Source organism: Methanosarcina sp. 1.H.A.2.2 (assembly GCF_000979975.1).
Lineage (GTDB): Archaea > Halobacteriota > Methanosarcinia > Methanosarcinales > Methanosarcinaceae > Methanosarcina.
Genome location: NZ_JJQL01000095.1, coordinates 57,672 through 107,701 on the forward strand (window position 1 = coordinate 57,672; position 50,030 = coordinate 107,701).

Here is a 50,030-nt window from a genome sequence, read left to right on the forward strand (position 1 = left end):
ATGTCAGGACGGTTGGTTGCGCCAATTACCACAACACCCCGGAGCTCTTCGAGCCCGTCCATTTCGGAGAGGAGCTGATTAAGGATCCGGGCTGTAACCTGAGGCTCTCCTGCGGAGATCCCGCGTATGGGAGCAAGAGAGTCAAGTTCGTCCAGAAAGACAATGGAAGGAGCAACCTGTCTTGCCCGCATGAAGACCTCAGCAATCCTCTTTTCAGACTCCCCGTACCACTTGGAGAGGAGGTCACTTCCTTTGGCTGTGATGAAGTTGGCGTCGGATTCATGGGCAATGGCTTTTGCAAGAAGAGTCTTTCCAGTGCCCGGAGGACCGTAGAGGAGTACGCCTTTTGGAGCTTCCACTCCTATGTCCCGGTAAGACTCAGGGTTTTTAAGCGGCCATTCCACAGCTTCTTTTAAGAGGCATTTTACATCTTCCAGGCCGCCCACATCGTTCCAGCTGACATTGGGGATCTCAATAAGAATTTCCCGGATGGCTGAGGGCTGGACTTCTTTCATGGCTTCTTCGAAGTCTGCTCTTGTGACCTGCAGGGTGTCCAGGAGTTCCTTTGGGATCTGGGGTTCTTTCAGGTTGAGCTTTGGGAGGATACGCCGAAGAGCACTCATGGCAGCTTCCCGGCAGAGTGCCGCAATGTCAGCCCCCACAAACCCATAGGTAATCTGGGCGAGATCCCTGAGGTTTACGTCCTCGGTAAGAGGCATCCCCCTGGTATGGATCTGGAAAATCTCAAGCCTGCCTTCGGTGTCAGGGACCCGGAGTTCTATTTCCCTGTCAAACCGGCCTGGACGGCGCAGTGCAAGGTCCAGGGCTTCGGGGCGGTTTGTTGCACCTATCACGATCACGTTCTTGCGGCTTTTTAAGCCGTCCATCAGGGAAAGAAGCTGGGCGACCACCCTTCTTTCGACTTCCCCTGTGACCTCTGCTCTTTTTGGGGCAATGGAATCTATCTCGTCCAGAAAGATGATTGCAGGGGCATTCTTTTCGGCATCATCGAAGAGATCACGGATCGCTTTTTCAGATTCCCCGTAGTATTTGGACATTATTTCCGGGCCGTTGATGGAAATGAAATAGGCATCAGACTCATTTGCAACTGCCTTTGCAAGCATGGTCTTGCCCGTCCCGGGAGGGCCGTGGAGCAGCACCCCTTTTGGGGCGTCAATCCCAAGCCGGTCAAAAAGTTCAGGGTGTTTCAGAGGGAGTTCTATCATTTCCCTGACCTTTGTAATGGCATCCTTGAGCCCGCCCAGGTCTTCGTACATAACAGTGGGAATGGTCTGTTCCGGAGGAATTTCCACGGCTTCTGGCAGGAGTTCGATTTCGGTCATGTCCGTGATCTTTACGATCCCCGAAGGGGAAGTGGAAATAACCTGCAGCTTGATTTCCCCAAGCCCGAACGAGGGGCCGAAACCCTGTCCGAAAAAGTCCTGGAAAAAGTCATCGAACATGAGCCCCTTGCTATAAGTGTCCCTCTCCCTGGACCTCCTTAAGCTGGTGGTGGAGATAAAGTCCCCCTTTGAAACCGTACGGTTCATGAAGACCGCACTGAGGGTCTCACTGGGAGCATAGATCTGCATGCCTCTCGTAACGGGAGACAGGGTCACATGCTTTGCTTCTTTCCATTCAGCTTTCCGGATTTCCACATATTCCCCTATACTTGTCTTTGCATTGTTACGGATAAGCCCGTCCATACGGACAATATCAAGCCCGGCATCACTGGGATAAGGACGGCCTATAAGGGCAGAAGTTGATTTTCCACCTTTGATCTCCACAACATCAAAGGGTTTCAGGCCCAGTTTCTCCCTGTATATTTCGTCAATTCGGACAATTCCTTTTCCGACATCCCGTTGATCGGCTTCTGCAACCTTAAGTTTTACAATCGATTTATCCCCCTCAGTCAAATAACACCCTCCATCTCCATCAGTAAAATATTCCCCTCTGTTAAAAGTATACGGCTTTTTGAAAAAATAAAATCAATGTATGACTTTTCAGGCTGGTTTGGCTTCAGTCGCTTACCCTCTTTGCCTCCTCATCAAGCTTTTTTAAGTTTGTAGGGATAGGGTTTTCTTTGAGAAGCCTGGCGAAGTACACAAGATTATGTGCCATGTATCTTACTGTCCGATTCGTGTAAAGGTGCTTTTCCCCTCCGGCTTCGATGTAACTGGGTCCCGGACCTGCATCACCAACCCAGTAGCAGTCAACATTGGGTGGCACAGTACATCCGAGGTGGGTCAGGTTGAAGAGTGTGGTTGCAGCAACATTGTGCGCTCCATCTTCGTTGCCGGTGACTATAACCCCTGCCACTTTCCCATAAAGGGGATACTGCCCTGTAACGGGATTCCCATCCATATACGTCCCGTCCAGCCTTTCGAGGACCATCTGGGCCACCGAAGAGCGTACGCCGAACCAGATGGGAGATGCTATTATCAGGATATCACAGGCTTTTATTTTTTCAAGTATAAAGGGCCATTCGTCTCCGTTTCCTTCATCTGAGGAAATCCCGAAAGCTATATTGTAGTCAACAACCCTCATGACCTCACTCTCAACACCAAGTTCTTTAAAAATAATCACAGCCCTGTCAACAAGAGCACGGGTGTTCGATACCTGAGGTGATTTTTTCAGTGTGCAGTTCAAAAAAAGCGCCCTTATCGCCATAGTATCATCGCCATAGTATATATGTTTCCAAATGCCGTTATATATACGGAAACGTATAAATGTTCAGAAGGATTATTACTTCACCAAGCCTTATTATGGATTTACTGCCGGGATACCGGTTTCCTTCTGGAGTCACGATTCATCTTTTATTCTCTCGGATGGGTTTCACTACTTAGTCTTTGATAAAAAATAGATGGGAAAATAGCTCATAGATTAAGGAAAATAGAAAACTGAAAAGCGGAATAGTAAAAATAAAAAGAAAAAAGATGAAAACAAAATAAAAACATATATAGGACTTACGCAGTTGAACTGAAAACAAAAGCGGAAAACACTTAACGATATAAATCACAATAATGTTGATAAGACCATATGCACATGATTTCATATATCAAGTGCGTAAATCCTGATATAAATGGAAAAAGAAAAATATTAGAGTTTAAGTTCTTTAGCCATTTCCTGGAAAACTTTTCCTTTATCAGTTGTGATGAAAACACCGTTTTCGTGTTTTATAAGCTCTTTTTCTTTCAACATTTCCAGATATTTCTGAGCAATGTTAAAGTTAAGATTTACCTCATAAACGATATGTGTTTTCTTTGCCCCATTCATTGCTACTCTTAGAATATCTACTGCAATATCTGTCCTGCTCCTTCTCTTCAATACTGACTCCTCCCCCACTGTAGATTCAGAATAATCTTTGTAAGAATCAACGCTTTCAAAATATATTAAAGCGTATCTTTTTGTAGGTAACAAAGATTCTAAGTCTTTATCGTTTCCCTTTCTATATAACAATATCAGTATTATATAAAGTATTAAGTTATAAATCGAAAAATTAACATACGGTTAATACACAATAATACAAACATGAACGTTACTATATAAAAAAACTATCCAGTTTTAAAATCTGAGTAAACTTAAAAAAGATTAGTGGGCCCGCTGAGATTCGAACTCAGGATCCCCGCCGTGTAAAGGCGATGTCATGACCGACTAGACCACGAGCCCAGTTTGCTATAAGTCGCATTTCTTAGATGCTTGCTTTACAAGCAATTGCTTGAAATGCAGAGTCAACAAGTCACTAGTAATATATATGTCTTTTGTTCGGAGAAGGGTTTGAAAATTTATTTAGACGGATGATATTTATATATACCCATAATTTCACAATCTCTAAGGTTGGATGCCCGTTACTTCAGTTAGGGAGGAATTCCGTCAACTTTCTGGCATTCCTTCCACTTTATTGGATTTATTCACTCTGATTTGGAAACGAATTTCCGTAGCAAGTAACACGGTTTTGGAAAAACGTCTCATCTTGTCAATGTTGGACATGCTTTTTGTGTGTAACACGCCGCCCCTACCTCTCAGGACTTTTGATGCTACACATATAGGGTCCTTCTAAAAGAGGGTGTAATTTGAGAGTTTATATCATTTATTTTAGGCAATAGGCACATAATATAGGCCCCCAAATAAAAGTACACATTAAAAATTCATTTTTTAGTAAAATACTCTCTATTAATCCTTGGGGATGCTAAATAAGGCAAATTAAGGCTTTATTCATTTAAACGTTAAAATTCTTTGAAATTAAGGCTCTTGAGCTTGTTTTCCACCACATTATGTTTGGTGTTTAAAAGGAGGGGCAATAAAACCTTAAATTTTAAATAAAGGGTGATTAATTGATTAAATTTGAAATAAGTTATTTTCCACCTGTACTTTTATTTGGGAAGCACGATCAATGCACTTAGGCTACTAAATGAGGTTAATTAGCCCTTAAAAAATTGATGATTTTTTGAGGACCCTATACACATAGGGAAGTGGACTGAGGAAGCATCCAAATGTATCACGACATATCCGAAGGAGTTAATTAAGACTTTGGCTGGTCAATCAAGGCTTGCAAAAACGGGCCTCCCACTTTAGGGGGATTATTGACCTATATTTTTCGGAGAGAGAACTGGAAACAACTGAAATGGAAAATATAAAGTTACTGCTTTGAAAGTATGAAAATCCCCACCTTTTACAGGTATTCTTTCGGCATTTTTTGTATCAGAATTCATACAAGCAAAATATATTTATACGAGATTAACATGGTGTAATATGTGAGCGGGTCTCTCTTTTGTAAGATAACCCCAACCCCCCAACACCCCAATTCATACTCCCCAACCCGCTCATACGAATTCTATTGCTACCTGTTTACGTGATCTTATAATATAATGCTGTCATCAGGATACTGTCAATAAGATACTATTATCAGGATACTATTGATAGGCTTGTAAAAAATGACTATAGAAGTCAAGCTAGTTTTGCAGGGTGATTCAGGCGTATTTCAGGATAATACCAGGTAATACCCTATTTTAAACTCTATTAATAATGGAAATGCTGTCACGGAAATAAGATAATAATGCACATATTTTTGCCCTGAAATTGAATAATCAAACAGCCCTCTTCAGTGAGGAGAGCCGCCACCAGACTATCAAGTAAGTGCTATCCCTTCTTATCCGTGCTTCTTCCAGTGTTATTAAAAACCCTGAGATCCATTATCTGACTGCCCAGGTTCCAGAAAAACATTATTGTGAAGAACTGTTTGAGAAAATGAGAACTATAAAATTGTAATTATAAATTATAATGCATATTATAGAAAGCTATTTATAGGATGTAATATTACTCATGCTAAGTGAGCGGGCCTCTTTTCCATAGTATAACCCCAAACCCATATCCCCCAACTATTCCCCCAACTATTCCCCCAACTATTCCCCCAACTCCCCAAGCCCGCTCACAAACTTTTCTCACGGCTTTTTTTTCTCAACTTTATTTAAAAATAATATTATAATCTTAACATTTCTTAACTTTTTTCAGACTATCCTCAACTTTACCATATGTTACCTCAATTAGGCCTGCAGAATTTCAACTTATCTCAATTGATCTCAATTTATCTCAACTTATCTCAATTTATCGCAATTTATCTCAACTTATCTTAACTAATCTTAACTGTTATCATACGGATTACAGGTTTAATTCCTGGGAACCTTTTGAAATAACTGTAACTCGATAGAATAAAACAAAAAGAGTTTTACATGTAAAGAAACACTAAATCAGGCAGATAAGAGAATATACTAAATATATTAAATAAGTATTTATAACTAAAGTTGTATACTTGCATTTGTGAGCGGATTCCAATCCAAACTTCCCAAACACACCAACAACTTCTTCTTTAATTCAAAGTCAACCCAGTTGGTTCCGCTCACATAAAACCTCAGTTCCTCTTTTGCAGTAGCGAGGATTGTGTATTTGTTTAGTCGGGTTGTTTATTTGTGTATGGTTGCTTATTTGTGTATAATAGTTTCAAATACACATGCTGCCAAACCCACAAAAAAATATGTATCGTCATCTTTTGAAACTGAACGAGGTAAAGTACGAAAATGCGGCATACATAAACCGACTGTCAGAAAACCTGAAGATTTAGAAAAAGTTTAAGGAAAATAAAGAAGAATTTTTCTGGATTGGGGAATCCAGAATGGAAAAAAAGAACGATTTGCACTCTAAAAAATTTAAAAGTCGAAAAGTGTTTTCTGGGTTTTAGGCTCAGCTTTTTTCAAAACCTCTCCTGTATTATCCTGAGTGCCTGCGGAGGGCGAAGCTTCGTCAGATATACTTTGTTTTGACAGGTCGCTGTTAGTCGGAACTTTCTTTTTTGAAGGTATAGGAGAAGCTTTCTTCTCTACAGATTCAGAAAGGGATTTATTTTCAGGCAAGGGGACGGAAAAAGAAAATAAATTATTATCTACAGGTTCCGGCCCACCAGGCAGTATCTTTCCTGAAGTCTCTTTTTTTTCGGGAATCTCCGGCGGTGTGTCAAATCCCATGATAAGGGTTTTCTGCTTGTCTTCCGAAGGATGAGAATCAGAAGCTTCAGATTTGCAGGCGGGAACCTCCTTTTGAGTCTCCTTTTGAGTCTCCTTTTGAGTCTCCTTTTGAGTCTCCTTTTGAGTCTCCTTTTCTTCCTCCGAAATTATAACAGGGCAGCTGAGGGTTCTCTGCTTATTGTCTACTGTAGGAGCAGGAGCCTTAAAAAATTCCGGTTCTTCGGTTTTATCTTTTCTTTCATCAAGAAGTTTCTGCGCGTCGTCGTAAATTTTCTGCAGTTTTTTACTTGCCTTTGCGCTTCCTGAGAGGTACATCAGCTCTTCAAGCTCAAGCCCGAGATTTGCAGTAACTTCAACTGCAGATCCCTCATCCTTCAGCATTCGCGAGTAAAACCCTAGAAGGTTGTTCCTCGAATAATGCATTGATTCAAAGCTGTGCTCCCCGATTTTTGAAGCAATATTGTCCCGCATGTCCCGCTTCGACCGCGTCTGCCCGAGCCTTCTCCAGAGTGAAGGCTGCTGGTATTTGATAAAGCCGGGATACGGTCTTGTCTTTGAAAGGGCAGCCCCGCAGACCATAAGCATGCTGGCATACCTCCACATCCTGTAATTCTGGCGCTTTTTTACACGCCCCAGATAAAGGTCAGCCTTTGAAATATATTCAAAACCCGTCCTTATATCTTCGAGGTCACCGTCCTTGCGGGCATACTGGATAGGCAGGTTTTCATCGATCCAGTGCACGAGATCTTCAGGGCTTTCATCAAGCCCGCGTGCAGATTCAAGAGCCCTTTTACAGTCAGTGCTTTTAAAGATCTTCTGCATCGCCTTAAAGATGTTCTCCTTGACATCCCTGCCTGCAGTACCGATATCCTCAACGTCGAGCGCTTCCTTCCCGCTCGCTGCAGCCTGGAGGTCATTCATGGCGCTCCTGAAGTCTCCACCCGCATTTTCTGCAATCTGCAGGACAGCTTCCGAGCTACAATAAATTCCCTCAGCCTCACAAACCTTCTTCAAAGCAGGGACCATTGAGCGGCTCTGCACGGACCCGAACTTAATTTCCAGGCACAGGTTCCTGATTGTGGGTGTTAGCCCGTAAATGTCATTTGCAATAAGCACGATCGGCTGGAGTGTGGCCTTTATGATCCCGGCAATAGCCCTCATTCCGCCCCTGTCCGAAGTCCCATGTATATTGTCCGCCTCATCAAGGATAATAAGACGCTTTCCACCAAAAAACGTATTCATTGACGCTGCAGAGCCAGCAACCTTCTCAATAACACCTGCAGTCCTCTGGTCGCTTGCATTGAGTTCAATAACCTCCCAGTCCAGATCCCTGCCAAGTGCATGAGCACTTGAAGTCTTCCCTATCCCTGCAGGTCCATAGAGAATAACTGCCCTTCTCTCAGGGATCCCGGATTGCCATTCCTCAGCCCATGCCCTGAAATCCTGCACTGCCTTCTTGTTCCCCACGACATCTCCAAGGGTCCGGGGGCGGTATTTTTCAGCCCATTCGATCGCCGACATCATCTTAAACCATACCAATAAAAAAGGAACTCATTATTAACTTTATATGTTCTAATTTTTTGGATAAGTTCCCCGCATGTACTCCTACAATTATTCCCAGCACCCCTTTTTTAGAATAAAGCATAACTTATAATTCAGTCCTCCGACCTAAACAATGTTAATTGCCAATCACTTAGTCTGCTTGAACGAGCGAAGTTTATTACTATATCTATAAAGTAGTCCTCTTGAGCGCAGCGAAAAGGACCGCGTACTCCCGAGGCGCAATTCGGGTGGCGCAATTCGGGTGGCGCAAGTCGGGTGGCGCAACTCGGGAAGGGCAAAATTAATTAATGTGTGTGTTTGTTTTTCTTTGAACTACTTCAAATCTTACATAAAAGTCTGGATGGATATGGAAAAGAACGGCATGTACGCCCTCCTTGAAGCTATCGAAGCAAGAGCCCGGACGAACAGGGCAAGGGTAGCTATGGGAATAAGGGAACCGAATCCCAAAACTCTTGAGAGTGCCTGGAAAGCCCAGGAACTGGGATATGCACAGGTTGTCCTTGTAGGGAACAAAAAAGAAATTGACGAGATCGGGACTGAACTTGAGGTTGTGGATACCGACGACCCCGAAAAAGTCCTTTCGGAACTCCTGGTTTCAAGAAAGGTGGATGCAGCTATAAGAGGCACTGCAAAGGCATCAGGAACGATCTCAAACCTGAAAGAAGCCCTTGGCATGAAAAGGGTTTGCAGACTTGCCCTCCTTCTGACAGCGGACGGCACACCTTTCTTCCTCGCCCCTGTTGGAATCGATGAAGGAAACACGATCGCAGATAAGCTCCGTATGATTACCCTTGGTGCAGAGCATATAAGGAGGCTGGGAGTCGAGCCCGTAGTAGGAGTGCTTTCCGGAGGCAGGATGGGAGATATAGGAAGGGACAGGCGCGTGGACAGAACCCTCGCAGATGGGGAATTTGTAACAGGACGAGCTCTGGAACTCGGGATTAATGCCAGGCACTATACCATTCTTATTGAAGACGCCATAAAGGAATCGAACTTCATTATTGCCCCTGACGGGATATCCGGCAACCTTATTTTCCGGACCATTGCCTTCCTTGGCGGAGGTGACGGACTCGGAGCTCCGGTATTAATGGACGATTATGTGTTTGTAGACACGTCAAGGGTAGGCGGGCATTTCACAAAAGCCATCATGCTTGCAAGTGCACTATCCTACCTTCACAAGGAAAGAAAAAAGGTGATTCACTGAAGACCATTGCAGAGAGCTGGCCCCCTTTAAAAGGGGACTACGTCACAGGAAAACCGGATTCCAGGATCGCAGTCGTAACCCTTGCAAGCCACTTTGATGCCTGCCCTGATGCTGCCATCTGGGGGAGTTCAAAGACCGAAAACCTGGGCGTCGAAAAAATAATTGTAAATGTAATTTCAAACTCCAATATTCGGTATGTCCTGATCTGCGGGACCGAGTCAAGGGGACATCTGGCAGGCCATTCCCTGCTTGCAATCCACGCAAATGGGATCGACGAAAAAGGCAGGATTATAGGTTCGCAGGGTGCAATTCCCTTTATAGAAAATATCTCCAGAGACGCAGTCGACCGTTTCCAGCAGCAGATTACACTCCTGGACAGAATAGGGTTAAACGACCCTGAAGAGATCCGGAAGCTCGTTGAAGATTATAAGGACAGGGAAGAAGCATACCCTGAAGAGCCCATGGTTGTCTGTGCCCCGAAAAAGAGGCAGTCCTCTTTTGCAGTTCCCACTTCAGGGGATGTAATAATCTCAGGAGAATTCGTAATGGATTCAATGGCAGGAATTATCTGCCTGGCAGAAAGCCTTTGATCCTTCAATCCGGGGATATATTGATTTGAAAATATATTTAGAATTAGTATGTTTTATATGGATGTTTCATGATTAAGAGATTCAATTCGAATCCTGAAACCATAAGAAGTAAGTGAATTAATCATAAGAAGTAAGTGAATTAATCATAAGAAGTAAGTGAATTGATCATAAGAAGTAAGTGAATTAATCATAAGAAGTAAGTGAATTGATCATAAGAAGTAAGTGAATTTTGAAAAGTGTGGATTTTGAGGGCGTAAAGATGTTTAAGTTCCAGAAAGAACAGGAAATTGCTAACATTGCAGGGATAAAGGTAGGCGGACAGCCTGGAGAACTACCTACCGTACTTGCAGGGACTATTTTTTATAATAAACACGAAATCGTAGAAGACGCGGCAAAAGGACTTTTTGATAGGGCCGCTGCCGAAAAACTCGTAAACCTGCAGGAGTCGAGTTCGGATACTACCGGAAATCCCCATATAGTCCATATCTTTGGCACTACCAACGAAAGCATCATGCACTATATTGATTTTATTGCAGAGATCTCGGATTCTCCTTTTCTCATCGATTCCCCCGAAGGGACCGTGCGTGCACATGCAGCACAGTATGTGAGTGAAATAGGGCTTGCAGATAGAGCGGTCTATAACTCCATAAATATGAGCATAAATGCTTCTGAAATAGAGGCTCTTGCGCAGTCCGATATTGACAGTTCTATTATCCTGGGTTTTAATGCAATGGACTCCTCCCTCCAGGGCAGGATGGAAATGCTCGAAACAGGTGCAGGCCTGTTAGAAGAGGGCCTTCTCTCAATTGCAGACAGGTGTGGAATAGTTAACAAGCTTATCGACCCGAGCATCACCCCTATGGGAAACGGGGCCGGAATAGCTCTCAGAATGACCATTACCGCAAAAGCAAAATGGGGGCATCCTACAGGCTCTGGAATTCATAACGCTCCCTCAGCCTGGAACTGGCTGACCCGGCAGAAAGAAAAAGACCCGGTCCTGTATAAAATCTGCGATATAGGCTCAACCTGCCTGCAACAGGCGGCAGGCGGGGATTTTATTCTCTACGGCCCCATAGAATATGCCCCATACGTTTTTCCCATGGCTGCCATGAGCGACATAATGATTGCAGAGTCAGTAGCTGACCTTGATATCGAACCTGCAGCCAGGCACCCGATTAACCTGCTGGTCTGATTTCTTCAAAACTGCAGGTTTCGCCTTTTACTATTTAAGAAACCGCCAGTTTAAGCGAAATTATGGCAGCCTTCGGGTTGCCTTTAAAAAATTTGATTCATAGAGCTTCTTGCTTCCAGCCCTATTTTAACCCTTATTTCACTTCAACCCTTATTATCAGAGTCCTGTTTTCAGTCATTTTCAGACTCCTGTTTTCAGACCCCCATTTTCGGGTTTCATTTTCGGGTTTTATTTTCAGGTTTCATTTCCAGCTTTTATCCAGAAGATTTCCATTCAAAGTTAACATCTATGGCTTTAGTAGACTTTAATTTGCAATTAACATCCATTTCATTAATAATTTATTAACAGGTGAAAACGGCATCCACTTTTAAGCAACAAAACAATTTTCAGAAACTCTGCTTCCAAAAGTATTTACTCGGCAGAATTTAATCCATAATATAAATTTCCTTGAAATGGGGTTATTTTAAAAAATTTAAAAGATAGGGGAGTGAGATACTGGCTATAATCAAAAATAAAACAAGACATACCGTCCGTTTTGTAGCTTACAGGGCTGACGGAGCCCAGATGCACCAGAAAGCTACCAAAATTCCACCTGACCAGAGCCGCTATGTAAGTAAGGATTATGCAGGGGACATTGACTGGTTCATCATCACAGCATTTCTGCCGGAGAGCGAGATCTATGACCATGTAGATGTAGACATCCTGCCGGCTGTAAGGGACGGGGATGACGCCCTTTCTTTTGCTAAAGTGGGGGTTGAAGAGAAGTTTGTGTTCGTGGAAGATACCGAAAAAAAAGAGTTTCGTTTTTACCTTGATGAGGATGAACCTGAAGGAGAAATCCACGGCTGGTAAGCGTAAGCTAATATGAGTAAGCTTGTAAGCCGGAAAAACGTCAAGATTTCAGGCTACTCCTTTCGAAAATCTATTTTTTTGACTTATTTACTTTTGACGGATTTACTTTTGATTGATTTACTTAAATGTCCCGATATCCCCTGAGTCGGGTACAGACCCTTCCCTCCCACCTGCACACCTTATACAGATACCTTTTCTACGATCCATACACTGGCTGCATACAAGTTTTCCGCATAAATGGCAGGTATGAAGTTTAGCCGGGCGCCCGCAGATTGAACATAACCCCTCTACTTCCAGAATTTCAGCCTCCTGAATTTCTCAATAAAAAAATGGTTTTGGATAAATTGTTTGGAATAATAAGGCTGCATAAAAGATCGTTTTTGGGCACTATAAACGTTTCCCGGAGGGCTGTATCTGGAAACTTCTAAGGATGCTCTTCCAGCAGGTGCAGTTCAAAGATAGGAAAAACAATGAAATCCTGAAAGAAAATACCTGAATCCAAACAAAGAAAAAAAAGGAGGAAAAGACCTCCTTGAAAATAGAGTATTAAACGGTTTCAGTCCACTATCCCGCCAGTGTTTGCGGAATGGACGGAACGCTGGTACCTGGCAAGGTAACCTGTGACTTCCTTTTTCGGAGGCACAAAGGCAGCTTTCCGCTTCTGGAGCTCTTCTTCAGAGACTTTCAGGTTCAGGACCCTTTCAGGAATGTTGATTTCTATAAGGTCCCCCTCTTTTACGAGACCTATTGGTCCCCCTTCACTGGCTTCAGGAGAGACGTGCCCTATACATGGTCCGCGAGTCCCTCCGGAGAAACGCCCATCAGTGATCAGAGCCACGGACTCGAGCAGACCCATACCTCCGATTGCGGCTGTGGCTGCAAGCATTTCGCGCATTCCGGGTCCTCCTTTGGGGCCTTCATAACGGATAACGATAATGTCTCCGGGCTTCACATCCCCTGCAAGAATGCTCTGCATGGCGTCTTCTTCACAATCATACACTCTTGCAGGGCCTGTATGGACACGCATCCTGGGGTCAACTGCGGTTTGCTTTACAACCGAGCCATCAGGGGCAAGGCTGCCTTTGAGAACTGCAATTCCTCCTTCGGCATGGACTGGATTCTCAAGGGTTGTAATGATCTCCTTATTCAGCTTCGGGTTAACTATGTCAAGCTCATTCAGGTTTTCCCCGATAGTTTTACCGTTAACTGTAAGCTGGTCAAGGTGGAGTTTTGAAGCAAGCCTCTGCATGACTGCCTCGACCCCGCCTGCCCTGTCAAAGTGCAGCATGAAATTCGGGCCGCCGGGTCTGAGGGAAATCAGATGGGGGGTTGTCCTGCTCAATTCGTCGAAGGCCTCAAGGGGCAGCTCAAGCCCGAACTCATGGGCAAGGGCAGGAAGGTGCAGGGTAGTATTTGTGCTTCCTCCGACTGCCATATCAACCATTATGGCGTTCTCAAAGGACCTTTGAGTAACAATCTTTCTTGGGGTGATGTTCTCTTTTACAAGCTCTACAATGCGCTCTCCGGATTCCTTGGCAATGCGCGTCTTTTTTGCATCCACTGCATGGGCAGTTGCGCAGCCAGGAAGGCTCAGCCCAAGGGCTTCAGTCATGCACGCCATTGTGTTTGCGGTAAACATTCCGGCACAGGACCCTGCCCCTGCACAGGAAAGATCTTCAAGCCTTTTAAGTTCGGCTTCGGAAATTTTGCCTGCCCTGTAGGCTCCGACCCCTTCAAAGACTGAGATAAGGTCAGTGTATTTATCGTCCACGTATCCCGGAAGCATTGGCCCTCCGGTCACAACAATGGCAGGGATATCAAGCCTGCCTGCTGCCATAAGGTGTCCTGGTACGATCTTATCACAGGTAGGGATTAGGACCATACCGTCAAACTGGTGGGCTCTGACCATCAGTTCGATCGTGTCCTCTATAACCTCCCTGCTTGGGAGGGAATATTTCATACCCTCATGCCCCATTGCAATCCCATCGCAGACCCCTATGGTATGGAACTCAAAAGGAACTCCCCCAGCGTTCCTGATTCCGGCTTTTACAGCCTCAGCAAGTTTATTCAGGTGAATGTGGCCAGGGATTATGTCATTCCAGGAATTGACAACTGCGATGAACGGCTTCTTCATTTCCGAATCCGTAACCCCCGTTGCTTTAAGGAGGGAACGGTTGGCGGCACGTTCAGGCCCCTCTTTGATAATGGCGCTTCTCATTGCAAGTCTCCTTATGATCTTGATATTGAAAACGATCAGTGTAATTTGTTATAATGTATAGATAGGAAAAAACTTCATAGTATAAACAGGTTGGGGACGAAAAAACTGTAAAAAAGCCATATAGAAAAATGCTGAAAATCTACAAAAACTTATAGAAAGGTTGGTAATAAAAGTACAAAACAACAGTGAAAAAAGATCTATCAAAAAATAGGCCGGAATGGTTTATGGAAAGAATGACAACTGCCTTCTGGCAATAGAAGGATTAAATCGGGACAAAAACCTCCCTTTGAACCATTAAAACCGATACATAATATCACAAAAAGGCAATTTAATATAATAGTATCCAAATATTTATATAACCAGTCAGAGATTTTGAATTTAGCATAGTGAACGGACCTGCCCTGGACTACATCTACAAGATCACATCCAAGCAACACACCACAAAAAATTTAACTACAACAGGGTCGCACCCGTTCACCAGATTATTTTTCTCACTAATTCTTTATCTCACTAATTCTTTATCTCACTAATTCTTTTTCTCACTAATTCTTTTTCTCACTAATTCTTTTTCTCACTAATTCTTTTTCTCACTAATTCTTTTTCTCACTAATTCTTTATCTCACTAATTCTTTATCTCACTTATACATCCTTTTTCCTTTCTGTTTCCTTTTTCCTTTCCCCCTTCCTTTTACCCTTCCCCCTTCCTTTTTCTTTTCGTTAAAAATTCAGAGTTTTATTTCGGCACAGGGTAAAGCAGAGCTGAAGTAAAAGAGCCAGAGTAAAGAGATAGGAATAAGAAGAACAGAAATAAGTAAGCTAATCGGACAAAAGAGTTTGAGAAGCAAAGGAATCGCAGTAAGGCTTCCCTCAAAACCGTACCGCAGATCCTTTTATGGAGGTTTTATGTTTTTTGGACTATTTTGCCACTCTAGCCTTTTTTAGATTTTAGCTATTTTTGATTTTAGCCATTTAGTTTTGCCATTTTAGGTATTCCGTATTCGTGGGTCTTTACTGTACTGTGCGTGGTTTCCTGAAACCCGTTTTAGCTTTATGTTTGGTCGGTTGACATCCGGATTGGATGCTACTATTCTTCTGTAGGGGTTCGTGAAGGGTTCATGACAGATCATGCGGGTTCACAGTTTTCTCCAGCCTGTCATTTTTGGTGGTGTGGAGATGGAGGTCTTCTGGCTGGCAGGCACTTATTACAAACGCGGAATACGGAATCTTATTACCGTTAAAATACTATATATAGATTACTATTGTTTTTCAAAAACGAATATGGCTGGCAGAGACAGTTTTGAGAGAGCCCGGAGATTTATGAATAAATAGTTTTCAACTTTACAGAGTGCAGCTAAACTGGAAAAAGAGATTCCGGGATCAAAAAAACTGATATTCGATAAAAACACAATTATACAATAGAAAGCGGACAGAAAATTACAGGCAAACTTGTCGACGGCTAATCAACAGATCGGTAAATTAGAATGCAGAAGAATTTGCGATCAGGCATACCGACAGTTTCCAACGCATTATCCCGGAAGAAGCTATTGAAAACATCCCTGTGCAGGCGGTTAGAAGATAATGGACAGCGAGACTTCTGAAAACAGAGAAGAACCAGATACTTATCCCCATGTAGCAGATGCTGCAAATGGCGAAAGGGGAAAAGCTCTTCATGCAGCTCTGGAAAGAGAGGAAGCCCTGAAAACTATAATCAATAACAGCCCGGCAGTGGTATTTCTCTGGAAAAACGAAGAAAAGTGGCCTGCGGAATTTGTTTCCGAAAATGTGGGGAACTTTGGATATACGGTAGAGGATTTTATCTCGGGCAGGGTACTGTACGGGGATATTATACACCCTGATGACCTTGGAAAAGTTGAAGAGGAGCTTGAAAAAAGAATACGGAGTGGAGCTCCGGATTTCAATATGGAATACAGGATTATTACAAAAGCCGGAGACCTGCGCTGGGTAAACGAAAGGACCTTCATCCAGAGAAACCCGGAAGGAGAGGTAACTCACTTTCAGGGAGTGGTTCTCGACATCACCGAGCGGAAGAGAAGTGAAGAAAAACTGGAAAAAGTCCTTAAGATTCAGAAACTGTTGAAAACAATAATCAACAACAGCCCGGCAGTGGTCTTTCTGTGGAGGGATGAAAACTACTGGCCTGCAGCTTTTGTCTCGGAGAATGTGATACAGTTTGGATATACAGTTGACGATTTTCTATCACAGAAAATCCTGTACGGAAAGATAATACATCCCGATGACCTGAAAAAGGTTGAAGAAGAACTCGAAAGACACATCCAGAAAGGGGAAGTAAGCTTTAATTCAGAATACAGGATTTTTACAAAAGCCGGAGACCTGCGCTGGGTAAACGAAAGGACTTTTATCCAGAGAGAAGGAGATGGAAACGTAACCGGTTTTCAGGGGATAGTGCTGGACATAACCCCCCGGAAAAAAGTTGAAGAAGCCCTGAGAAAATCTCTCGAAATGCAGAAATTGCTGAAAACGATAATCAACAAAAGCTCAGCAGTAGCTTTCCTGTGGAAAACTGTGGAAAACTGGCCTGTAGAGTTCGTTTCAGAAAATGTAATGCAGTTTGGATATACTGTAGAAGACTTCACATCGGGTAGAATCCTTTACGGAGACATAATTCATAAAGAGGACATCAATTCGGTCTCTGAAAACCTTGCACACTCAATTCGAGAAGGGTGTGACTCTTTTGAGATGGAGTATAGAATTTTCACCGCAGATGGCAATATTCGCTGGGTTGAAGAGAGAACGTATATCAAGCGAAATAAGGAAGGTATCCCGGTTCACTTTCAAGGAATAATTGTTGATGTTACCGAAAGAAAAGAAGCACAGGAAATGCTCGAGATTCAGCGAGAACTCGGGATGTACCTGAGTAACACCTGGAACCTCCAGACCATGCTTTCCCGTATCCTTGATGCCTGCCTGAAAATAAAAGAGATCGATGCCGGAGGCATATACCTGAAAGACGAGCTTCTGGACCAGATTAACCTGGTGGCGCACAGAGGGCTCTCCTCCGAATTTGTGAAAAGTGTTTCTGCATACAGGGCAGACTCCCCGGAAGCAAAGCAGGTCTGGACCGAGAAACCCATTTATAAACTGGACTTTTTTGCTGAAGAGATGGCAGATCTGCTAAGGAAAGAAAAGATCACTACAGTTGCAGTAATCCCTATGAAGCACAGGGGAGAGATAATAGGCAGCCTGAACTTTGCTTCCCATACTGTGGACACGATTCCCCAGAACGTCCGCGATTTTCTCGAGAGCGTTGCCCTCCAGGTAGTTACCCATATAGCCCCTATCCGCATAGAGGCAGACCTTTTATAAAGGCAACCAATCTGAAGCTCGAACTATATCAGGACGACGAAACCCTTATTTAAAATAATTTTTATAAATAATGCTGGATTGGGGAGCGAGGAAAGCCCCAGGGTTACGCCTTCAAGCTCTGAGCTTTAGATACGCAACTGCCGGTTTTTGCTCTCATTTTTCCGGGGTTTGCATTATCAGACTTTATCAGACTTTATTAGATCGCTAGGGGGATACAGGTTGAAAGCAATAGTAGTTTATCTCAGTACCTCAGGGAATACAAAAGCTATGGCCGAGGCAATAGGGAACGGGATTGAGTCAAAGAATGTGGATGTAAAGGTTGTCAGTTTCTATGATGTAAAGCCCGAAGAACTCAATGAAGCAGAAGCAATTGCAGTTGGCTCTTCGACATTTTACTACAAAATGCTGCTGCCCATGGAAAAGTTCATGGATGAAACCCTTGTTTCCACAAGCCCACAGGGCAAGATCGGAGCTGCTTTCGGGTCTTACGGGTGGAGCGGAGAAGCACCCATATTGATAGCCGAAAAAATGCGGGAAATGGGAATGAGTGTTGTGGACCCCGTACTCCGGATCCTTCATAAGCCCACAGACAAGGACCTGCAGGAATGCAAACGGCTCGGAATTGACATTGCAGAAAAACTGAAGCATAAAAGCAAAAAGGCAGAGTAACAAAAGCAGCAATAAAATAAACCAGCCTGGACTGTTAAAAAATGAGTGGCCTGAATTATTTCATGGCCATTTCCACTCGTTTCCGGAATTCATCAGGGCTTTCAGAAACCAGTACAACAGTCCTGAAAAAACCATTATCTTTTCTGATTGCTACAGCTTTTGCGTGTTTTCCCGCAAAAATTAGCCTGCGCCCCTGTATTCTGACGCCCCACCCCATATACCAGGGGAATTTGTCCATGATCTCCACAGAGCTGATATCTGAAAAGGGAATGTTGTACCTGAATGGTGGAAAAACTGCAACCACGCTATCGGAAGTTATCAGGAATCTCATGCCAAAAAAGCTCCACATTGCAGCAAGGTAAATGAGAAGGATAAGAGGCAGAGCGTACTTTTCCTCAGGATCAGTACCAAAGCCAAAAAGCCCTGTGAGAGAAAACATGTAAAATACCAGGATAAGCAACAGACCTGCAAAATTAAGCAATCTTATTTGTTTACCGTAGGCTGCCCTCTGTTCGTAAAAACCTATTATGATACTACCTCCTGTTTGAAAGGATTTACAATGTTTCTATGCCGAGTTTTTCGGTATAAAGTATTTGCATAAGTAGTAGAGGTATTTGTATAAGTAGTAGAGGTATTTGTATAAGTAGTAGAGGTATTTGTATAAGTAGTCCTGTACAGTATCTTTTTATGGCCAGAGTTTTAATTATTCCGGGGGAATTTCAGTAACAGGGGTCGAATCCAGCAGTAGCTCGTTGAAAAGTTCGGTACCCAGGTGCCTGGAAGAGGGTTCGTAGCATATAAGGCTCTCTCTTTCAAAGTGCTTCTGATTCTTCGGGAAAAGAGATATCAGGAAAAACTTATCACTAACGGCAAGATTTGCAATCTTCAGTTCTCCCGAATACCGGAAAAATTTCACATTATCAAGAGACATCATAATTCGGAAGTCCTCCATATAGTCAGTATAGTACCGCTGAAGAACGGACTCCGACATTAGAAAAGAGAATTCAACTCCCTTTTTTGCAAGCTCCTGGCAGAGATAAATCATAGGCTGATGAAAGTAGGCTATGGCTTCAAGAACATGGCTGGACTTGGACAGATTTTCCACAACTTCCGGGTCGAGTTCGAACATGCGGTCCATGTCAGGCTGGATCAATTTACATTTACCAAGTTCTCCCAGCCTCTTCCGAAAAGAAGAAGGTGTCCCCTGCAGGTCCTTTTCCGACCAGTACTCAAAGTTATCTTCAAAAAGTTCTATAGTGCTGACAAGGGGCTGCATTTTTTCAACGAGAACCTTTCCTATCAGAGAAAGAATATAGGTTTTGTCCTCCTGAACGACCAGGGACATATCTTTTAATTTTTTAATCTGGGGAAGGATGGAAGTGGAAGTTGCCTGAAGGGCTTCCGTAATTTCATCCATATTTTTGGGTCCACTTTTCAGAAAAAGCAATAACTTTTTTCGCTTATCGGAAAGAAAAATCAGCTCTATAAGTTCCAGTTTCACCCTTCAGTCTCCTATTAGTGTTATAATAACTAAAAAAAATTACAGGTAAGACTAAAAAGATTACAACCGCCTAAAATATATAAGTTATTACCTTCCCTCGCCCAACTTACCTGGGAAAAAAGCAGAGTCTTTTAATAAGTCCGGATTAATTAGATTAAACATTAGCAAAAAGTTTAAACTTGATTCTGATTAGCAAAAAGTCTAAACTGGATTCTGAAAAACTATAAAAAACTACTAAAAAAGATTTTTGAAAATTAAACATTTACAGGAAAAACTGATGGAGTCTCCCAGGAGTCCCCCTGACCTGATAGCTTTCGCTAGATAGATGTTCACTATTATCTCAAGTCAGGGTACCTTCCAGAGTCCTTAAACTTAAAGTTTTAAGCTGGAGATTGTATCGCAAACAAGGGTTCTTGAAAGATTTTGAATATTTCAACATTACCTTATCTGCATTGAAGAGGATACGAAAATCCTGTAGGAAAATCCTGTAGGAAAATCCTGTCCCGATAAGATTTTCAGGCAGGGGCTTCCTTGGTCAGGATATAAGCAATCATTTCAGGGTTCAGCTTGCTTTCCCTTGAAACCTTTTCTTCGATTCTCTCAGCAGGTGTACCCTCCATCTTCAGTTCTCTTATCTTTTCAATCACTGAGGACGGGATACTGTAATATTCATTAATGTCTTTCCTGTGCCCCCAGACATCTCCTTCGATAAGCTGGATTCTCTGCATCTCAAGGAACATTTCTATGGACTTTGAGACTGTGCGCCTGTAAGATTTAGGAAGCTGTATTACCTCAATCTTCGGACAGGTTTCCACCAGTGCAAAGATGTCCTTGTTCGAAGGCCTGAAGGCAAGATGAACAACACGCTCATTAGGGTTAAGTGTAAAAATTTCTTCCCTGGAACTAACTACTCTAATTTTCATTATGTCTTCCCCCACTATAAAGTTCTTTTTTGTTTTTACCTCATTATAAACTACTTATACTTATTATAAATATTTATCTACCACGCCCGTTAATTATTAGACAGTTTTATTTATTTTCATCCCCTTATATTAATTCTAAAAGTGACAGGTAAATATCGGAAAGGAAATAAAAACAGGACTGAAGTATTCGGAATCAAGAGATCTTCAAACCTTCCGGTGAGCCTCCCTGAGGGGGAAAAACAAGAAAAAAACGCAATTGAGAGAATTAATTAAAACCATCCGGTAAAATCCGGAGTCCATGAATTATTATTTTCAGGAGCTTGCCCTTTAACTTGCTATACAGTTCAACAGATGCCCTGCCCTCAAAAATTACAGGATACGCGGCAGGGAAGTCTCAGAAAGTTCTTCATCAGACGCCACAGGAACCGGGAAGAGCGGCTTAATAAAGGAAATGACGCTCATATATTCTTCACTTTCTGGAAGACCTCTGCCTCTTTCCGGCCTGCTTTTCCAGCCCAGGAAATAGCACACATCGGACACTCAGGTCCGAAACCCGCAGCGTTGTATCCGGTCATTCCGCCTGCAGTGTTATTCACCCTGGAAAATCCGTGTTTTTTGAGAATGCTGCACCCCATACCTGACCTGTGGCCTGTGCTGCAAATTACTGCATATTCGGCTTCAGGGTCAAGTTCCATGTGCCTTTCCCTCAGTTCCTGAACCGGAATATTTACTGCATGTTCTATATGGAAACTCTCATACTCGGAAGGAACCCTGACATCTAAAATTACAGGAGGGTTTTTACTTCGGACCCCTTCATAGAGCTCAGGAATCGATAGCTGTGGCACATGGGCGGCCCTTAATCCGGCAGTTACCCAGGCAAACATTTCCCCTGACAGAAAACCGACAATACTGTCAAGCCCAACCCTGCACAGCCAGACCGCAGATTTCCTTGCATTTTCCTCACTATCTGAGACGAGCAGGATCTGCTTATCCGGAGGCAGGAGCCAGCCTGCGTAGGTAGCAAAGTTGCTCCGGAGGTCGATACACCAGGAACCGGGGACATGCTCTCCTCCGAAACTTTCGTAATGGCGGGTGTCAAGAATTGCTGTATCCTCCCTTCCGGCAAATTTGAAAAACTCCCCCGGGGGGATCTCCCTGAGAGGCGGAATTTCTTTGAGTTTTGTGGGCCCTTTCCGGTTGACTTCGGTGCAACGGCTAAAATGGTCCGGCGCGGGAGGCATATTTGTTGTAAGGTTTTCTATGAACCCTTCCCTATCAGGGATCCGGAGAGCATAGTTGTATTTGCGTTCATATCCGATTGTACTCGAACGTTTGGCTCCCATAGCCCTTCCGCAGAGAGAGCCTTCCCCATGTGCAGGATAGACCTCACAGGAGTCGGGAAGGGAAAGCAGTTTTTTGTGCAGGCTGTCGTAAAGCATGGAAGCCAGTTCCCTGGCTTTTCCGGGGAAAAGGTCTGGTCTGCCCACATCCCCGACAAAAAGTGCATCCCCGCAAAAAACAGCAGCCGGATCAGGACCTCGGGAAGTATCCGAAACCACATAGCAGATGTGTTCAGGGGTATGCCCCGGCGTTTCCAGTATCCTTACAATCGTGTCCTCGATTTCAAAAGTATTCCCTTCAATGAGCCCTACATGTTCAAACTCACAGTTAGCAGCTTTCGGGGCGTAGATAGGTGCTCCCGTAAGCTCAGCAAGATCCATATGCCCGGAGACAAAATCTGCGTGCAGATGGGTCTCCAGGATGTGAGTAATTTTCAGGCCCCTGGATTTTGCCTCTTTGATATAGACATCCATATCCCTTTGCGGGTCAATGACCGCACAGCTTTGCTTCCCTGCAAGAATATATGAACTGTGTGCTATGCCCCTCACAAAAAATGGAGTTATTTGCATACAATTTTCCCCCATAGACAGGTCGGCAACGTACCGAAAATTCTGTAAAATATGATTGCCTCCGTATCATAAAAGATTATCTTTTAGATCAGGAAGGTGGAATTCTCCAGTTTCTTTTAGATCAGGAAGGTGAAATTCTCCAGATAATTACGTGATTTTTCAGGAGAGATCCTATTTCAGGTATTTTTCCGAACCTTTTTTTCTGAACATTTCTTCCTGAAAGTTTATGCCCATTTGAAGAGAAACAATACTAAACTTTGCTAAATATATTTTTGAATCCGCTTCAAGTTAGATTGAACAGGATTTGGACCCATATTTAATCTAGGGGGTGTCAGGCACAATGTTATTGATGGATATCGTAACCTGGGAGCCGAAAGACTCTGAAAAGGTCAAGAACTGCTACATGAACTACGAATACCCGAAGGGCTTGAAAGTAATCGACGAGTGGGTAGACCTTACAGGCTACCGCATGTTCCTGATTTATGAGGCTGACGGCGAGAAGGCTTATGCGGCTGCAAACCTTCCATTTATAGGGCTCTGCAGGTTCGAGACCTTCCCGGTCATGAAGGCAGAAAAGTACATGCAGATGGCCCAGGAACTTGCTGAAAAATCGGGAGGGAAAGGGGTTGAAGCTGCGGCACTGGGGAAAGGAGCCGCAGGAGAAGAAATCCTGACTCAAATAGAGAACCTTGAAAAAAGAATCTACCGCCTGGAACACCACTCTTTTATCCAGCAAGAAGACACGACCTGAACCCCCTGATGCGTAATCAGGGAAGGGGGTCATATTTCAAGAGCTGGGCATCAAAGGGGTGGAGAGGAGAGTAAGTCAACTCTCTCAAGCTTATTTTTCAAGCGCATCTTCGAATTTTTCCGCACCCATCCTGTAAATGTGCCAGCCGTCAACAGGCCCGGCCCCAAAGTATTCGTAGAACTCCCTTGCAGGGTTCCAGTCAAGCACTGTCCACTCCATTCTCCCGCAGTTCCTTTCTTTTGCAAGCTTTACGCAGTGCAGAAACATTGCTTTTCCGATTCCTTTTCCCCGGAACTCGGGTTTCACAAAAATATCTTCAATATAGAGCCCCTGCTTTCCTACAAAGGTGGAGAAGTTGTGGAAAAAGACCGTAAAACCCGCAGGCACCCCATCGAGTTCGGCAAAGAAAACTTCGGCATAGGGCCTTTCCCCGAACAGGGACTCTGTCAGGGTCTCTTCGGTGGCTGTGACAAGGTAGGAGAGATTTTCGAACTCGGCAATCCCTTTGATGAATTCAAGAATTAGAGAGGCGTCCTCTTTTTGTGCAGTGCGGATATTCAAACCGGGTTTTATCTCAGTTTCAGCCATTTTTATTCCTTCCATTTTAGTACTTTTTTTAAATTGATAAGTTAACATAATACTAATAAGTTTGAAGCGGTTCATGTACTCGATTTCACTATTCAGGGGCCGTAAGTCCTGTTAGATTGAAGATAGTATTTTAATGTAATTTGTAGAAGTAAGTGTAAATATAGAAGCAAGCCTCATCCATTTAAATTCTAATGGATAAACGATTATTTAGCAAAATTTGATTATTTGGAGATTAATTAACTGGCCGTACATGGTTTTTGTCAATTCAAATAAATTTAAAGCCAAATCAGAGTCTTGTTTAAAATGCTTTGTCAAGAAGATTTCAAACCGGTCACTCTTGCCGACAGGGGATTTTTCGAGCGTCATTACGCGCTTTACCCGCAAACCCATAGCGGCAACACGTTCACGAATATGGTCTGCTGGAACCATTTTACACCGTACAGGTACACGTACGTGAACGGAAATGTGATTATTTCGTGCACCACCGAAGGAGTTACCCGGTTCCACCCGCCGATCGGCCCCCGGGACCCTGCTCTTATGCGTGCGCTTATACGGCTGGCACTGGATGTGAGCGACGATACTCCCCTCGTGCTCATCGATCCGGATACTGCGAGGTGGATACAGGAGCTTGACCCCGGGCTTGTGCTGGTGCCGGACCGGAACAACTTCGAGTATGTGTACAGAGCTGCCGACCTTGCTGAACTCCCGGGAAAGAAATACCTCAAAATCCGCAGCCATCTCAACAGGTTCCGGAAAAATTGCCTGAACACTGTCGAGCCGATAACATCCCAAAACCTGGAAGAGGTGATGGAATTCCTGAAAAAGTGGTGTGAGTGGAAGGGGTGCAAGAAAAATATCGTCCTTGCCAACGAAATAGAGGCAGCCCTCTATGCAGTAGAGCATTTCTCCGAACTTCCCCTGAGGGGCCTTTTGATCCGGGTCGATTCAGAAATCGGCGCCATCTCCCTCTTTGAGCGTCTCAACGCGGATACGGCGCTCATCCATTTCGAGAAAGGGCTGCCAGACTGCGAAGGGATCTATAAGGCTATCAATGAGGAAACTGCAGCGGTTCTTGCTGGCGAGGTGGAGTACATCAACAGGGAGAGCGACCTCGGCGTCGGCGGCCTCAGAGAAGCAAAAATGCGATACTACCCGCACCACATGGTCGAAGTATATTCGCTCAAACGTTGAGCTACCCGAGTTTCGCTTCCCGAGTTTCGCTTTCCGAGTTTCGCTTCCCGAGTTTCGCTTCGGGAGCACGAGGTCTGTTTCGCTTCGCTCAAGCAGACTAATTTCTGGTTATATCAGTGAGCTTTGCTCAAGAGGACTAATTTAGAGAGCTTTCTGACCTATAAAGCATCATTCGCTGTTTTGAGTCGTTTTTGTCACGCTCGACGAAGGAGAGCGGTCTTACGAAAAAAGAAGAAGAAACGAAAAAAGAAGAAACAAAAAAACACACATGAATTCTTTGAATAACAGGCACCGATTATTAAATAAGTTGAAAGTGCTTTAATGCCAAAGAAGAGAAAAGCTGCAAAGTAAAACCGGCAGAAAAATCGGTATCTGAATCTATTAACCGATTCAGATACATCAAAAGTTAAAGCAAGTTAAAATTAAAGAGCCCGATGCCTCAATATTTTCTGCACCGGCCTTTTATAAAAATAACTGAAATTCCCGGAAGGGCGAGTTTTTCCAGGATCAGGTCCGAAAGTTCTGAACCGGGAGTCAGCTTTTCTCCTTCCTTTCCCATCTCCTTTCCCATCTCCTTTCCTATCTCCTTTACTGTCTCCTTTCCGGTCTCCTGCCTGGTATTACTTTTGCTTTCTTTTTCTCCGTCTCCGTCTTCTATTCCTTCTTCTCCATCTAAATCAAAAAAAGACACATCAGGCACTATCGCTTCTACCACTTTCCTGAGTTCAGGGACTTTCTGCCCTCCGGTCATGGCTGCGACTTCGTTCTGGAGCACAAGCACAAGCACTTCATAACCTTCACTTGCGGCATTTAAGAGCCCGAGGATGCCGGAATGCGCAAGGGCAAAGTCTCCGATTACGGCTATGCCTTTTTTCTCAAAGCCGCAAGCAACCGAGATTGCCGAGCCCAGGGCAAAGCTGACATCAACTGCAGCAAGGGGATCAGGTGCGCTCCTAACAGAACATCCCATGTCTCCGGCGATCTGAATGTCAGGTATGCGGAGGAAATTGTAGAGAGGGAGATAGGGGCAGTCTTCGCAGATTGAAGCCCTGCCTTTCTTTCTGGATTCAATAAGTTTGAAATCCGCAGGTCTTGAAACCTTTTCTTCTTCGATATGCTCAAGGGCAAACTTGATATCTTCAGGCATTATTTGCCCGTATGGGAGGTGTCCCGTCTTTTTGCCGCAGACATTGCCTGAAATCCGGATCTGCTCTTCTATGAAGGGTTCTGACTCTTCAGCTACCAGTACTCTCCGGTTATTTTTAAGGAAATTTCCGATTTTCTGCAGAGGAAGGGGATTTACAAGGTTGAGGACAAGATGAGAAACTCCGGGATAGCAGCCTGATTTTTTCAGCGTATCTTCCACAATTGAAGCCGCAAAACCCGAGGAGATAATTCCAATCCATTCGACTCCTTTAATCTGTTCGACTCCTTTAATCCGTTCGACTCCTTTCTGTTCAGAAGTCTGTGCTTCCGCTTCGATCTCTTGAGTTCCTTCTTTAATTTCGTTAAGGTCAGTCTTTTCGGCTTCTGCTTCAAGTACCGGATAAACTTTAGAATGGAAATGCTGGTGTTTTTCCACCATCCGGAGTCCCCAGATAGAACGGTCAAACCCGGGGTGGACAGTTGAAGACGCAGGAAGGCGCCGGACTTTTCCTTTACTCTTCTCCAGACCTGCGGTTACCCTTAGAATTACCGGAACACGGGTTTCTTCAGAAAGTTCGTAAGCCCTTCTGAGAGTTCTGTACGCAGCATAAGGATCAACTGGATCAAATACTGCAACTTCAGCTATCCTGCCATACCAGCGGGAGTCCTGCTCATTCTGAGAACCTTTTACACCCGGGTCGTCTCCTGCAATGATTACCAGACCTGCGCCTATAGTGTGCGTAACCGAGGTTATAAGGGGGTCGGAAAGCAGATTCATCCCAACGTGTTTTACAAGCACAAGAGCCCTTTTGCCTGAAACCGACGCTCCGAGTGCTATTTCCAGCGCAACTTTCTCGTTTGTAAGCCATCTGGCTCTATAAGTTGGACTGTGTGCGTTGGTTGATGGGTTATCTGTTTTCAAAAAAAGTTCCATCAGGGAGGTAACAGGATATCCGGGGACTCCTGTTATAAGTGTAACATCACTGTCAATGGCTGCAAGATAAAGGGCTTCAAACCCGTTACATAGTGCTGCTTCTTCTTTCAAGTTGGCCCCCCGTCCGGGAATTATAGGAGTTTCGGTAGATTCCGGTACCGTTTAATCAGTTTTTAATTAGTTTTTAATTAGTTTTTTCCAGGCTCATTGGCTTTATCTCGGTTCCAGGGACAATAGATTCTTCGGGTCTTCCGAACCAGGGCAGGGAGGCAAGAGCACCTATTACCCCGTTGCCGTCAAGCAGGACTTCCACATTATTTTCTTCAGCGCAGCGCAGGGTGTCTGCCTTCGAGACCCTTTCGGTCCGGCAGCGGTTGCTGTATGAATAAAGCCCTTTTGCATAAAAATCAGATAGTACTACAAGCCCTGTTTCTCTGGACGCGCTGTATTTTTCAAGGGCTTTTTTAAAAGAGTCTACGAGCTTTGACTTCGCTTTTTCGTCCACACAGCCGAATTCCAGGACCGTTGACATGCAGTTCTGGGTCTTTTCCGGGACAGGGAAGAGCTGGACAAGGGCATGGGATAGGTAAACGGCTTCCTGGCAGTCCAGTTCCTTTGCGATGTTGTGGGTCAGGGTCCAGGTGGCTCCGATATCCTTTGAATCGGTGTCATCTATGCCTATAAGGACGCGGTCCCTGCGGGGAACCACAACTGCCCCCTTAGCACAGCGCTCTCCTCCGGATTCGGAAATCCTGTAGCTCAGAACTCCGTCTGCAAGCGCTCTGCAGCGGGTTGCACCAACACCTCCGCCTCCCAGCCCTGCATAAGTGATCTCCACTTCGTCCCCCTGCACGATCACGGATTCTATGCCTGCGGCTGCAACCGAGGGTTTGAGTTCGAGTTTTGAGGTCCCGGTTTTCATAAAATAGCGGATCATATTTCCCGTTGAACGGGCTTTCAGGATAAGAGGAGCTTTTGCATAATGGTAAAGGGACCAGGCTGCCCCGCTATAGCAGTTGGAGTGTTCAATTATCTCCGCATACTCGTTTTTCGCGTCACAGACCGCATAAATGCCCCGGTAAGGCACAGTATAGGGGTCGTCTAGAGTAATTTCCTCAGTCTGTCTGTTATCCAGTGCACAGGCGTTTATATGTTTTGTAATGCCGAAGACCTCCTTTTTACGGGGGATAGAAAGTGGGAGGATTAATTTGTTTGATCGAAATGCCCATTTCCTGTAGATATATATAGGTATCGTAGGTTTAGCAAGTTGAATAAGATAGATGTTTGCCGGGTAAACCGGAGTCGAATATAAACATCTAACAATACAAGTATCTAACTGTATAATCTCAACTACAATGAATTTTTCAATAATTTCCTGCCAGCACCATATTGGCCCGGTCAATTAAGGCTTTCATTTGAGAGGCAACACCAGCAGAATAATACTGGAAAACCAGGAATAATTCCATCTGAAACCGCCATTTTTGCAAAAAACTCATTAAAAAAAATCATCTGTAATGACACATTGTTTTTTGTTTTTACCTTACAAAGCCCTCATCTTTGAGGCTCACGTACCTGCCGTCTCCTATGATTATGTGGTCAAGGATGTCGATCCCAAGGAGCTTTCCTCCTTCAACAAGTTTTTCAGTAACCATTATGTCCTCCCTGCTCGGGCTGGGGTCTCCTGAGGGATGGTTATGGACCATGATCACCGATGCTGAAGATTCAAGAAGAGCCAACTTAAAAACCTCACGCGGGTGCACGATGCTGGCGTTCAGGCTGCCTATGGATACTACTTCTTCTTTAAGGATCTGGTTTTTTGTATCAAGATACAGTGTTATAAATTTTTCTTTTTTTTGTTCGCGCATTTTGGGATACATCAGGGTATAGACGTCCTTTGGAGAACCAATTTTCCTTTTTGGCTCTTCCACAAAAGTCTCAAGCCGCCTTGCAAGTTCGAAAACTGCAGCTATCTGGGTAGCCTTTGCTTTTCCAATCCCATTGACCTGTGTAAGCTTTGAAACATTTGCAAGGCTGAGTTGTTTGATGCTGTATTCCGATAATATCCGGTTGCACAGGCTGACAACATTCTCTTCCCTTGACCCTGTCCTCAGGACTATCCCCAGCAGTTCGGCGTTTGAAAGGGACTCCGGCCCGTTCTTAATGAGCCGCTCCCTGGGACGCTCTTCCTCAGGAATGTCATGAATCCTTATTTTTGTAACTTCCATATTCCATCCCCCCTCTTCCATCCTGACCGAACAGGTACTCATTACTGGCACTCCTGCTGTATACAGAACGACTAAACTGTGCAGAGCACTAAACTGTGCAGAGCATTAAACTGTGCAGAGCATTAAACTGTGCCCTTATGGGCAGTAACTGTTCGGGCTGACAGTAAGTTATATTAGTAACAGTTATTATTGACCGTTTTAATATTTGAATCTTTTCGGATATAGGCCAGTTTGTCTAAAAAAACAAATGTGTATTAGTAATTGGGAGCGCGTGAATAATCTCTCGACATTCAAATGGTTATTTTTAAACCGATACGGTGAAAAGATGCCGACCCTTACTTATACCGGTAAGTCCATAAGGCTCTTTGATGAAGGTCATTTCTGTTGTAGGGTATAAGAAATCGGGTAAGACAGCCCTTGTTTCAGCCCTGGTCCGGGAACTTTCCGGGTTTGGGGCAGTAGGTACTGTAAAGCACATGGGAGAACAGCGCCTCAACCCCGGGGAAACCGATACTGGCAGACACTTTGATGCTGGGGCTGACACGGTAATAGGAATTACAGGCTCTGAACTTGTCAGTTTTTCCAGAGACTCCGACCTTGAAGATGCCCTTGATATGCTCTGCGACCGGGGGCTTGATTTTGCGGTTGTGGAAGGGTTTAAGGAAAGCAATCTCCCTAAATTCATACTTGGCGACCTTGAAGGCGTCTCCAACGTCGTTATGAGACTTCCGGAAAACTCCGATATTCATGAGGAACTTAGAGCCTCTCTGGTCGGAATGGCCCTTGCCCAGCCTGACCGCTACACCCTGGACGCGCTTATCAAGAAAGCCAGGAAAAATCCGTCCATCCGGAAAGCAGGAGCAATCGGCACATTTACCGGCATCGTCCGCGAGCTTGCAGGAGAGGAGAAGACAGCCCGGCTCGAGTTTGAGAAATACGAACCCGAAGCCTCAAAGGCCCTGGACAAAATCCGTGATGAAATAAAGCAAAAAGAAGGCATCCTCGAAGTCCTGATCCACCACAAAACCGGCGTCATCGAAGCCGGAGAAGACATAGTCTACATCGTGATCGCATCCGCCCACAGGACCGAACTTTTCCCGGCCCTCAGCGAAGCCATCGAGCGGGTAAAAGCCGAAGCTCCGATCTGGAAAAAAGAGTTCACAGAAAAAGAAGAGTTCTGGGTCCACGACCGGGAACACGCCTGAATGCAAAAAATATATAAAAAAAGAAAAAGCAGAAAAAAGAAGAAGAAAAGAAGAGCCGATTAAAAACGAGAAGCTAAGAGCAACAAAAACCGGGACGGAAATTGAATGAGCGGAAAAACAGAACTTAAACCGGGGAGAACAAAAACCAGAAGTGCAATCGTCCTTGCAGGCGGAAGGGGACGCCGGATGGGTATGGTCGAAAAAGCCCTCCTCGAATTTGAAGGAAAAACCATCCTCGAACGCCTGCTTGAAAACCTCTTCCGGGTTGTGGACGAGGTAATCCTCTCGGTCCGAGACAGTGCTCAGAAAGAAAAACTCCTCCCTGTGCTTGAAAAATTCCCTTCCCGTGAAATCCGTTTCTGTTTTGATTCCAAAGAGGATGCCGGTCCCCTTGAAGGCATCCGGGCAGGGCTGCTTGAATCATGGTCAGAGTACTCTTTTGTCTGCGCCGGAGATATGCCCTTTGTAAATGTAAGGGTTGTAGACCTGCTGTTTGAAAAAGCAGAAGGTAATGATGCTGCTCTCCCGAAGTGGGAGGAGGAGAGAATGTATGAGCCTCTGCATGCAGTTTATTCCAGAAAACTGATTCCTGAAATCAAAAAAGCCTTTGAAAGAGGTAAACATTCAGTGCTTGCGCCGGTTTTTGAAATGCAGGATGTTGTTTTTGTTGAGGTTTCGGAAATTCGGGAATTTGATCCTGAATTGAGGACTTTTGCGAATATTAATACGGTTGAAGATCTTGAGAATATGATCGGATCTGCGATGGAAAAAGTGAAATTGTAATAAAATCCCAGTTAACCGTTGTTGATATGTTTTTTCTTGCTGAAATAACCTGGCCAGCATCTCACACTGTTCATTTCCCGTGCTTTGCGCAGCTTTGCCCTTTATTACGTCTTTGTCATGTTTTTTTGAGAAAGCCGGTCGCCTTCGACGACCGGTGAGTGCCCGGGGTTTTTCGAGCCTATTCACTCCGGTGGTTCTGGCTGAATGAAGTAAAAAATGGATTCTTATTTTTATGCTGACATTTTCACTTAATTTCTTTACTGGTGGGCATCCTCTATCTCAAACTTTACATTGCGCTTTTCAAGTTCTTTTATAATCTCTTCCATAAACACACCCGGTCCCGGGGCGTGGCTGTGGTGGAATTCTTTTACTTTTCCGGGCTCGCCGCCGACGCTTGTGATTTCCACGGCGCAGGAGGGGCTTTTCGGGATGCCGATTATCCTGACGTTTGTGCCGTTTGTTGCGAGGTCTTCGAGGAGATCGGCAAGGGGAGTGAAGATTTTCCGGCAGAAGCGCCTGTAGGAGGGGTGTTCGAGCTGGTCTTTCGTGATTTCCCGGCGCCTCATTCCGAAGTACATGGCTTCGGGGCAGGGGAGCTGGATCACGTTCATTCCTTTTGCGTCAACAGGGGTAGCCGGTTTTACGCCTTTGATCCTTGCAAGGGGGTTAAGCAGACAGTGGCCAACGACAACAACTTCATCCATGGTGTCGCTTGTTTCGGATTTTCCGTGGACAGGTGAAATTTCGTAATATTCCAGTTTTTTCATATAATCACTTACTGCGTTTGTTTATTTAGTTTTTTCCTGAATAAGAGATTATATATTTATCTTCTGCATATGTATCCGAAAATGGTATCTGTAAGCCTTCATACCAGCCCGATTTTTACAATAAGTAAAAGCGGAATTCCAGGAGGCAGGCAGGAACACTGCCTTTATAAGCGGAAGGTCATTTCACATGCATGAAGATTTTGGAACAACACTTAATAGAGGCTTCAAGACCTGGACCAGGAATTTAAACATTTGTATTCCATTTATCCTTAATTTTTTTGTTAGTTTAATTGTTTATGTCTTTTTCTTTGGTTTAATGGGTTTCCTGCTCTTTGCCTCAAGCACAGGAAGCATAGCTGACCCTTCTACTCTCCCTCCCGCAGAACTTTATAAAATGCTCTGGGAAGGATTTAGGGACAACATGGCAGTCTCGGTGCTGGCAATTATCGTTTTTTCCCTGCTTGGCATGTTCTTACAGGCATTTTTCACAGCAGGGGCAATCGGGATGGCAAAAAAGGCTTCTGAGACCGGAGATACCGTACTATCCGATATGTTCAGGTCCGGTTCGAAAAACGCTTTCAGGCTTTTCCTCACAAGCCTGCTGGTCACCCTGATGCTTCTTGCGGGCATTGTATTCATAGTGCCTGGAGCCCTTACAATCGGGGACCTGAGCGGTCTGATAATGAATCCGGAAGCAGTTGTGGAAGGTATGGGAGCACTCGCGATAGGAATACTTGTCTGGGGAATCTATAGCCTGACCATAAATATCGTACTTTCCCTTGCCCCTTACGCCCTCGTGATCGACGAACTTGATCCTCTTGACGCTCTAAAAACAGGATACAGGTTTTTCAAGAAGAATAAACTCGATGTTTTCTTAATCTGGATAATTACCGTCGGGCTGGCTTTAGCCAATGGTCTTGTCGGGGAGCTTCTGGGTTCGGAAAACACTCTGATCTCAGGAATTACATATATCATCCCACTGCTCGTACTGCAGCCGCTTACTGCTGTCCTGTGGACACGCCTTTACCTGGCCGGGGAGGAAAGGGAGCTTTATAATCATTATGACCTGCTTTCCGATCCGGATGGGTTCTAAAAGGCTCCTGAAATCCACACTTTTTTCGATTTTTTTCTCTCCTATTTTCTTTTTTATTTATTCTGCTGCCTATATTTTCTGCTTTCTTTTCTGCGTTCTTTTCTGCTTTCTTTTCTTTTCTGCTTTTATTCAGGTCCTGCCGAGCAGTTTACACGCCTGGCAGAGATCTTCGGTGCAGGTATCCCCGCAGATCCTGCACTTATCGATTTTTGCAGGAGGGAGCTCCTTTGCAAGGGCTCCTACGAGTTTGTCAAAGCCGCGGAGAAGGGAATACTTGGTGCCGGGATGGTTTTTCTCAAAGCTGTTTAACAGTTCCCTGATTTCCCCTCGAAGGGCTTCTCCTGCATACGGGCACTCGCTGAAATCCACAGGCAGGGAGTTTATCAGGGCATAGAGTGCCACTTCCTTTTCAGGAATATTCCGCAGGGGTTTTGCCCTCATTACGAGCCCTTCGATTGCTGCAGAAGGAGCAAGCCTGACCATTCGTTCCATATCTCCCCTGAAGTGGTTGAGGAGAATGGTCTGGGCTTCATCGTCCAGGTTGTGCCCTGTTACCAGTTTCGTTGCCCCTATTTCAAGCGCTGCCCTGTTAAGGACGCTTTTCCTGAGAACTCCACAGTAGCTGCATGTACCTTTTTCCCGATCCATTACAGCCAGTTCGTCCATTGTAACCCCATGTTCGTCTTTAAAAGACTTTATGATGTGCCGGACTCCGAGCGTTTCTGTAAGCTGCTTTGCAAGTTCAAGGGAGTGGGGACGATATCCGTGTATGCCCTCGTCGACTGAAACTGCCACAATCTGAATATCAGGCCTATCCCCCAGAATCTTATGCATTATATAGAGAGCAACTGAGCTGTCCTTTCCCCCGCTCAGAGCAACGGCTATTACATCATTTTTCTTGATGTTGTACTCTTTCCGGATTGTCAGCTTGATTTTCCTTTCAACGTCCTCTATAAAATGTCTTTTGCAGAGATGCATACCGGAGTATTTTTGAAAAATAACAGCTTCATGGTTACATTTTTTACATTTAATTGTCATTTGAAATCCTTTTGAAATCCTTTTTTTCTACTTATGAATAATCTGGAAAAAACGGGAAATACATATGTACAGGGCACATTTATAAGTAGTCGCATGTATTTAGAGGGATTTAGAGAGATTTAAAAGTATTTAGAGGGATTTAGAGAGATTTAAGAGTATTTAGGGAGATTTAGGGGGATTTAGGGAGATTTAAGAATATTTAGGGGGATTTAAGAGTATTTAGAGATATTTAGGAGCATTTTAAATAATTTTTCGTTGACATGAAGAATTTTAATTGTGACAGGCTGCTTTAGGAAAGGGACACCTCGTATATATGGTTTTTTACGTGCCTTTTGGAGAAGCCTGAGTATTTTTTATCTGCCTCAGAAAGCTTCATCAACTTAATTCCTAAACTATGTTTCCAAAAGGTATATCCTTTTCAGCAATCAAACCTTACTTATTACTCAGTATTCAAATAATTACAGGGGAAATAGGAAAGGGGGCTTCTTTATAATAAGAATCATTCCGGCAGAAACCAGGCATCTTGAGGATTCCGGATGGCTGAAGAGTTACATGCTTTTTTCTTTTTCAAATTATTATGATCCGGATAATGTCCGGTTCGGAAGCCTGCGCGTTTTTAATGATGACACTGTGCAGCAAGGCAAAGGTTTTTCAACTCACCCGCACTCCGAGATGGAAATTATATCGGTTGTGCTTGAAGGGGAGATAACGCATGAAGACAATATGGGGAATAAAGGAGTCCTTGGGAAAGGAGAGGTGCAGTGCATTACCGCAGGTACCGGAATACAGCATTCTGAGCTGAACACAGGAAAGGAACCTCTACATTTTTACAAGATCTGGATTTTACCCTCAGGAAGCCGCCTTGAGCCTGCATACTCGCAGAAAAAATTCGAGGAATCGGAGTGGAAAAACCAGTTACTTCCCCTTGCTTCAGGTCAGGGTTTTGAGCACGCCCTGAAGATAAATGCCGATGCAACAATTTTCCGATCCTGTCTCGAAAAGGGGAACATTATCCACTTTAATTCACAGGAGAAACGCTGCATTTTTATTTACATTTCAGCCGGTGAGCTCTCTGTCAATGGCCAGAGGATAGGACAGGGAGATCAGGCTCGCATTGACCTGGAACAGGCTATCCATATGGAAGCTGTTTCTTCCGGCACGCCTGCAGAATTTTTCCTTATTGATGTTCCCCGGCAAGGGTCCAAAAAACAGGCAAAAAGGTGAAAGCAGCTGAAAAAAGAGATTCTTTCAGGTAAAGAGAAGCACTCTCTGGAACAGCGGCATGAATCGAAGCCGGATAAGTTCTTTTGAGTAAGAGAAAATATCATAGAACAAAAAATAGATCGGAAAAATCCTGGGAATAAAGCAAAAAGACCGAAAAGAGGGGATGAGAAGAGGCATAATCAACTGGGAAGGGGAAGTGACAAAAAAGAGAAACTGCCTGGGAGAGGTAGTGATATTATAGAGGATCATCCAGGCAGGGGAGAGTCAGGAGAGGCAGAGGTAATCAGAGAGGGAGATAAAAGAAAACAAAAAGAAGACTGACCTAAAGATGTAAAGATTGAAAGATCGAGGCTGAAGAGTGAGGAAATGCCCGAAAGCAAAAATCATGGGATGTGGTTACGGAGCAAGCCGTACATCTGGAAATAGAAAGAGGATTTACTTCACAGTCAGAATAACAGAGTGGGATAGTTTAGAAAACAGAGTGGGATAGTTTAGAAAACAGGGTGAAGTGAGAGGTAAAAATAGTTTTGGAGAGGGATTTGCCTCTCACTTCTCCGTTGCTTCTGATATCTGCGGGGGCCGGTTGAGGAATGGCGAACCCCATCCGGCTTCCGGCTGTGAAACCTCTCCCGGCGTCGGCGACTGAGGAATGGCAAAAAACCTCGATCGTCACCTCATACGGGCAGGGTTCCGGGTTGCGCATAACAGGATTGAGGAATGGCGAACCTCATTTGTCCTGATCTGCTGTTTTTTGCTAAATGCTCTCATGAACCCCATTCAATATTAGCATTTAGAACTACATGTTATAGTATAACTGTTAGATATAAAACATAAGTGGAAATGATTTTTCTTTTTCTTTGATGTAATAAAGCACCTTCAAAATTTTCAAGTGGCTGATCGCATCGGTAAACTAAAATTGTTTGCGCTGGCAAATCCTATTATTTATATCTTCCGCCGGAGAGCCATCCGTCCAGTAAAAGGGCATTATTATAAAGGAAACCTATTTATAATATTAAATCCAAAATTTCTGATCTTAAATTGAAATTTTGATCAAGTTTACTTAAGTTATTTTTTCGGTTTCTTCTTTCATCTCTTTCTTATGTTCTATGTTTCTCATTCTCTGTTCAATCTCTTTCTATTTATTAGTTCTGTTCTCTTACAATTTATTTATTCTGATTTCTTCGCGGTATGAATATGTATATCAGTTTCAAATAAACCGTTTCAGACTTTAAATATACATTCTCTGAAACAAAATATATTCCGTAGCAAGATTAAGTATTAATAGTAAGTGTATAAACTCTTCTAAGAAGTTGATTGGATTTTAAAGAGATTATTTTCTGGGGTGCCTGCTGAGTGGAAGAAGTTTCTTTATTCTTGCTCCTTTGTTCTGTTCTTGCAGGCTATCTGCTTGGCATATTTTCAGGGCTTTTGCCTGGCATACATACAAATAATTTTGCACTTGCGCTTGTAGCTCTTGCGCCTTTTCTGGCTGAGAAAGGAATTGCCCCTTTTTACATTGCCCTTATAATCCTCTCAAACGCTGTCTCACATACGTTTCATGACATTATCCCGTCTGTGTTTTTAGGAGCACCTGACGGAGACACAGCGCTTGCAGTCCTCCCGGGACACAGGCTTTTACTTGAAGGCGCAGGTGCAGAAGCGGTACGTCTCTCTGCCCTCGGAAGTGCAGGCTCGGTGGTTGCATCCATGCTCTTTGTATTGCCTTTTTCTCTTTTCTTCGGAGCTATTTACCCTTACCTGCAAGAGTATATGGCATGGGTTCTGCTCACGATTGTATTTATCATGCTTGCGAGCGAGAAAGGCGAGGAAGTAGAGGGGCAGGGTCCACTTGCAAAATACAGGTCCAAAGCTTTTGCCCTCTTCCTGTTTTTGATCACAGGAGCTCTTGGGCTTTTTGCATTTTCCAGAGAAAGCCTGCTGGTTCCCTTCATAAGCCTTGGGCAGGCATCCGTGCTCCTCCCTCTCCTCAGCGGACTTTTCGGGGCATCCCAGCTCATTATAAGCCTTCTCACAAGCTCCGAGATTCCCAAAGAATCCGTCTCAAGATTTGAACTTTCTCGAAAAAGGATCCTGAGAGGAGTATTTACTGGCAGCACTGCAGGTTCCCTTGTAGCCTGGCTGCCCGGAGTTTCTTCTGCTATTGCTGCCCTTCTGGCAGGGCTCTTTGTAAGGTCTGACTTCGACAGAAGGTCCATAAATAAAGAAACTTCCGAACCTGTGCCCGGAGGACAAAAATCCTCTCTTTTTTCCGACCCCTATGCAGATCGCCAAACTCTTGAAAGCTCAAAGGAGTTCATTGTCTCGGTTTCCGGAGTAAATACTTCAAATGCTATTTTCGGGCTGGTAGCCCTCCTGGTTATAGGAAAGACCCGAAGCGGTGCAATGGCTGCTGTGAATGAAATCCTGGGTATCGGGTCACTTGGTTTTCAGGTAATACTGCTCTTTTTTACCGCTATCCTCCTTACCTCCCTGTTTTCGTATTTTTCCACAGTCTGGATAGGGAATAACGCCCACCATATGCTTCAAAAACTTGACTACACAAAACTCTGTGCCGGTGTCCTTGCAGGGCTTGCAATAACGGTCTTTCTTTTTACAGGGTTTTTCGGGCTCTTCCTCTTTGTAATTTCTACCCCCATAGGCATGCTCCCGTCTTTTATGAAAGTAAGGAAATCCCATGCAATGGGCGTTATTTTATTGCCTGTAATCCTTTACTTCTTTTAAGATATCCGTGTTCTCTTAATTGTATTACCAATAAGTTCGGACATTGTTTCTTACCTGGCAGCAGACCGGCCACAACCTGTGTGGCAGAAAAAGAGAAAGCCGGATGATCCGTTTTCTGGACCGGGTTGTTTCCGTATAAATCATTCAGGGTATGGATGACTCATGCGGTGAAATTGACGAACTTCCTTAAAATTAAAGAACTTCCTTAAAATTCTCGCTCATGTGTAAAATATAAAACTTAAAATGTATTGGGTTGAAATTGTAAAGAGAATAAAACAAATGGGTTAAGTACTAATTGAAGCGTAGAACGTGAAAAAGAGAATATAGAACCGCAGAAAGTGGAAAAGTCGAAAGCAAACAGCTAAATATCAATAATAAACCACAGTTGAAAACTGATTGAAAACTGAAGACCAATTCGCATTTACTATAAAAATAACAAATTTAAAGGGGTTTACAGCACTATGGATGCACAACTTGAAAAGCGTTTAGTGGAGCTCAGAGCAGAATATGAATCCGGGCAGAAAATCCTCACAGATATTGATTTAAAGCTTACAGAACTCGAAAACAGGAAGAACACCCTGGGCGAAACCCTTCTCAAAATCAGTGGAGCAATCGACTTGCTTGAAGAAGTGCTCGGAGAAAGCGAAGGTGCGCAGGGACCGGAAATAAAAACCAGTCCCGGAACTTTTACAGGAAATGTGGAGGTTCCCAATGTTATAAGGCAGCCCCTTGAAAACGCCAGAAAAACTCTGGAAGAGGCAGGGCTTTCAGCAGGAGAGGTCGTTGAAAAGAAAGAGGTTTTACCTATAGGAATTATGGCAGGGGAAGTGCTCAGGCAGGAACCACAACCAGGGACAAAACTGCCACCAGGATCAGCCGTAAAGCTGGTTGTTGCATCTAAAGGTAAGTCTTTGCCCTCCCTTGACAGAAAATCGGTATGCAGCTATATTTCCGACAACGATTAAGAAAAGGGTAAGAAGGGCTTTAAGATGGAAGTTAATCCCTCCAGAACAGAGAATTATCTGAGCGAACTCAGAGAACATTCCAGAGCAGCGATTTCAGCTTTCAACACCCTTGAGCGTTCAGAAAGTCTCTTATCCTTGAGACTCTGTCTGCAGAAGTTTTTGAAGGAAGCAGAAGACATCTCAAAGGTCCTCTGGAGCAGCAATAATAAAAAGATCAGGAAATATCTGAGATCAGTACTTTATATTAAAAACGATTCTCCCTTTTACCCTGCGGCCTTCTCAGGACTGGAAACAGTGTTTAAAGAAATGGAACGTACACTGGAAGGTAAAAGAATAGAAGGGGACAGTAAAAGAATAGAAGGAGAAAGTAAAAGAATAGAAGGAAATTTCCTGGAAGAAAAACCCAGCCAGCAGGAGCCAGCGGTTTTTTCATACGATCCCGGAACAAAAACCTTGACGGTTGAGGAAAAAAAGTACGAACTCCTCCCCCTTTTTCTGGCTGTAAGGGACCTTTATGCTTCCCTCCCTTTCTTCGACGAACTTCAGGCCTGTACTGAGATGCTTGAAAAGGACTCTCAGAACGCCACAGCGCTCTTTCAGAAAGCCATACTGCTCTATAAGGCAAGAAGGTTTGAAGCTGCCCTGCAGCTTACAGAGCAGGTGCTTGAAATAGTCCCTGATGACTTCAGGGTCTGGTACAACAGGGGGGTAATCCTCTCGGAAATGGGGCGGCTTGAAGAAGCAATAGGTGCTTATGACATGGTAATTGAGCTTGAACCGGCTTTTGAAATTGCATGGGACAATAAAGGAGTTATTCTTGCCAGGCTTGGCAGACTTGAAGAAGCGCTTGAAGGCTACGAAAAAGTGCTCAAGAGAAAACCCGAATATGCCGAAGCCTGGGCAGGAAAAGGCTCAATCCTTTCTGCACTTGACCGGAAAGAAGAAGCCCTTGAAGCATACAGTTCAGCCCTCAAAATCAGGCCTGATTACCTGGAAGCCCTGAAATGTATCAGCAGCCTGTTTTCCAGGCTGGGCAGGTTTGAGGAGGCTCTGGCAGCATACGATACGGCTCTTCAGTCTACCCCGGAAGATCCCGGCCTCTGGGCAGGCAGGGGACTTGTCCTTTTAGAAATGAACAAACAAGAAGAAGCCCTGAAAAGCTGCAACAGAGCCCTCGAATTGAAACCGGGCTTTGTTCCTGCTCTTGAAATCAAGATCGAAATCCTTTCGAGAATCAGCCGGCAAAAAGCCAGTGACTCTTGATAACTTTTTTCTGCATAAACTTATGTCTTGCTTTGTATCCAGTAAAATTCGAATCAGAAAAGGTATATCTCATTGAAAACGAAAGTGCTCAATACCAGTTTAACCCTGATTCCATACATAAGATGGAAAAAATAAGGATGGGACATGATTCCGAAAGGGGCCCGAATAAATCTTAATCTGAAAACGGAGGATTCCGAAATGGCAGAGGAAAAAAATACCACCGAAAGCGCTAAGATGAAGCAAAAGGAGCTGGAAGCGGCAGGAAAAACCGAAGAAACCGAGGACCCCAGGCAGCTCCTTATCACAGCAGGCAAAGTTGAGAATTATGAAGACAAACTCAGGCTCTATGATCAAGCCTTAAATCTGGACCCTATGTACCTTGATGCCTGGCTCCAGAAAGGTTTTGTCCTGGATAGGATAGGGAGGTCTGAGGAAGCTCTGACCTGTTACAATAGGGCTCTTGAAATCGATCCCGATCACCTGGGAATAAAGTGCCTCAAGGGTTTTGCCTACAATAACTTGAAGGATTTTGAAAAAGCCATAGAGTGTTATGACGAAGTCCTTAAGGTCAACTCCGAAGATGTTTTTTCCTGGTACCAGAAAGGCTCGGTCCTGGAAAATCTTGGAAGATACGGAGAGGCTATGAAATCTTATGAAAGAGCTCTGGAAATAGACCCTACTGATGTCCTTATCAGGGAGAAACAGATGAGGCTTCTGGGGCTTATTTATAAAAAAGGAACTCTAACAGATTCCCCGGACAGCAATTTTAACTGAGCCTGAAAAATATAAAAAAATTGCATGAAAAAATTTGAGAAAATTAGGAAAAATTTGAGAAAATTAGGAAAAATTTGAGAAAATTAGGAAAATTAGGAAAATTAGGAAAATTGGGTAAAAAAAGTGTAGAGGGCTGTTTTTCAGCCTTTACTTTTTACTTGCCTCGTCTTCCTTCCTTATCTCTTCAACGGTTTCCATTAGTTTTTCTTTGATTTTCACTATGGCATTAACAGCTTCGCCGCCTGCTTCAATCGGAGCCCTTTTTTCCAGATCAGCCTGCATTAACTGCTGGTCAAAGGGAATTTCCCCCAGTACCGGGATGCCCAGCTCTTCAAGCCTGGAGTTGACTTTTCCGGCGCCTCCTTTGTTAATTACGGCAGCAATATGTTTTATCCCGATCTCGGAAGAGAGTTTTTTTATCCGTTCGGCTGTTTCAAGGGACCTGGCTCCCGGCTCCACCACTACAATCATAAGGTCCATCCCGCGCGTGGTGCCTCTTCCCAGGTGCTCGATTCCGGCTTCCATATCCAGGATAACTGCACTCTTTTCCTTAAGCATCAGGTGCCTGAGGAGAGCCCTGAGGAAAGCTGATGCCGGACACATGCACCCGCTTCCTCCCTTATCCACAGTACCCATAACAAGCATCCTGACTCCATCAGGCCCTATTACTCCGTATTTGCCTGCAATGTCGTCCACTTTCGGGTTATAGATAAAAGCCCCGCCTTCGGTACCTGCCCTTTCCTGGATAAGGTCTTTGAAATCAGTGAGGGGCTTTGGGGGGTTTTCTATCCCCAGGGAAGATGCCAGGTTCATATCCGGGTCTGCATCTATTGCCAGGACTTCGTATCCGTCCCTTGCAAACAGTCTTGCCAGAGTACCTGAGAGAGTAGTTTTTCCAACGCCGCCTTTTCCGGTAATTGCTATTTTTATTTTAATTCCCCCTGAAACTTTGGTTCTAAATGAAACTTTGGTTCTAAATGAAACTTTGGTTCTAAATGAAACTTAATAAGACTATAAATTAAACTTAATAAGATTATAAATCAAACGTAATAATTTTCTACTCGGATATAACCATCAAACTGTTTATACTTACTCATTTATACCGGCTTTTTCCGAAGCAATTTGCATGAGGTATTTTTCTATATGATTCCCCTGCTTTTTAGAAAAACCCGAATCCCTGGCAAGCCAGTCGAGTACCTTCTGTACTCCTGTCCCGTACTGCATTGCTTTTTTCTCTTTCCAGAGAACTTCCGGAGAGACCAGGCCTTCTGCCGCCTTCCTGAGAATATATTTTCGTGTATAGAGGCCATCTTTTTTCAGGACCTTAAGCTCCGGACTTATTGCAAGCCCTGTTTTAATTACTTCTTTATCCAGGAAGGGCACCCTGAGTTCCACGGAATTGGCCATTGTAACCATATCATCTCTTTCAAGGTTAATTGTTGAGATGCTTTCAAGGTCAGAATAGATCTCCCTGTCAAGTACATCAGGGCCCTGCTCGAGAAACCCTTCATGCCTCCTGTACCCTCCAAAGAGCTCATCTGCACCCTGCCCGGTCAGAAGGACCCGTTTCCCATCTTCTCTTGCAGTTTTTGCAACTATGTAAAGAGGAAGCCCTATTGCAACCGTCATCGGATCAGTAGATCCGGTTGCATAAATTACCTGAGGGACTGCAGCTTCTATTTCTTCGGGCGAAAGGAAATGAACTTTCAGGTTTCTCTTCATACCGATAGCCTCAGCTGCGCTCTCTGCCTGGGCAACGTCATGGGAATCCGGAAGCCCAACCGCATAAAGGGGAATATCAGGATCAATGCGCTTTGCAAGGGCTGCTAAAAAGGTGCTGTCAATTCCTCCTGAAAATGCAATTCCGGCAGTTGGAGTAAGCCTGAGTTCCACAGCCTTTTCAAGGGCTGCCTTCAGGTGAAATAAAGCCTCTTTTTCGGCGTAGATCCTCTTTTCAGGCGATTTTGTCTTCAGGTATCCTTCCGGGGTTTTTTCTGTGATTTTCCCGTTTTCGGTATTGAAACCCAGAATCCCTCCCTGAGGAAAGGGCCTTGCTTTTCTGCCAATAAAAGCAAGGGCTTTTTTTTCAGAGGCAAAGGCTATTTCCGGCTTTTCTGCCTCTTTTCCAGAACAGTAAAAGAGAGGCTTTACTCCCGACGGGTCCCTGGCAAGTACAAGTTCTCCTCCGCAGGCATATGCAAGGGCATAGTCCCCATTAACTTTAGAAAGTGCGGAAAAGACAGCGTTAATCGGCGTGCTCCCCTCCTTTACCCCTGTTTCTATAAGTGAAAAAAGCAGTTCGGTATCAGAATCTGTTTTTAGCCCTATTTCAGCTGCAAGCTCACGAAAATTGAATATCTCCCCATTGAGTACGAGAGCTCCTATCCCTGTGAGAGGCTGGGGCATATCTCCTGTTATTTTAAGCAGGGTATTTCCTATGCTCAGGTCTCCCGCCGTATAGATTCCGCAGGCATCAGGTCCCCTGTGTCCCAGGGCTGCAAGCATTTTCTTTACATCTATATTACTATCAGGGGTTCCGAACAAACCTGCTATTCCACACATGATTACACCTTTTTTTCTGTCCTTTATATCCGGTATACACGAGCGCAGCCCTGTATTTATTATTTTGCCATCTCAGCAGTGCATCACCATACAGTCTAAGACGGGGTGCTGCCCGGAAAGCAGATAGGTCCGGAAAAATGTGCTGACAATGCAGATTAAAAACATTGATCAAAAAATACTGATCAAAAAATGTGGTGGTCCCTGATTAATTGGTTGATCTATTCCGGAATCCGGGAGAGAATTTTTCAGTATTCTCTTCCTGCGCTGCACGAGACCCGGGCCGGCCTGCCAGGTTAGAAAAAAAATCGAAAAACCGGTGCCGCAATTAAGAAAGGCATTATGTTGAAAAAATCCCACGGTCTGAGAGAATACTTTCCTTTCCCCCGGAAACCACTTTTCACTTCACAGTACATATAAGCGCCTCAGTCAGCTTGCCTGATGGTCAGTCAAAAATAGAAGAAAAAATTGCTTTTATTTCCGCGGTTTTGCCATAAAAAGAAACCTCCGCCGGAAAGGAAGCTTTGTTCTTCCTGAAAAACGAAATCCGTGCTTACAGAATGATCCGGAAAAACTCTGCTAACAGATAATCCGGAAAAAAGGAAGCTATGTTTTCCGGGATAACAGTTCTCCCTCCTTCCCAGGCTCACGTAATATTTTTTTCACAGAACTCTTTTCCCTTCTTTGCAACCTCGTTTCCGGGGCTTAACTTAAGGGTCCGCGCATAGCACTTGTAAGCTTCCTTATATTCCCCGATCTCGCAGAGGAGTTCCCCACCCCGGAAGAGGGAGTTCAGGTGGTCAGGATCGCTTTCTAGGGCATTTTTGTATGCGTCCAGGGCTTTTTCTCTTTCCCCCAGTTCCATAAACAAATTGCCTTTCCAGTGCCAGGTCTCAGCATTGTCAGGCCTCATGATGGGAGCCTTGTTTCGGGAAAAGAAACTGAATTTTGGAAGTTTGCATGCCCAGTCAGAAGCCTTTTTGGGTTCGGCTGCCAGTGCTTTGTCGAAGGTCTCCAGGGCTTTATCGAGGAGCCCCATCCTGAAATAAACAACTCCCTTGCTGGTCAGAATTTTGGGGGATGCAGGGTCAAGGGAAAGCGCTTTTTCAAAGGATTCAAGAGCTTCTTCATTCCTGCCGAGGGCAGAGAGCACAAAACCCCTGTTGGACCATTCGGTCGGGCTGTCTGGTTTAACTTCCAGGATAGTATCAACAATCTCAAGAGCTTCTTCATATCTTCCGAGCTTGAAAAGAGACATTCCGCAACAGGACCGAACCTCCAGAACCTTGTCAAGGAACTCTTGTCCGCTGTCCTCCTTCCCTTTTTCAAAAAGCAGGTCTGCCATTTTATTCCAGGCATCAGCAGCTTCCCCATAAATAGCAAGAGCCTCTTCATATTTGCCCATCTGGAAAAAGACCCTGCCTTTGCCGTAGCTCTCCTCGGCGGATCTGTCAAGGTCTCTGAGGGTGTTTGCCATTTTTGCCATTTTTGCCATTTTTTGCCTCATCCATAAGTATTCGAAAAATAATGATGGAAATTTCTAAATTAATATTCAATAGTTAATATTTATAATTTGTTATGAATAGAGAGGTTTCAAGAATAACGGTTTGAGAAAAAATATAAATGAAACGACTTTGCAATAAGAAAAACTGGAAACATGCTAAACGTTTCAAGAAAAAAGATTTTAATAAAGAGACCTCTAAAAATGATTAGAAGCCATGGAAATATTTCGATTTTTTACTAATTTTAATTTTCCCTCTTATTTTCTTAAAAGTTTCATATAGTAAAAGCGATTTTTTCCAGTATCAAGCCATGCGATGTCTGTTTCACCGATAGGAGTCCCGACTTCAAGATTAACCCATTGGACATCAAAACACTTAAGAAGGAGAGAATCAAACTTTTCGGTCGCTATGCCCATTCTCCTGCAAACCTTTTCACGAACTTTCGGGATCTCAACTATTGTACTAATCGAACCTTTAATCTCAGATACCTCTTCGCTTAATACTTTGTAGAATAAATCTAGGCTGATTTTCCAGTCCATTTCTTTTGTTAATTTCATTAAGTAATCAACAATTACAATAGCAAGCCCGTCTCTTAGAAGATCTATATCTAATATGTTTTCTTGGTTTAGATTTTCCACTATGGAACCAAAAGACTCTTGATTAAGAGACTTTAAATTAAGACTTTCTTTTCTTAAGGCAAAAATAAGTTTCTCTGTATTATTTAAATTAAACTTATTTTCTAAATCAGATTTCATTTGATTATTGTTTAAAACAAAAAAATTTCTCATCTCACTGATAAGTTTATTTGTTTCAACAATCTGTTGCTCTTGTTTTTTTAATAGCTTCTCAATTGATAAAAATCGGCTTTCAAGTGTTCTTATCTCTTCAGCTAATCCATTAATATTTTCAGATTTTGACTTTCTTTGACCCTTCTTCATTTGATCCAATATGCCTTCAACTCTATCTGGTGGATAATTTCCATACTCAAGCTCGGTTGTAATTCTTTGGATAATTTTCTCTTTATCAATGTTTTCTTCCATATCATCCCATAGATATTTTGTCAGATAAGCCAATTCATCTTTTTTAGTAACTTTTTTGACTTTGGATGCCACGGAATAAATTTTTATTTTCCGTTCTAAATATTCACTATTTATAAAACCTTCAATAATGGCTTGTTTTAAATATATCAATACTTCTTCTTTATTTGATTTACTGGTTACATTATTCCTTAATTTTTTTGGCAATACTTCTATCAGAAAATCCTTGGAAAAGGACTCTATAATAGGATAAAATTCACGATATTTTAGTACAACTTCAAGATTTCCAACCTTGTCCTTTGCTTTCATGCTCTGAATTAGAAGTTCTGATAAATTTTCTTTAGAAACGTCCACTTCTGGAAGGGTAATATCTAAGTCATTGAACAGTTCTGCAATTACTTCTTCATTAAGTCTCAGAATTTTCTTTTTAAGGTTTAACTCGTTATTTTTCAGATCCGTTTCTATCATAGTATCCCATACAATTAAAAATTATTTGATACATTTTCTTAAAGCTTATGTTTATTAGTTAGATCTATCTAGAATTTCAGCCGTTGAGATACGTTTGGTTTTGGGCAGATACGTAATGTCAGCATTTCTTCTCAGTATTTGTTTAAACAATGAATCCATTTGAATTTCTTTATCAATGTATCTTGAATATTTCTTCATAGCATTTATATTATTATCTGCTACGAACACATTCAAGCCAAGCAAGCACCAAGCATAATCTGCTGAAATTCTGTGAACCATAAAAGTTGGAAAGTATTTTTTTTGTATGTAATTATCTTTATCTTTCTCCAGATCTTTTGAGCATTTATTATCTTCATAGCGTTTTCTTAATAAGTTGTAAACATTTATTGTTTCTAATTCAGTATATGAAATGAGTATCAGTAATCCTCTTTCTATTGCTTCATTTTTGAGTGCAGAAAACAAAATCTCTGTTTTTTTCTGAAGATTCCTACACGTATCTATTTTATTATCGAATTTGACAGCAAATTGCACTCCTATTGTTCTTCCTTTAAAATCAACTACAAGATCTATAGTTTCAAAGTCTTTATCTGTTGCATTCTTGTCTTTTATAAATTTACGCACATTGCTTTGACTAATCGAAAAATCATCGGAAAAAGCTTCAAGATAAACTTTAAAACTCTCTGGCAGTGCATTGGAGAAATCAAAATATGCTGATTTTGCCTTATTAGTTATTTTATTTATTTCATAGTCTAGTTGTTCACCTTCAAGAAGGTTCTCAATTTGATTTTTCAGATCTCTCTCATAATAAAAATAGCTAGAAAACTTGTTAACAATCCATGCAGCGTTGATTTCTGTCACAATAAGATGCGAATAATCACTACTATTACTAGATAAAAAGTTTAACTTCCTGTCTAAGGCAATCAAACAAGCAAGGCAAGTATCTCCTGGAATTGCTCCGGCTTTCCAAAAAAGGTTAATCGCTTTTCTGCTAAAAGGAAAAAGATTCAAACCCGAAGAAGTTATTGTTTCTTTGTATTGAGTTGGAAGGGGTATATTATTTCTTTTAGCCCAAATTTCCAAAAAAGCTGCAATCATTTCTTCGGTTTCATTCTCATCAAGTTTTTCCAGTTTATAATTTTCATAAGATTTATCAACATCTGTATAATTACTAACAGAGAAAAATCTTGACTTAAGAGAAATATCCTCTTCTAATACTTTTTTGAATTTATTATTGACATCTTCTGTTATTGCAAAAACAGCACATGAATAAGAAAGGTCATTAAGTAGCTGCCCCGTTATTTTTATTAAATCTTTAGCTATTTCGTTCTGAACTTCCTCCTTTCCCCCATTTTTGGAGTTTATTTTTCGAAGATATTCATCAACAGTATCCATTAATAAACAGATCCCAAAGTTATTGTCCATTTGTTTATCTCTGACTTCTCGGATAATTTCTTTAATCTCAGCCACTTTCTCAGTTGCAGATTTTTTGGGATCTAAAGTTATTCCATTGGAACATAAAAAATAATGAAATGAATCACTATTAATCACAGCTTCAACTAAGTAATCATAGCTTACTTTTGTATCTTTAAGGTTCAAAAGTACGAAAATTCGATTTTTTTCCTTCCATGTGCTTTCAAGATAGTTTAAAAGTTGAGTTTTTCCAGCGCCTGGCTGCCCCACAACTACTGTCATAGAAGGTTTTTCCATAGCATAGGGATAAACTTTATTTTCAAAAAAGTCAAGATATTTCTTTGCATTTGTTCCCACTAAAATTCCCTTTGTAAATTCATCAGGACGATGGAACCTGAATGGAGCATCTAGCTTAAACTTATTGCATAATTCACACATTTAGAACCCACTCTATAGTTTTATAGGAGAGACTTTGGTGAATTCTAGACTCTCTAAGTATTGTCTAAATCCAAGATGTCGCTCTAAATACTCAACAAATATTTTTTGTTCGCTCACGTCGATTTTGCTCAGATTCATGATATTTGATACGTCATCTTCTGTTATTATCCTCAAACCAATGGTGCTCACATAATTTGTGTTGAGTTTTAAATCTTTAAAAAATGTTAAATTATCGATTCCAAGCTCAATTTTATCTTCTTTGTCTTTTCCTATGCAGATAAAGAGCCCAGCTCCTGCTCTAGATTCTAATAAATCATCACCTAACTCTCTTGAATCTTTTTTACTAATTTTTGTTTCATCTATAAACTTAATAGATATCTTTTTATTACCATACTTCGTAGAATGGATTATTAGGCCATTTTTTCCAGAATCTCTTACGAAGCCAAGTTGTTGAAAATATATATCAAAAGCATCAGGTAGGTTACTTTTTTGAGAACTTTCATAAAAATCATCCTTAAGTTCTTGCAGTCTTTTTTTCAACTCATTTTCTCGAGTTATAATTTCTATTTCTTCCCATACTTTTGGGTTTTTTGAGAAATAAGTGTTTAACCTATTTCTGAAAACTACTTTTGAAATATCAAGTTCTGAAATTGCTATATCTTCAAAAGAATCAATCTCTGTTTCAATTTTTTCATTTAATGACTCTCTTAGAACAAAAAGCAATCCACCCACTAAAGGAGCTGCCTTCCAAGCAATTTTTATTGCTTCTTGCTCAAAGGGCCATGTGCTTGTGTAATCACTTATGACTCCTTTATTCACGTTGTTTTCTCTCAGCCATTTATCCATAAATTCCATGACCAGTTCATAGGCTTCTTTTTCGTTAAGCTGATCTAACTCAACTGGTTTGCCATCAATTCCATTGGGAATTATAATTCTCCTTCTATAAGTCTGGTCAGCGCGAACTACATCCCATATATTTGTGAAAGTAGATTGTGTCAAAGAAAATAGAATGCATACATTGTTTATGTTGTCCAAGATCATCCTGAACGTTCCCAAAAAGCTACTTATCTCCTTTTCTATTTTTTTGATATCAGACTCCTTTTCCAGAAGTATGTTCTGGAAATATCTATCTATTCCATCTACACCAATACATAAAGAAAACTTCTCATTTATTTTGTAACTTATTCGTTCAATTGAATCATTTATCTCATCAATTTTTGATTCATTTTTTTGAGAATCACTAAACTTAAGACCATGTCTTAAAATTAGATCTCTAAATATTTCGTTTGAATACACGTAATCAACAATATCACTTGGACTGTTTGGAATTTTTTCTTTTATATTATAACCTAAGTTTGACAGTATCCACTAATTGGTACTGAATATTTCCCTTCTTTTTTGACCCAACTGGACTTGACAATTCTCTTAATTTTATAAAAATT

At 42.9% G+C, this 50,030-nt stretch carries 38 protein-coding genes and 1 tRNA gene (1 of these 39 only partly in view); 17 read left to right on the forward strand and 22 right to left on the reverse strand.

Features of this window, described 5'->3' with window-relative positions; translation table 11 throughout:
* The 5 genes from EO93_RS15510 to EO93_RS15530 form a co-directional block, all read right to left on the reverse strand.
* Positions 1–1,916: the 5' portion of a CDC48 family AAA ATPase gene (locus EO93_RS15510; protein ID WP_048135002.1), read on the reverse strand. Its footprint begins 379 nt before the window's first position; 1,916 of the gene's 2,295 nt are visible here — the first part of the coding sequence; the start codon lies at positions 1,914–1,916; its stop codon lies beyond the left edge, outside the window.
* Between the two features lie 103 nt (positions 1,917–2,019).
* A complete protein-coding gene (locus tag EO93_RS15515) occupies positions 2,020–2,670 on the reverse strand; it encodes a flavodoxin family protein (RefSeq protein ID WP_048135001.1) in 651 nt (216 codons plus the stop codon).
* A 429-nt stretch (positions 2,671–3,099) separates the two neighbouring features.
* Complete coding sequence (locus EO93_RS15520) at positions 3,100–3,420, reverse strand: winged helix-turn-helix domain-containing protein (RefSeq protein ID WP_235282998.1); 321 nt, start codon at positions 3,418–3,420, stop codon at positions 3,100–3,102.
* A gap of 175 nt (positions 3,421–3,595) precedes the next feature.
* A tRNA-Val gene (locus EO93_RS15525) sits at positions 3,596–3,669 on the reverse strand.
* Positions 3,670–6,203: 2,534 nt separating this feature from the next.
* Positions 6,204–8,042: a replication factor C large subunit gene (locus EO93_RS15530; protein ID WP_048163484.1), complete on the reverse strand. Its 1,839-nt coding sequence runs from the start codon at positions 8,040–8,042 to the stop codon at positions 6,204–6,206.
* 385 nt (positions 8,043–8,427) lie between these two features.
* Here EO93_RS15530 and mtxX point away from each other — a divergent pair, with 385 nt between their 5' ends.
* The 4 genes from mtxX (at position 8,428) to EO93_RS15550 (ending at position 11,919) form a co-directional block, all read left to right on the forward strand.
* Positions 8,428–9,285, forward strand: coding sequence for a methanogenesis marker protein Mmp4/MtxX (gene mtxX, locus EO93_RS15535; protein WP_048163485.1), 858 nt, complete (start codon positions 8,428–8,430; stop codon positions 9,283–9,285).
* The gene (locus EO93_RS15540) at positions 9,282–9,875 is read left to right on the forward strand and encodes a tetrahydromethanopterin S-methyltransferase subunit A (protein ID WP_082107688.1); all 594 of its coding nucleotides are present in this window, start codon (positions 9,282–9,284) and stop codon (positions 9,873–9,875) included. The genes mtxX and EO93_RS15540 overlap by 4 nt, the downstream gene beginning before the upstream one ends.
* 259 nt (positions 9,876–10,134) lie before the next feature.
* Positions 10,135–11,067: a tetrahydromethanopterin S-methyltransferase subunit H gene (mtrH, locus tag EO93_RS15545; protein WP_048163531.1), complete on the forward strand. Its 933-nt coding sequence runs from the start codon at positions 10,135–10,137 to the stop codon at positions 11,065–11,067.
* Between the two features lie 564 nt (positions 11,068–11,631).
* Positions 11,632–11,919 (forward strand): hypothetical protein, encoded by a 288-nt coding sequence (locus tag EO93_RS15550; RefSeq protein ID WP_048134989.1) that lies wholly within the window; start codon positions 11,632–11,634, stop codon positions 11,917–11,919.
* Positions 11,920–12,475: 556 nt separating this feature from the next.
* On the opposite strand, the gene ilvD is transcribed toward EO93_RS15550, so the two are convergent.
* The gene (gene ilvD / locus EO93_RS15555) at positions 12,476–14,137 is read right to left on the reverse strand and encodes a dihydroxy-acid dehydratase (RefSeq protein ID WP_048140657.1); all 1,662 of its coding nucleotides are present in this window, start codon (positions 14,135–14,137) and stop codon (positions 12,476–12,478) included.
* A gap of 1,578 nt (positions 14,138–15,715) precedes the next feature.
* Here ilvD and EO93_RS15565 point away from each other — a divergent pair.
* Complete coding sequence (locus EO93_RS15565) at positions 15,716–17,482, forward strand: PAS domain-containing protein (protein WP_048163490.1); 1,767 nt, start codon at positions 15,716–15,718, stop codon at positions 17,480–17,482.
* A 219-nt stretch (positions 17,483–17,701) separates the two neighbouring features.
* Entirely contained in the window at positions 17,702–18,151 is a 450-nt protein-coding gene (locus EO93_RS15570; RefSeq protein ID WP_048163492.1) for a flavodoxin domain-containing protein, read from the forward strand.
* Between the two features lie 55 nt (positions 18,152–18,206).
* Here the strand turns inward: EO93_RS15570 and EO93_RS15575 are convergent, their stop codons facing one another.
* The 4 genes from EO93_RS15575 to EO93_RS15590 all read right to left on the reverse strand — a co-directional run bounded on the left by EO93_RS15575 (position 18,207) and on the right by EO93_RS15590 (position 22,485).
* Positions 18,207–18,611 (reverse strand): hypothetical protein, encoded by a 405-nt coding sequence (locus EO93_RS15575; RefSeq protein ID WP_156161355.1) that lies wholly within the window; start codon positions 18,609–18,611, stop codon positions 18,207–18,209.
* A gap of 243 nt (positions 18,612–18,854) precedes the next feature.
* On the reverse strand, positions 18,855–19,568 hold the full coding sequence (locus tag EO93_RS15580; protein ID WP_235283133.1) for a winged helix-turn-helix domain-containing protein: 714 nt from the start codon (positions 19,566–19,568) through the stop codon (positions 18,855–18,857).
* A 599-nt stretch (positions 19,569–20,167) separates the two neighbouring features.
* Entirely contained in the window at positions 20,168–20,575 is a 408-nt protein-coding gene (locus EO93_RS15585; RefSeq protein ID WP_048134979.1) for a DUF1699 family protein, read from the reverse strand.
* A gap of 458 nt (positions 20,576–21,033) precedes the next feature.
* On the reverse strand, positions 21,034–22,485 hold the full coding sequence (locus tag EO93_RS15590; protein WP_048163496.1) for a rhodanese-like domain-containing protein: 1,452 nt from the start codon (positions 22,483–22,485) through the stop codon (positions 21,034–21,036).
* A 340-nt stretch (positions 22,486–22,825) separates the two neighbouring features.
* Between EO93_RS15590 and EO93_RS15595 the strand changes: the two genes are divergently transcribed.
* A complete protein-coding gene (locus EO93_RS15595) occupies positions 22,826–23,236 on the forward strand; it encodes a DUF3303 domain-containing protein (protein WP_048163497.1) in 411 nt (136 codons plus the stop codon).
* Between the two features lie 90 nt (positions 23,237–23,326).
* On the opposite strand, the gene EO93_RS15600 is transcribed toward EO93_RS15595, so the two are convergent.
* The gene (locus EO93_RS15600) at positions 23,327–23,824 is read right to left on the reverse strand and encodes a GNAT family N-acetyltransferase (protein ID WP_048163499.1); all 498 of its coding nucleotides are present in this window, start codon (positions 23,822–23,824) and stop codon (positions 23,327–23,329) included.
* Between the two features lie 411 nt (positions 23,825–24,235).
* Between EO93_RS15600 and EO93_RS15605 the strand changes: the two genes are divergently transcribed.
* Positions 24,236–25,015 carry a DUF2156 domain-containing protein gene (locus tag EO93_RS15605; protein ID WP_235284306.1) on the forward strand — a complete coding sequence of 260 codons (780 nt, stop codon included), beginning with the start codon at positions 24,236–24,238 and terminating at the stop codon, positions 25,013–25,015.
* Positions 25,016–25,454: 439 nt separating this feature from the next.
* On the opposite strand, the gene EO93_RS15610 is transcribed toward EO93_RS15605, so the two are convergent.
* From EO93_RS15610 to radC, 3 genes are all read right to left on the reverse strand, one after another.
* Positions 25,455–27,206 (reverse strand): indolepyruvate ferredoxin oxidoreductase subunit alpha, encoded by a 1,752-nt coding sequence (locus tag EO93_RS15610; protein ID WP_048163502.1) that lies wholly within the window; start codon positions 27,204–27,206, stop codon positions 25,455–25,457.
* A 73-nt stretch (positions 27,207–27,279) separates the two neighbouring features.
* Entirely contained in the window at positions 27,280–28,245 is a 966-nt protein-coding gene (gene mmp11, locus EO93_RS15615) for a methanogenesis marker protein 11 (RefSeq protein WP_369793106.1), read from the reverse strand.
* Between the two features lie 385 nt (positions 28,246–28,630).
* On the reverse strand, positions 28,631–29,320 hold the full coding sequence (radC, locus tag EO93_RS15620; protein WP_048163534.1) for a DNA repair protein RadC: 690 nt from the start codon (positions 29,318–29,320) through the stop codon (positions 28,631–28,633).
* A gap of 368 nt (positions 29,321–29,688) precedes the next feature.
* Here radC and EO93_RS15625 point away from each other — a divergent pair, with 368 nt between their 5' ends.
* Together EO93_RS15625 and EO93_RS15630 are read left to right on the forward strand one after the other, a co-directional pair.
* Positions 29,689–30,525, forward strand: a complete 837-nt coding sequence (locus EO93_RS15625; protein WP_048163503.1) for a molybdopterin synthase — start codon at positions 29,689–29,691, stop codon at positions 30,523–30,525.
* Between the two features lie 105 nt (positions 30,526–30,630).
* Complete coding sequence (locus tag EO93_RS15630) at positions 30,631–31,308, forward strand: molybdenum cofactor guanylyltransferase (protein ID WP_048163505.1); 678 nt, start codon at positions 30,631–30,633, stop codon at positions 31,306–31,308.
* A gap of 257 nt (positions 31,309–31,565) precedes the next feature.
* Here EO93_RS15630 and EO93_RS15635 read toward each other — a convergent pair whose 3' ends face one another.
* On the reverse strand, positions 31,566–32,075 hold the full coding sequence (locus tag EO93_RS15635; RefSeq protein ID WP_052734240.1) for a hypothetical protein: 510 nt from the start codon (positions 32,073–32,075) through the stop codon (positions 31,566–31,568).
* A 187-nt stretch (positions 32,076–32,262) separates the two neighbouring features.
* Here EO93_RS15635 and EO93_RS15640 point away from each other — a divergent pair, with 187 nt between their 5' ends.
* Entirely contained in the window at positions 32,263–33,168 is a 906-nt protein-coding gene (locus EO93_RS15640; RefSeq protein WP_048132317.1) for a hypothetical protein, read from the forward strand.
* A 129-nt stretch (positions 33,169–33,297) separates the two neighbouring features.
* Here the strand turns inward: EO93_RS15640 and EO93_RS15645 are convergent, their stop codons facing one another.
* Complete coding sequence (locus tag EO93_RS15645) at positions 33,298–34,206, reverse strand: TIGR00269 family protein (protein WP_048163507.1); 909 nt, start codon at positions 34,204–34,206, stop codon at positions 33,298–33,300.
* Between the two features lie 552 nt (positions 34,207–34,758).
* Between EO93_RS15645 and EO93_RS15650 the strand changes: the two genes are divergently transcribed.
* The 6 genes from EO93_RS15650 (at position 34,759) to EO93_RS15675 (ending at position 41,174) form a co-directional block, all read left to right on the forward strand.
* Positions 34,759–35,430, forward strand: coding sequence for a pirin-like bicupin family protein (locus tag EO93_RS15650; RefSeq protein WP_052735485.1), 672 nt, complete (start codon positions 34,759–34,761; stop codon positions 35,428–35,430).
* A gap of 508 nt (positions 35,431–35,938) precedes the next feature.
* A complete protein-coding gene (locus EO93_RS17700; protein ID WP_156161356.1) occupies positions 35,939–36,076 on the forward strand; it encodes a hypothetical protein in 138 nt (45 codons plus the stop codon).
* A gap of 707 nt (positions 36,077–36,783) precedes the next feature.
* The gene (locus EO93_RS15660; RefSeq protein ID WP_048163510.1) at positions 36,784–38,172 is read left to right on the forward strand and encodes a tripartite tricarboxylate transporter permease; all 1,389 of its coding nucleotides are present in this window, start codon (positions 36,784–36,786) and stop codon (positions 38,170–38,172) included.
* 461 nt (positions 38,173–38,633) lie between these two features.
* Positions 38,634–39,137, forward strand: a complete 504-nt coding sequence (locus EO93_RS15665) for a PASTA domain-containing protein (protein WP_048163511.1) — start codon at positions 38,634–38,636, stop codon at positions 39,135–39,137.
* A gap of 24 nt (positions 39,138–39,161) precedes the next feature.
* Positions 39,162–40,400, forward strand: a complete 1,239-nt coding sequence (locus EO93_RS15670; protein ID WP_048163513.1) for a tetratricopeptide repeat protein — start codon at positions 39,162–39,164, stop codon at positions 40,398–40,400.
* A 198-nt stretch (positions 40,401–40,598) separates the two neighbouring features.
* Entirely contained in the window at positions 40,599–41,174 is a 576-nt protein-coding gene (locus tag EO93_RS15675; RefSeq protein ID WP_048132342.1) for a tetratricopeptide repeat protein, read from the forward strand.
* A 147-nt stretch (positions 41,175–41,321) separates the two neighbouring features.
* Here EO93_RS15675 and EO93_RS15680 read toward each other — a convergent pair whose 3' ends face one another.
* The 6 genes from EO93_RS15680 to EO93_RS15710 all read right to left on the reverse strand — a co-directional run bounded on the left by EO93_RS15680 (position 41,322) and on the right by EO93_RS15710 (position 49,884).
* Positions 41,322–42,110 carry an AAA family ATPase gene (locus EO93_RS15680; RefSeq protein WP_082107690.1) on the reverse strand — a complete coding sequence of 263 codons (789 nt, stop codon included), beginning with the start codon at positions 42,108–42,110 and terminating at the stop codon, positions 41,322–41,324.
* 153 nt (positions 42,111–42,263) lie between these two features.
* Positions 42,264–43,736: an asparagine synthetase B gene (locus tag EO93_RS15685; RefSeq protein ID WP_048163517.1), complete on the reverse strand. Its 1,473-nt coding sequence runs from the start codon at positions 43,734–43,736 to the stop codon at positions 42,264–42,266.
* A 643-nt stretch (positions 43,737–44,379) separates the two neighbouring features.
* The gene (locus tag EO93_RS15695) at positions 44,380–45,228 is read right to left on the reverse strand and encodes a tetratricopeptide repeat protein (RefSeq protein WP_235284305.1); all 849 of its coding nucleotides are present in this window, start codon (positions 45,226–45,228) and stop codon (positions 44,380–44,382) included.
* 264 nt (positions 45,229–45,492) lie between these two features.
* Positions 45,493–46,740, reverse strand: coding sequence for a hypothetical protein (locus EO93_RS15700; protein ID WP_048163519.1), 1,248 nt, complete (start codon positions 46,738–46,740; stop codon positions 45,493–45,495).
* 54 nt (positions 46,741–46,794) lie between these two features.
* On the reverse strand, positions 46,795–48,588 hold the full coding sequence (locus EO93_RS15705) for a zeta toxin family protein (RefSeq protein WP_048163520.1): 1,794 nt from the start codon (positions 48,586–48,588) through the stop codon (positions 46,795–46,797).
* Between the two features lie 12 nt (positions 48,589–48,600).
* Positions 48,601–49,884 carry a hypothetical protein gene (locus EO93_RS15710; protein ID WP_048163521.1) on the reverse strand — a complete coding sequence of 428 codons (1,284 nt, stop codon included), beginning with the start codon at positions 49,882–49,884 and terminating at the stop codon, positions 48,601–48,603.
* Between the last annotated feature and the right edge of the window lie 146 nt (positions 49,885–50,030).

Excerpts from the sequence above, each read along its gene's own strand:
- EO93_RS15515 (WP_048135001.1), bottom strand. The coding sequence starts at position 2,670 with ATGGCGATAAGGGCGCTTTTTTTGAACTGCACACTGAAAAAATCACCT.
- EO93_RS15530 (WP_048163484.1), bottom strand. The coding sequence starts at position 8,042 with ATGATGTCGGCGATCGAATGGGCTGAAAAATACCGCCCCCGGACCCTT.
- mtxX (WP_048163485.1), top strand. The coding sequence starts at position 8,428 with ATGGAAAAGAACGGCATGTACGCCCTCCTTGAAGCTATCGAAGCAAGA.
- mtrH (WP_048163531.1), top strand. The coding sequence starts at position 10,135 with ATGTTTAAGTTCCAGAAAGAACAGGAAATTGCTAACATTGCAGGGATA.
- EO93_RS15550 (WP_048134989.1), top strand. The coding sequence starts at position 11,632 with ATGCACCAGAAAGCTACCAAAATTCCACCTGACCAGAGCCGCTATGTA.
- ilvD (WP_048140657.1), bottom strand. The coding sequence starts at position 14,137 with ATGAGAAGCGCCATTATCAAAGAGGGGCCTGAACGTGCCGCCAACCGT.
- EO93_RS15565 (WP_048163490.1), top strand. The coding sequence starts at position 15,716 with ATGGACAGCGAGACTTCTGAAAACAGAGAAGAACCAGATACTTATCCC.
- EO93_RS15580 (WP_235283133.1), bottom strand. The coding sequence starts at position 19,568 with ATGGATGAAATTACGGAAGCCCTTCAGGCAACTTCCACTTCCATCCTT.
- EO93_RS15585 (WP_048134979.1), bottom strand. The coding sequence starts at position 20,575 with ATGAAAATTAGAGTAGTTAGTTCCAGGGAAGAAATTTTTACACTTAAC.
- EO93_RS15590 (WP_048163496.1), bottom strand. The coding sequence starts at position 22,485 with ATGCAAATAACTCCATTTTTTGTGAGGGGCATAGCACACAGTTCATAT.
- EO93_RS15595 (WP_048163497.1), top strand. The coding sequence starts at position 22,826 with ATGTTATTGATGGATATCGTAACCTGGGAGCCGAAAGACTCTGAAAAG.
- EO93_RS15600 (WP_048163499.1), bottom strand. The coding sequence starts at position 23,824 with ATGGCTGAAACTGAGATAAAACCCGGTTTGAATATCCGCACTGCACAA.
- EO93_RS15605 (WP_235284306.1), top strand. The coding sequence starts at position 24,236 with ATGGTCTGCTGGAACCATTTTACACCGTACAGGTACACGTACGTGAAC.
- radC (WP_048163534.1), bottom strand. The coding sequence starts at position 29,320 with ATGGAAGTTACAAAAATAAGGATTCATGACATTCCTGAGGAAGAGCGT.
- EO93_RS15625 (WP_048163503.1), top strand. The coding sequence starts at position 29,689 with ATGAAGGTCATTTCTGTTGTAGGGTATAAGAAATCGGGTAAGACAGCC.
- EO93_RS15630 (WP_048163505.1), top strand. The coding sequence starts at position 30,631 with ATGAGCGGAAAAACAGAACTTAAACCGGGGAGAACAAAAACCAGAAGT.
- EO93_RS15635 (WP_052734240.1), bottom strand. The coding sequence starts at position 32,075 with ATGAAAAAACTGGAATATTACGAAATTTCACCTGTCCACGGAAAATCC.
- EO93_RS15640 (WP_048132317.1), top strand. The coding sequence starts at position 32,263 with ATGCATGAAGATTTTGGAACAACACTTAATAGAGGCTTCAAGACCTGG.
- EO93_RS15645 (WP_048163507.1), bottom strand. The coding sequence starts at position 34,206 with ATGACAATTAAATGTAAAAAATGTAACCATGAAGCTGTTATTTTTCAA.
- EO93_RS15650 (WP_052735485.1), top strand. The coding sequence starts at position 34,759 with ATGCTTTTTTCTTTTTCAAATTATTATGATCCGGATAATGTCCGGTTC.
- EO93_RS15665 (WP_048163511.1), top strand. The coding sequence starts at position 38,634 with ATGGATGCACAACTTGAAAAGCGTTTAGTGGAGCTCAGAGCAGAATAT.
- EO93_RS15670 (WP_048163513.1), top strand. The coding sequence starts at position 39,162 with ATGGAAGTTAATCCCTCCAGAACAGAGAATTATCTGAGCGAACTCAGA.
- EO93_RS15675 (WP_048132342.1), top strand. The coding sequence starts at position 40,599 with ATGGCAGAGGAAAAAAATACCACCGAAAGCGCTAAGATGAAGCAAAAG.
- EO93_RS15685 (WP_048163517.1), bottom strand. The coding sequence starts at position 43,736 with ATGTGTGGAATAGCAGGTTTGTTCGGAACCCCTGATAGTAATATAGAT.
- EO93_RS15695 (WP_235284305.1), bottom strand. The coding sequence starts at position 45,228 with ATGGCAAAAATGGCAAAAATGGCAAACACCCTCAGAGACCTTGACAGA.
- EO93_RS15700 (WP_048163519.1), bottom strand. The coding sequence starts at position 46,740 with ATGATAGAAACGGATCTGAAAAATAACGAGTTAAACCTTAAAAAGAAA.
- EO93_RS15705 (WP_048163520.1), bottom strand. The coding sequence starts at position 48,588 with ATGTGTGAATTATGCAATAAGTTTAAGCTAGATGCTCCATTCAGGTTC.